At 71.3% G+C, this 50603-nt stretch carries 47 protein-coding genes, 1 tRNA gene and 1 rRNA gene (1 of these 49 only partly in view); 12 read left to right on the forward strand and 37 right to left on the reverse strand.

Annotated elements, in window-relative coordinates:
- Positions 1-84, reverse strand: partial view of an SDR family oxidoreductase gene (locus KBX00_RS10305; RefSeq protein WP_210825627.1) — the beginning only. The gene continues 720 nt to the left of window position 1, outside the view; the window shows 84 of its 804 coding nt (coding positions 1-84); the start codon lies at positions 82-84; the stop codon falls past the left edge of the window.
- 20 nt (positions 85-104) lie between these two features.
- Positions 105-1448 (reverse strand): NAD(P)/FAD-dependent oxidoreductase, encoded by a 1344-nt coding sequence (locus tag KBX00_RS10310; protein ID WP_210825629.1) that lies wholly within the window; start codon positions 1446-1448, stop codon positions 105-107.
- 126 nt (positions 1449-1574) lie between these two features.
- Between KBX00_RS10310 and KBX00_RS10315 the strand changes: the two genes are divergently transcribed.
- Positions 1575-2705, forward strand: a complete 1131-nt coding sequence (locus tag KBX00_RS10315) for a PucR family transcriptional regulator (protein ID WP_210825631.1) — start codon at positions 1575-1577, stop codon at positions 2703-2705.
- Between the two features lie 142 nt (positions 2706-2847).
- Here the strand turns inward: KBX00_RS10315 and KBX00_RS10320 are convergent, their stop codons facing one another.
- Positions 2848-3066, reverse strand: a complete 219-nt coding sequence (locus KBX00_RS10320; RefSeq protein WP_210825632.1) for an IS3 family transposase — start codon at positions 3064-3066, stop codon at positions 2848-2850.
- A gap of 165 nt (positions 3067-3231) precedes the next feature.
- Here KBX00_RS10320 and KBX00_RS10325 point away from each other — a divergent pair, with 165 nt between their 5' ends.
- Complete coding sequence (locus KBX00_RS10325) at positions 3232-3696, forward strand: SRPBCC family protein (RefSeq protein ID WP_210825634.1); 465 nt, start codon at positions 3232-3234, stop codon at positions 3694-3696.
- A 145-nt stretch (positions 3697-3841) separates the two neighbouring features.
- Here the strand turns inward: KBX00_RS10325 and KBX00_RS10330 are convergent, their stop codons facing one another.
- On the reverse strand, positions 3842-4252 hold the full coding sequence (locus KBX00_RS10330; protein WP_210825636.1) for a RidA family protein: 411 nt from the start codon (positions 4250-4252) through the stop codon (positions 3842-3844).
- Between the two features lie 916 nt (positions 4253-5168).
- On the opposite strand from KBX00_RS10330, the gene KBX00_RS10335 reads away from it, so the two are divergent.
- A complete protein-coding gene (locus tag KBX00_RS10335; protein WP_210825638.1) occupies positions 5169-5891 on the forward strand; it encodes a hypothetical protein in 723 nt (240 codons plus the stop codon).
- Positions 5892-6211: 320 nt separating this feature from the next.
- Positions 6212-7060 carry a phosphotransferase gene (locus tag KBX00_RS10340; protein WP_210825640.1) on the forward strand — a complete coding sequence of 283 codons (849 nt, stop codon included), beginning with the start codon at positions 6212-6214 and terminating at the stop codon, positions 7058-7060.
- Between the two features lie 200 nt (positions 7061-7260).
- Here KBX00_RS10340 and KBX00_RS29810 read toward each other — a convergent pair whose 3' ends face one another.
- On the reverse strand, positions 7261-7506 hold the full coding sequence (locus KBX00_RS29810) for a DUF6578 domain-containing protein (protein ID WP_374225281.1): 246 nt from the start codon (positions 7504-7506) through the stop codon (positions 7261-7263).
- A gap of 57 nt (positions 7507-7563) precedes the next feature.
- Entirely contained in the window at positions 7564-8061 is a 498-nt protein-coding gene (locus KBX00_RS10345) for a DUF4265 domain-containing protein (RefSeq protein WP_210825642.1), read from the reverse strand.
- Between the two features lie 235 nt (positions 8062-8296).
- On the opposite strand from KBX00_RS10345, the gene KBX00_RS10350 reads away from it, so the two are divergent.
- Entirely contained in the window at positions 8297-8785 is a 489-nt protein-coding gene (locus tag KBX00_RS10350) for a YfbM family protein (protein WP_210825644.1), read from the forward strand.
- Between the two features lie 24 nt (positions 8786-8809).
- Here KBX00_RS10350 and KBX00_RS10355 read toward each other — a convergent pair whose 3' ends face one another.
- On the reverse strand, positions 8810-9334 hold the full coding sequence (locus KBX00_RS10355) for an HAD domain-containing protein (protein ID WP_307868395.1): 525 nt from the start codon (positions 9332-9334) through the stop codon (positions 8810-8812).
- 402 nt (positions 9335-9736) lie between these two features.
- Here KBX00_RS10355 and KBX00_RS10360 point away from each other — a divergent pair, with 402 nt between their 5' ends.
- Entirely contained in the window at positions 9737-10198 is a 462-nt protein-coding gene (locus KBX00_RS10360; RefSeq protein WP_210825646.1) for a MarR family transcriptional regulator, read from the forward strand.
- A 94-nt stretch (positions 10199-10292) separates the two neighbouring features.
- Here KBX00_RS10360 and KBX00_RS10365 read toward each other — a convergent pair whose 3' ends face one another.
- The 4 genes from KBX00_RS10365 to KBX00_RS10380 form a co-directional block, all read right to left on the reverse strand.
- A complete protein-coding gene (locus tag KBX00_RS10365) occupies positions 10293-10763 on the reverse strand; it encodes a hypothetical protein (RefSeq protein WP_210825647.1) in 471 nt (156 codons plus the stop codon).
- A 151-nt stretch (positions 10764-10914) separates the two neighbouring features.
- Entirely contained in the window at positions 10915-11373 is a 459-nt protein-coding gene (locus KBX00_RS10370; protein ID WP_210825649.1) for a hypothetical protein, read from the reverse strand.
- Between the two features lie 148 nt (positions 11374-11521).
- The gene (locus tag KBX00_RS10375; protein ID WP_210825651.1) at positions 11522-12031 is read right to left on the reverse strand and encodes an O-acetyl-ADP-ribose deacetylase; all 510 of its coding nucleotides are present in this window, start codon (positions 12029-12031) and stop codon (positions 11522-11524) included.
- Between the two features lie 293 nt (positions 12032-12324).
- Positions 12325-13056: a hypothetical protein gene (locus KBX00_RS10380; protein WP_210825653.1), complete on the reverse strand. Its 732-nt coding sequence runs from the start codon at positions 13054-13056 to the stop codon at positions 12325-12327.
- A 281-nt stretch (positions 13057-13337) separates the two neighbouring features.
- On the opposite strand from KBX00_RS10380, the gene KBX00_RS10385 reads away from it, so the two are divergent.
- Complete coding sequence (locus tag KBX00_RS10385; protein ID WP_210825655.1) at positions 13338-13718, forward strand: hypothetical protein; 381 nt, start codon at positions 13338-13340, stop codon at positions 13716-13718.
- A gap of 212 nt (positions 13719-13930) precedes the next feature.
- Complete coding sequence (locus KBX00_RS10390; protein WP_210825657.1) at positions 13931-15853, forward strand: hypothetical protein; 1923 nt, start codon at positions 13931-13933, stop codon at positions 15851-15853.
- Positions 15854-16565: 712 nt separating this feature from the next.
- Here the strand turns inward: KBX00_RS10390 and KBX00_RS10395 are convergent.
- The 9 genes from KBX00_RS10395 to ald form a co-directional block, all read right to left on the reverse strand.
- Positions 16566-16639: transfer RNA gene (locus tag KBX00_RS10395), tRNA-Pro, on the reverse strand.
- Positions 16640-16787: 148 nt separating this feature from the next.
- Positions 16788-18188 (reverse strand): ribosome biogenesis GTPase Der, encoded by a 1401-nt coding sequence (der, locus tag KBX00_RS10400; protein WP_374225277.1) that lies wholly within the window; start codon positions 18186-18188, stop codon positions 16788-16790.
- 49 nt (positions 18189-18237) lie between these two features.
- Positions 18238-18918, reverse strand: a complete 681-nt coding sequence (gene cmk / locus KBX00_RS10405) for a (d)CMP kinase (protein ID WP_210825659.1) — start codon at positions 18916-18918, stop codon at positions 18238-18240.
- Between the two features lie 146 nt (positions 18919-19064).
- The gene (locus KBX00_RS10410) at positions 19065-19835 is read right to left on the reverse strand and encodes a pseudouridine synthase (RefSeq protein WP_093409729.1); all 771 of its coding nucleotides are present in this window, start codon (positions 19833-19835) and stop codon (positions 19065-19067) included.
- Complete coding sequence (gene scpB, locus KBX00_RS10415) at positions 19822-20829, reverse strand: SMC-Scp complex subunit ScpB (protein ID WP_210825661.1); 1008 nt, start codon at positions 20827-20829, stop codon at positions 19822-19824. Before scpB ends, KBX00_RS10410 begins: the two co-directional genes overlap by 14 nt.
- Positions 20826-22019, reverse strand: coding sequence for a ScpA family protein (locus KBX00_RS10420; RefSeq protein ID WP_374225278.1), 1194 nt, complete (start codon positions 22017-22019; stop codon positions 20826-20828). Before KBX00_RS10420 ends, scpB begins: the two co-directional genes overlap by 4 nt.
- A 46-nt stretch (positions 22020-22065) precedes the next feature.
- Complete coding sequence (locus tag KBX00_RS10425) at positions 22066-22989, reverse strand: ParA family protein (protein ID WP_164450082.1); 924 nt, start codon at positions 22987-22989, stop codon at positions 22066-22068.
- Positions 22990-23244: 255 nt separating this feature from the next.
- Positions 23245-24246, reverse strand: a complete 1002-nt coding sequence (locus KBX00_RS10430) for a site-specific tyrosine recombinase XerD (protein WP_210825749.1) — start codon at positions 24244-24246, stop codon at positions 23245-23247.
- A complete protein-coding gene (gene ald, locus KBX00_RS10435) occupies positions 24243-25358 on the reverse strand; it encodes an alanine dehydrogenase (protein WP_210825663.1) in 1116 nt (371 codons plus the stop codon). Before ald ends, KBX00_RS10430 begins: the two co-directional genes overlap by 4 nt.
- A 242-nt stretch (positions 25359-25600) precedes the next feature.
- On the opposite strand from ald, the gene KBX00_RS10440 reads away from it, so the two are divergent.
- On the forward strand, positions 25601-25888 hold the full coding sequence (locus tag KBX00_RS10440) for a TM2 domain-containing protein (RefSeq protein WP_210825665.1): 288 nt from the start codon (positions 25601-25603) through the stop codon (positions 25886-25888).
- A 142-nt stretch (positions 25889-26030) separates the two neighbouring features.
- On the opposite strand, the gene KBX00_RS10445 is transcribed toward KBX00_RS10440, so the two are convergent.
- From KBX00_RS10445 to recN, 9 genes are all read right to left on the reverse strand, one after another.
- Entirely contained in the window at positions 26031-26636 is a 606-nt protein-coding gene (locus KBX00_RS10445; protein WP_210825667.1) for an NUDIX hydrolase, read from the reverse strand.
- 70 nt (positions 26637-26706) lie between these two features.
- Positions 26707-28446, reverse strand: a complete 1740-nt coding sequence (locus KBX00_RS10450) for a CTP synthase (RefSeq protein ID WP_210825669.1) — start codon at positions 28444-28446, stop codon at positions 26707-26709.
- Between the two features lie 136 nt (positions 28447-28582).
- Complete coding sequence (locus tag KBX00_RS10455) at positions 28583-30868, reverse strand: hypothetical protein (RefSeq protein ID WP_210825751.1); 2286 nt, start codon at positions 30866-30868, stop codon at positions 28583-28585.
- A complete protein-coding gene (locus KBX00_RS10460; RefSeq protein WP_210825671.1) occupies positions 30868-32043 on the reverse strand; it encodes a glycosyltransferase family 4 protein in 1176 nt (391 codons plus the stop codon). Before KBX00_RS10460 ends, KBX00_RS10455 begins: the two co-directional genes overlap by 1 nt.
- Before the next feature lie 164 nt (positions 32044-32207).
- Positions 32208-33842, reverse strand: a complete 1635-nt coding sequence (gene murJ, locus KBX00_RS10465; RefSeq protein ID WP_210825673.1) for a murein biosynthesis integral membrane protein MurJ — start codon at positions 33840-33842, stop codon at positions 32208-32210.
- 1 nt (position 33843) lies between these two features.
- Complete coding sequence (locus tag KBX00_RS10470) at positions 33844-34710, reverse strand: hypothetical protein (RefSeq protein WP_210825753.1); 867 nt, start codon at positions 34708-34710, stop codon at positions 33844-33846.
- Positions 34711-34884: 174 nt separating this feature from the next.
- Complete coding sequence (locus tag KBX00_RS10475; RefSeq protein ID WP_210825676.1) at positions 34885-35826, reverse strand: copper transporter; 942 nt, start codon at positions 35824-35826, stop codon at positions 34885-34887.
- Between the two features lie 27 nt (positions 35827-35853).
- Complete coding sequence (gene steA / locus KBX00_RS10480; protein WP_210825678.1) at positions 35854-37032, reverse strand: putative cytokinetic ring protein SteA; 1179 nt, start codon at positions 37030-37032, stop codon at positions 35854-35856.
- A 118-nt stretch (positions 37033-37150) separates the two neighbouring features.
- Positions 37151-38908, reverse strand: a complete 1758-nt coding sequence (recN, locus tag KBX00_RS10485) for a DNA repair protein RecN (protein ID WP_210825679.1) — start codon at positions 38906-38908, stop codon at positions 37151-37153.
- Between the two features lie 92 nt (positions 38909-39000).
- Here recN and KBX00_RS10490 point away from each other — a divergent pair, with 92 nt between their 5' ends.
- Positions 39001-39993, forward strand: coding sequence for a helix-turn-helix domain-containing protein (locus tag KBX00_RS10490; RefSeq protein WP_210825681.1), 993 nt, complete (start codon positions 39001-39003; stop codon positions 39991-39993).
- Between the two features lie 44 nt (positions 39994-40037).
- On the opposite strand, the gene KBX00_RS10495 is transcribed toward KBX00_RS10490, so the two are convergent.
- From KBX00_RS10495 to KBX00_RS10515, 5 genes are all read right to left on the reverse strand, one after another.
- Complete coding sequence (locus KBX00_RS10495) at positions 40038-43763, reverse strand: S8 family serine peptidase (protein ID WP_210825683.1); 3726 nt, start codon at positions 43761-43763, stop codon at positions 40038-40040.
- Between the two features lie 191 nt (positions 43764-43954).
- Positions 43955-44839: an NAD kinase gene (locus KBX00_RS10500; RefSeq protein ID WP_210825685.1), complete on the reverse strand. Its 885-nt coding sequence runs from the start codon at positions 44837-44839 to the stop codon at positions 43955-43957.
- A 102-nt stretch (positions 44840-44941) separates the two neighbouring features.
- Complete coding sequence (locus tag KBX00_RS10505; RefSeq protein ID WP_210825687.1) at positions 44942-45802, reverse strand: TlyA family RNA methyltransferase; 861 nt, start codon at positions 45800-45802, stop codon at positions 44942-44944.
- A 16-nt stretch (positions 45803-45818) separates the two neighbouring features.
- A complete protein-coding gene (locus KBX00_RS10510) occupies positions 45819-46040 on the reverse strand; it encodes a hypothetical protein (protein ID WP_210825689.1) in 222 nt (73 codons plus the stop codon).
- 43 nt (positions 46041-46083) lie between these two features.
- A complete protein-coding gene (locus KBX00_RS10515) occupies positions 46084-46656 on the reverse strand; it encodes a phasin family protein (protein WP_210825691.1) in 573 nt (190 codons plus the stop codon).
- A gap of 111 nt (positions 46657-46767) precedes the next feature.
- Between KBX00_RS10515 and KBX00_RS10520 the strand changes: the two genes are divergently transcribed.
- Complete coding sequence (locus tag KBX00_RS10520) at positions 46768-47106, forward strand: SCP2 sterol-binding domain-containing protein (RefSeq protein ID WP_093409767.1); 339 nt, start codon at positions 46768-46770, stop codon at positions 47104-47106.
- A 5-nt stretch (positions 47107-47111) separates the two neighbouring features.
- Here the strand turns inward: KBX00_RS10520 and KBX00_RS10525 are convergent, their stop codons facing one another.
- The gene (locus KBX00_RS10525) at positions 47112-48125 is read right to left on the reverse strand and encodes an HAD-IIA family hydrolase (RefSeq protein WP_210825693.1); all 1014 of its coding nucleotides are present in this window, start codon (positions 48123-48125) and stop codon (positions 47112-47114) included.
- Positions 48122-49051 carry a Replicase polyprotein 1ab gene (locus tag KBX00_RS10530; protein WP_374225279.1) on the reverse strand — a complete coding sequence of 310 codons (930 nt, stop codon included), beginning with the start codon at positions 49049-49051 and terminating at the stop codon, positions 48122-48124. The genes KBX00_RS10525 and KBX00_RS10530 overlap by 4 nt, the downstream gene beginning before the upstream one ends.
- Before the next feature lie 342 nt (positions 49052-49393).
- On the opposite strand from KBX00_RS10530, the gene KBX00_RS10535 reads away from it, so the two are divergent.
- Positions 49394-50386, forward strand: a complete 993-nt coding sequence (locus KBX00_RS10535; RefSeq protein ID WP_210825695.1) for a hypothetical protein — start codon at positions 49394-49396, stop codon at positions 50384-50386.
- A gap of 94 nt (positions 50387-50480) precedes the next feature.
- Here KBX00_RS10535 and rrf read toward each other — a convergent pair.
- Positions 50481-50597: ribosomal RNA gene (gene rrf, locus KBX00_RS10540) — 5S ribosomal RNA — on the reverse strand.
- Positions 50598-50603 lie beyond the last annotated feature (6 nt).

Here is a 50603-nt window from a genome sequence, read left to right on the forward strand (position 1 = left end):
GACGACCTGGGCCCCGAGTTCGTCCAGCCGGGCACAGATGGCCCGGCCGAACGTGCCGGAGGCACCGGTGACGAGGACACGCAATCCGCGGGGGTCTCGGGCGCTCAAACCACACTCTCCTCGGCGGTGAAGGTGCGTCCGCCCCGGGCGAGGCGATTCCGACCAGCCGCGATCTCTCTGGGCAGGTCGGCGACGTACCGGTCGAAATCGATACGCATGTGCGGCCGCGCGTTCATGCCCCACCGCGCGATGGCGGCGCGCAAGGCTCGCTGCACGGCGTGCTGCTGTTCGTCGATGCCGGGCAGGGCATAGCCGCCGGAGAGATACGCGGCGACCAGTTTGGCCTGGACCTCCACGACCGGCAGAGCGGCACCGGTGGACTGCATCAGGCCGACGAATGCCAGGCTGGGGTCCTGGAGATGGAAGACCCGCTGGTACAGCGGCAGCTGCTGGGGGTCGGGGCCCAGCCATTGAGGGGACAGGAACGGGATACTCACCCGGTACCCGGTGGCCCAGACGATCACGTCGACCGGGTCGGCGCTGCCGTCGGTGAACATCACCCGTTCCCCGTCCAGCCGTTCGATGCCGGGACGTGGGGTCACCTCGCCGTGGGTGAGCCGGTGCAGGATCGTGTCGCTGATCGTCGGATGGTTCTGGAACAGGCCACCGGCCGGGGCGGGTAAGCCGTACCTCTGTGGGGTCCCGACGGCGAGCCGCAAGAGGGTCTCGGCGATGCGCTGCCGCAGCCGCCACGGCAGGGCGGCGAGGGCGCCGCCGGTCGCGTCGGCCGGGCGGCCGAACAGGTACTTGGGAACGATGTGGACGCCGCGCCGGGCGGAGAGCAGGACCGGCCCCCGAGAGACGTGCGAGGCGTCCACCGCGATGTCCATGGCCGAGTTGCCCATGCCGACGATCAGCACCCGCCGATCCCGGAAGACGTCCGGAGTGCGGTAGTCGTGGGCGTGCATCTGGGTGCCGTGGAACGCGCCCGGATAAGCTGGATCCGGATAGCGCGGATGCCAGTTGTGGCCGTTCGCGACCACCACGGCGTCGTACCGCTCGGTGTCACCGGACTCGGTCGTCACCGCCCAGAGCCGGTCACGCTCGACGCGGGTGACCGTGCTCCCGAACCGGATGTGCGGAACGAGCCCGAACGACTGCGCATAGTCGGCCAGGTAACTGGCGACGCGACTGGCCGACGGATAGTCGGGCCAGTCCGCGGGCATCGGAAAATCCGCGAACTCGGTGCGGCGTTTGCTGGTGTTCAAGTGCAGGGAGGCGTACGCCGGAGACAGGCCGCTGCTGTTGTCCCTGACCCACAGGCCACCGGGCCGGTCACCCTTCTCGTACGCCACCACCGCACAACCGGCGTCGAGCAGCGCCTTCACCGTGGCGAGACCGGCTGCTCCCGCACCGATCACCGCCACCCGACTCGAAGAAACGGCCATGGTGCTCCTCGACGGTTGTAGCTTCCGCCAAACCGTAGGGCCTGGCACTGGGGCGAATACATGGCGTGGACCACGCAGTTTCGGGTTCTTGTTGTAGCGCACCACAACGGCGGGGAGCATGACAGGATGACGCATCCGGACGGCTGGACGACGATGGTGAACCTGATCGAACGCGTCGTGGGCGATGACGAACTGCTGCCGTCGGTGGTCGCCGGAGTCCGTACCACCGTGCGAGAGGTCTCCGCACTGCCCACCTCCGACATCGCCGGGCACACCCGCGCTCTGCTGGTGGCCGCAACCCGCGCATTGGCCGCACGGCGCGGCCCCACCGAAGCTGAGCTGTCGTTCGTCGCGGACCTCGGTGTCACCCGTGCCCGGCAGGGCGTGCCGATCGAATCGGTGCTGGGCGCGATCCATGTCGCCGAGCGCGCGATCTGGGCCCGGGCCCGGGAACTCGCCCGGGACCAAGGCGTCAGCGCCGAGCAACTGCTGGACGTCCGGGACCTTTACGACGACTGGGCCGAGGCCGTCCGGGCCCGGCTGATCAGCGCGCATCGGGCTACCGGAGCCAGCACAGATCCGCTTCCCGGGCGCCGGGACATGGCACTGCTGCGACGGCTGCTCCAGGGTGGTTCGGCGGCCACGCTGGCAGCCGCCGAGGCCGGCCTTCCGGTCACCGACGGGCTGTGGGTGCTCGTCGCCCGGCCCGGGGAGACCGCCGCCGGCATCGAACGAGCCGTGCGCGAGCACCCGCCGGTGCTGTGCGCAACCGTGGACGACCTGATGGTCGGAGTTCTGTCCCGGGCTCCGTCCGCCCGCCTGAAGGGGACCGGGGCCGTGGCAGGGCTCGCCGGTCCGGCCGAACCGGAGAAACTCGCGCCGGTGCAGCGGCTCGCCACCGCGGCCCTGACCGCCGCCGAGTCCACCGGCCGCACCGGACTGATCCACATTGCCGATGTGGCCTGGCTGGCGGCGTTGACCGAGCGGGCAGACCTGGCAACGGTGCTGCTCGACCGCTACGCGCCCGCTTGGGCGGCACTCGGACCGACTGCCGAATCGGTGGCGCACGCCGTGCTCGCCTGGCTGGAGAGCGACCGCGATGTCGACCTCGCCGGGGCGAAACTTTTCGTGCACCCCAACACGGTTCGCAATCGGGTCCGGCGCTTCGCCGCCGTCACCGGCATCGACCCGGCGGGCACCTTCGGTGCCATGACCGCCTGGTGGCTTTGCCGAACCTGGCTGCGCGACGCGACCTGATCTCGCACTTGCGGCGTGTAGTCGAGGCGGTTATTCCACTATCGAACGATACGTTGCCAACACAGGATCACCACCCTCCCACCAGACGGGAAGATCGGAGCCGAAAATGGGAAAGAAAGGCCGTGACCCTCGTTTCCGCAGGTCACGACCTTGATCTTTTTGCGCGCTGGCGACCAGGCAGGCCCAGCTCGGCCATGAGCGCGGCGACCGTGTTGCCCGACACCCGCCAGCCCTGCTCGCGCAACTCGTCGCCGACACGAGGGCTGCCGTAGGTGCCACCCGAGGCGTCGAAGACACGCCGGACCGCGTCCGTCAGCGTGGTCCTGCGGTTCTGGCGGGGTGTCGACGGACGCTCTGCCATCGACACATCGTCTCGCGTCGGCTCGCCGGCTGCGAGCTCATCTACCAACGCCGCACTGTTCGGTAGAGCGCTCGCCGCGGGGCGACGCTGGCGCCCGACGGCTGTGGCGTCCGGACGTAGTCATGGCCGGGCGGCCTGTGGTATCCCCCAGGCTAGGCTCGCCATGTGCCGGCGCTCATCGAGGTCGTGTCCATCATCAACGCCGCCCCGAATGTGGTATTCGACCTGACCCTCGACGTGGACGTCCACACCGCGTCCCTGCCTGCCAGCCGCGAGACGGCCACGACCAGCACCGAACGACGTCAACTCGCCCTCGGCGACGAGGTCACCTTCCACGCCCGCCATTTCGGACTGCCCTGGCGCATGACCAGCCGAATCACCGCCTACGAACGGCCGTACCACTTCGTTGACGAGCAGACGCGAGGCCCCTTCCGTGCTCTGCGCCACGAGCACCAGTTCCAGGACCTCGACGGCGTACGCACGCAGATGACCGACCATATGATCATCAGGGCACCCCTGGGGCCGCTGGGCGCAGTGGTGACCTGGGCGCTCATCGCGCCGTACCTACGCCGGCTGCTGATGCAACGGGCAGCCCACATCACCTACCTGGCACAAGCCCACGAGCCGTAACTCCCACCGAACCCGGGACATGCAATCGCCCCGAACCGGGGCAGACGGCGCCGCAGCGTATGAAGCCGGCTATTGCGATGAGGGTCAGCGCAGACAGCTTCCAGCACCGCACGGATCTGCCTCGCTGCGCGCGCTTACTGAGTGATCAGCATAGGGCGGCGACGGCTTCTACCTCGACGAGTTGGTTGCGGTAGCCGAGGACGGCGACTCCCAGCAAGGTGCTGGGCACATCGTGCGGGCCGAAGTGTCGACTGACCACGTCCCACGCCGTGACAAGGTCGTCCCGGCGGTTGCTGGCGACGTAGACGGTCGTCTTGACCACGTCGGTGAGGTCGGCACCGGCCGCCGCCAGTGCGGTGCGCAGGTTCGCCATGACCTGCTCGGCCTGCCCGGCCACGTCTCCGACCGCGACGGTGGCGCCGTCCTCGTCGAGCGGGCAGGCGCCGGCAGTGAACACGAGCTTCCGTACGTCAGACGCTACTGCGGCGTAGGCGTACGGAGCCCGATCGGTTAGCTGTGGAACTCGGATCAGCTCAACGGAGTCGGATGCGGTCATGGGCGCATGTTTGCAGACGATCTCGGCAGTGACGACCGCATTATGTTGCCCACGATCTCGGGTACCCCGATCTGCCGCAGACAGGGCGCTACGTCGTGAAATCGAGACCGTGCAGGACCTGCGTCCGACCCTGGCCGAGATGCGGGTGATGCTAGGGCTAGGCTGGGTCGCGGTACAGCGGAGCCGGGTCCCCATAGCGAACCCGCCGGACACCACCGGGCAGGGCCCTCGCCATAGCCTGGGACGCGTCGACGGAACATCCCACGGTGAACTCGACTTCCTCGTCAACCTCGCAGGCCAGGCACCAGGCTTGATCCTCGGGCCACACGAGGTGCGGTTCCTGATAGCCCTGCGCAGAGCCGTACCAAGCCAGGTACGCCGCATCTCTGAGTACTTCGACAGGCCCGGTGAACAGCAGCATCGCCCGATGAGGAATCGGCACTCGTGGCGCCTCAGGATGTGGGTCCCCGCCCCAGCCTTCCCAGATCGCCGCATATGCAGTGGCGGGAGTCGCCGTGTAGGCAGCAAGGGTCGCGAGCGCTCGGCGAAGGGCAGGATCTTCCCCTTCCCCCGGGATCCTGGGCGAAGGCGACACGCACGTACACGTCGAAGCCTGGCGGGCCATAGCGAACAAGATCCCACCAATCAACATCAGACCGAAGCAACCATTGCGCTGCGTCGGAAGTCGCCGCGGGTCGTACCTCGCTCATTCCTTCAGTCTGACGCCCCACGGCTACCAACCAACGCACTCACATGCCGCCGATCGGCTGTCCGTACTGTTGTGCGGATAACGAGTTCGGTCATCGCTGCGGGTCGGCGGCACTCGCTGGGGCTGTGCGCGGCGGGCACTGTGGTCGCGGCTGGTGCTGGGGCATCCGGTGAGTGCCGGGTCGAGGATTGGACCGGGGTGGTCGCCGTGGCAGCGGGCAACGTGCACGCGGCGCCGAACACCGGGCGGTCGCATAGCGTCGGACTGCGCGCTGACGGCACGGCCATGGCTACCGGCTGGAACGCCGACGGGCAGTGCGACGTTTCCTCTTGGGCCGGCGTGACCCTGATCGCCGCGGGCTGGCGCCGCACGCTCGGGCTGACCCGCGACGGGACGGTGCTGGCGACGGGACGGCTGCGCGAGGGTGCTTGCGACGTGGCCGAATGGCGAGAGGTCGTCGGATTGGCCGCAGGAGACTGGCATTCGGTAGCCCTGCGAGTCGACGGAACCGTCGTGGCGGTGGGAAACGATCGCCGTGGGCAGTGCGCGGTGGGCGGATGGCGTGACATCACCGCCATCACCGCCGGCTACCTTCACACGGTCGGCCTCACCAGCGACGGCCGCGTGTGCGCCGTGGGCGACCGATCGGCGGGTGCCTGCGACGTCAATGCCTGGCAGGATGTCGTGGCGGTAGCAGCCGGGAGCTACCACACCGTCGGCGTTACGGCCGCCGGCCGCGTCGTCGCCGCAGGAAGCAACGATTTCGGCCAGTGCGATGTGGCTGGCTGGCGCGAGGTCGTCGCCGTGGCCGCGGGCTCGACCCATACCCTCGGACTACGCGCGGACGGCATAGTCCTCGCGGCCGGTAACAACCAGCACGGTCAGTGCGACACCACCGCCTGGCAGACGATCCGATCGCCTGACCGATAGCGCGCGCAGCCGACCAGATCTAGCCGCGAACTGTTCGTTGCGGGCAATCGGCAGTCGCAGGGCCTCTCCAGTCCGTTGATATGGCCGATGCTGAACGCGTTGGTGTCTACCCGGGCGCTGCCAGCAGTTCTCTTCGCCGTCGACGAGATCCTGACCTAGCTGTACTGACCAGGCACGTTGGTTGAGGTTGTGCGGCGACATGATCTGACGGATCTTGAATGGAGAGAAGTAGGGCCGTGTTCGCGAGTAGGAAACGACCCCGCTGGGCCGAGCTGCCGGCGTCGGTTCGAGGGCCTATTGAAGGTCTGCTGGGTGGCGCCGTGGTGGACACCGAAAGTTGTGCCGGCGGCTTCTCGCCCGGCTTCGCCTCCCGGCTCACGCTGCGCGGTGGCCACCGGGCCTTCGTCAAGGCGGTGGATGCGCATCTCTGGCCGACCGAGGCGTCGCATTACCGCGCCGAGGCCGAAGTGGCCGGGCGGCTGCCACAGGGCCTGCCCGTGCCTCGGCTACTGAACACGGACGACGGCCGGTGGGTCATTCTGGTCTTCGAGCATGTGGACGCCATCGCACCGGGGCAACTCTGGACGGCAGCGCAGGTCCGGCGCGTCGTCGCGCAGGCAGTCGCTTTCGCTCAGGCGACCACACCGTCACCGATCGCGCTACCGCGCGACCACCCGCGACTCGGCGGCTGGGCCGGCATCGCCCTCGATCCGTCCAGCATCGCCCGGCTGCACACCGTCTCGACCTGGGCATCGCACCACCTCGATCGGCTGATCGTCATCGAGCAGCAAGGGCTGCACGCGGCACAGGGCGATTCGCTCGTGCACTGCGACCTGTACCCACACAACGTCCTGCTCAGCGGCGACCGCGTGATCTTCGTCGACTGGCCGCACGCCCGGCTCGGTGCCCCCGTCATCGACCTCATCGCGCTGCTGACCGGCGTGGCAGCCGACGGCATCGATCCCCAACCGCACCTTTACGCAGCCTTGCCGGCTCTGAACTGCCCGCCAGATTCCTTCGACGCGATCCTCGCCGCGCACACCGGCTTCCTCATGGCGGGCGCACTGACACCGATGCCCACCGGGTTGCAAGCCATCGCCGAGGAGAAACTCCGCCTCGCAACAGCCGCAACCCACTGGCTGCAACACCGCCACACCCACACGCGCTAGCAACCCGCAAAACACCATCAGCGTCGCGCACTCACATGCCGCGATCTGATCGCTACGCCGAGTCACCTGGCTTAGCGCTTGCCTGTAGATGGTGCGGATGCCGGGGCCGGTCGTCCTTTCTATTCGCGGGTCAGCTGCACCACGTATCCAGCGAACTTGAGGTCGCCGCGGTCGGGAGTCCATCCGTCCGCTGACCGAACCTAGGTCATGGCGCCGGATCCGGGCACGGGGAAGAGGTGAGTGGAAGGTGCCTCAGGCAGCGGGGCATACCGACAGTGCACGGCATGGATCGAAGCAACGACCCCCACGACAGAGGCTGCATCCTCGCTCACGCCTCCGTGGTGCTCCTCGGCCTTGTCAACGCCACGGGCCAGGTCGCTGCCCAGCACGAGCCCAGGCCATTCGGCCGGCCGCTTGTCGCGCGGCTGAATCCACCCGGCCGACAGCCCGGCGAACGAGCAGTCCGGCGAACCGCAGTGGTCCGCTCGTCGCGGGACGCGAGCCTACGGTGTCGCCAAGCTCCGCCACTCCTCGGTGACACACAACTCGTCGTAATCCCACCAGCCATCGCGCTTGCCGGTGTCGAGCATCTGGCGCACAAGCCGGAGGTCAGCGTCGGGCGGAACGTCGATCACAGTCAGCCCGAACATGCCGGTGCCAGTGACCCCCAAGGAATAGAACTTCTCCAGGATGACCCTGGTGCCAACATCGAGCGGACCGAGTGGACCGCCGGAAGCAAGCATCACCCGGATCGCGCAGTAGCCGGATGCCTCGATCTTCTCTCGTACCCAGAGCCGCCCGTCTTCTTCCTGCTGAACGCGGAAGATGTCACCCTTGGCAGCATCCAGCGCGGCCCATGGCGCAGACGGCAGCCGGACTCGGTCCAGCGAGAGAGCCTCGGCGCCAATCCCGAGGGCCGATGCCGGTCCACCTGACATTGGGAACCACACCTGCACCCATTCCATTGACGGTGTGATCACGGCGTCGCCTGTCGAGGGCATCGCTCAAGTCTGCCACCCAGGACGGCAAGAGGCATGGGGGGGCAGACAAGGTCGGGTTCACTGTCATGCCGCGCCCCAACATTGAGGCGCTGATCGAACGCCTCGGAATCTGACTGTGCCGAGGGGATCCGCGCTCTTCTGGCCGCAATCGGCGCGCTGACCTTGCGGCTCCTTCGTGCTGTGGTTCGAGCGGAACCTCTGCAACCACGGGTGAAGATCAGCATAGGATCTCTGCGTGTTGGGAGTGCACTTCGCGATCACGCCGGAGCAGGAGCGGTCGCTGCTCGCGGCCGGCGATGACGGCGACAGTGACGCGGTGGACGAGTTCATCGAGGCGATCGAGGAGTCGTGGGCCGAGGACGGCCTGAAGGTCGACACCGACAAGGCATGGGACGGCATCCACCGGTGCCTGACCGACGGCACCCTCGAACCTGACGGTGGTGAGTATCCGTTCAGTCATGCGGTGCTCGGCGGGCGCTGGCTGCACGACGAGTACGTCGTGGTCTACCTCACGGTGGACGAGGCCCGGGACGTGGCCGCCGCTCTGCAGTCCGTCGACCGATGCCAGCTGCGCCAGCGGTTCGACGCAATCGACGACCCCGACTATCGCGGCGCCCTCGACGACGCCGGCTTCGACTACACCTGGGACAACTTCGTTGAGGTTCGGGCGTTCTACCAGCGGGCTGCGGCCGCGGGGCGTGCCGTGGTCTTTACCGCCACCTGATCTCGCGCTGGGCGGCGCAGCGGATCACGCTGCTGCGTCTCGGTGGTGGAGCCACTGCCGCACTGTCGTGAGGTCGGTGTCGGTCAGTCCCAGGTGCGGGTCGACGCGGCGCAGCAGCGCCGGGTGTGGGTGGTGGGCGGCGACCCACCGCCGGTCGGCGTCGGTGATCTCGTCGTCGAGCCAGACGAACGCACGCCCCGCCGCCCACCGCGCCAACGACGCGGCCTTCCAGTGCACGCCATACGGTGGTTCCTTGTCATCGTCGATCCAGTCGACCACAGGCAGAGCGGGCAGGCCGAGCCGAGGTGCCACCACCTCGTTCGCCTCAGCCATCCACGTACTCGCCCAGACCAGGTGACCCGGCAAGGCGAGCAGCCGGCGACCGTCGTCGGACTCAAGACGATCCAGCAGAGGATTACCGTAACAGTCGGTACCGTCTACCAGGCTGCCGCTGCGCTGGCCCTCGGCACTGGCTGGCCGGGCCCGGAACGGGATGAGCACGCCGTCGATGTCGACAAAGATCAACGGTCGTCCGTCGCTGGCAGACACCGCCGAACCGTACCGCTTGTCGCCAGCCAGCGATCGTCTACGTCACGACTCGCATCTGCCGCCACGCGCCCGCCTGGCGGCAGATCCGTGCGTCTGGCCTCGGACGATGCGCGGCACGACCATTGGTAGCGCCGGGAACGAGTCCTGCTTCCGGCTGTACATGTTCCTCGATGGCGCCGGGAATCAGTACGCCTAACCGCCTACCCCCGACGCCGATGATCAGCATGCCTGGGTAAGCCCCACCGAGTTCGGCCGGTGCAATCCACCCGCAGGCAGCGCTCGGTCGGCGGACGGTCCGGGTGCCCTCCCCGACCTCCCAGTCATTCCGGCCATGCTCTTGATCTGAACCAACGTTGAAGTTCTACCTTCGTTCTCAACCACTCACCACCGGAGGTAGACCCTGTGGAGCAACCGCTGTCCGACGCCGAACTTGCAGGCCAGCCTGCCGCCTATTGGACCGGCGTTGCCTATGAGTCGCTCATCGCCTTCACCCGGGCTCGTCATGCCGAACACGGTTTCACTCAGCCTCAGTTCTGGCTGCTACGCAACCTCTCCAGAAACGACCTTCTGCCGGATGGCGGCGGGCTGACCATCCCTGAACTTCAGCAGGCGATGAGCTCGTACCTTAGGGCCGAAGACGATCTGGACGCCGAAGCTGAGGCTCTGTTGGAGCCCGGATGGCTGATCCGTGACCAAGAAGGAAGGCTATGGATCACCGAAGCAGGGGAAGAGGGTCGCCTCAGCCTCAAGCGACATGCGCCGGCGATCCGAGCCCTCATCCACAAGGGTATCGATGACGCAGATTACGTCACGACCCTCAAGGTACTCCGGCAGATGATCCGAAACACCGGTGGCTCGATGTAGGGCCCCACACTAACCGAGGCGCCCGGGCTGTCTTGTCGCCGACGTATCCACCGGACGCATGGACGACAGTCGCATCTGAGCGGATGCGGCGATGCTACGGAGCGCTCTCCGTTCGCACGGGTTCCACGCTGGCGGCCGGCACCGTCGCGAGCACGTAATCCTCGGTCAGGTCCGGCTGCACGTCGACCATCGCGTTCCTGTCGACGTAGCGGACGACGAACGAGGTCTCGCGCAGCCACGCCTCGTCAAAGTCGGCAAGACTCTCCGGCACTTCACCCACGAGTCGCACGTCGTCACCCGGCTTGACCGCGGCATCCGCCGGAGCCTCATCGCGTTGGATGGCCGTGATCGCGTGGATAAGAGCCTTCAGCGGTTCGGTGTCCGTGCCGTAGTGAACCAGATGGCCCGCCTGGCCGAAGATGACATCGGCCTCGGCTCTGCTCACGTCGGCGAGCGCCTCGGCCGCACCGGCCGCCAGGGCCGGTCCCCCCGACCTGTCAAGTTGCGCCGCCAACGCCAGGAGTAGGCGATCAATGACACGTTCCGTCGTCACCTCGTCCGTCACCCGGCGAGCCTATGACCCATCCGACGGCACCGTTGTCGGCCCAGGCAGCAAGCACGTGCCCGGGACTACACCACCGACATCACGTCGCCCCCCAACTGCGAGTCCGCTCGCAAAGTGCGACCTCGTGTCGCAACGGCAGATCCGGATGCCGTCAGTCGGACGTAAGGTTCCACTGCGCGGGCAGGGCGCTACCGCACAGGGCGCACGTGAAGTCGTCGTCCCGCACGATGTTGCGCTCGCCGCAGCTCGGGCAACGGCGGAAGATGACCCGGTCGGTGAAGCCGCCAGGATGCGGTACACCGACTCGGTCAAGCGCCTTGGCCACAGCGGGCCAGCAGACCGGGTCGGGGCAGTAGCCAGTCGACTGGTTGGTCACCTCGGCGACGCTCCAGCCGGTTCCGGCGGAGACAAACGCCATCTCACCAGCGGCGAGTACGTCCCGACCACCCGCGAGGGCGATGTGTTCGCTACGACGCGGCGCCAGTCTGAGCACACCATCGAGAGCAACGACGAAAGTGACCGGTTCGGCGAGGTCTCCACGATCGCGCCCAGCGAGCCAGTCGGCGAGGGAGGCAACCGATTCCACGGCAACCGCGTCCACCGCGATCACCCGGTCACGAAACTCGGCCGGACCGACATATGGGTACCGCCTGGTCTGCGCCACGGCGCGACGATATCGACGTGAGCCCGAGCACGGCCACCAATTCAAGCCTGCGGATACGCTGGGTAGCGAGCGGTATGCGGCAGATCTGGATGGGTCAGCCCGTGGCTGTTACTGCGGCTTGTAGGTGCTTTCGGGTGTCTTCGTTGAAGGCGACGAGTCGTACCCGTTGGACGTTTGTCGGAGTGGATCTGATCGTTGCTACGGCGATTCGGGCGGCCTGGTCGGCGGGGAAGCCGTACACGCCGGTGGCGATTGCCGGGAAGGCGACGCTGCGGGCGCCGAGTTCGTCGGCGACCTGCAGGCTCCGGCGATAGCAGGAGGCCAGCACGTCGGCCTCTCCGTGATCGCCGCCTTCCCAGACCGGTCCGACAGCATGGATGATGTGCCGCACCGGCGGGTCGAGGTCGAACGCCGGGGTAGCCATCGCGTCGCCCGGCTCGCAGGGGCCGATCGCACCCCCGGCCTGCGCCAGCCGAGGCCCGGCAGCGCGGTGGACCGCGCCGTCGACACCGCCGCCGCCGAGCAGTGACTCGTTCGCGGCCGTGACGATGGCATCCACGTCCTCTCGCGTGATGTCACCCAGCACAGTCTCGATCACGGCCACAGCAGGATCCTGGCACACCAGACGAGGGTGTGCCGGCCGACCGTCGCCAAACCGGGCAGCCACTCCACCGGGCCAGAGCGACCGATCCCGTCGCACGTCCGGCGGCAGATCCAATACTCGTCCACCAGCCCGGAGGCGACGTGCGGGGCTGGTAGGTAAGGCGTGACGTTGCTGCGGCAGCGGGCACGCAGCGGCACGCGGCACTGGTCCTAATCGGCTACCAAATTCTGACAAGGCGGACCCGCTCGCCGGAGCCAGTCCCCCTGTGAATGACGTCGGTTCGGCGTCGTCGGCTAACGGTATTGGCGTTCCTGAGCTGCACGGACCTGCTGGCGGATGTCGTCAGGAATCTCGACCACATGGACGGCAATCGCGAGATCCAGCAGCGCCTGTGCGGCCCAGGTACGTGCCGCTGGCTGAAACGGCCTCGCTGCGGCCGGGTCGCTCATGCAGAGCACGAGGCGGGGCCGCGGGTACATCGTGCTCGCGATCCACGTCAGCTTTAACGCGTCGGCCAGTACCTTGTGACGCTGCGCCGACTTCGGCGGACCCTGATGGGCCCAGCACTCCACGAGAACAGTTCGGCCGCTGTCGCATCCGTCGACCTCGACCCGAGCTCCCGACGGCACCGCGATTTTCGCCGGCTCCAGCGTCAAGGCCAGGTCGCGGCCCAGCAGATCAAGCATGACCCGCTCGGCCTGTCGCTGCTCCGCAGAGTGCCCGGAAGGCAAGTGATCTTCGGGCGTCCGAACAACGGCAGCAGGTGAAAGCGGCCCGCTACGCGGTGTTCTCGGATCCTCGCCAGCCAGAGCCCCGCTCGGCCGCTCGACGAGTTCGTTCACGATCTTCCCATCGGGGCCTTCCCACCGCCGGACGGCTCCGGCCAACTGCAACGCGCGGCAGATCTGGTTGACCTGCTGCCGCGGCCGGACACCCGTACGCTGTGACAGCTGGTCATCGTCCAGCGGCATCGAGCTCAGCCGAAGTGCTTCAAAGACACGGTCGCGATTGCTGGCAGCCGTCACACATCGAGTCTGACCGACGGCCGATGGCCTCGCCTCCTCCGTTCGGCGGTGCACAGGCTTGCGCCCGATCGGCGGCCAGAGCGGACGCCACGACAAGGCGTTCGAGGCGACCGGTCGGGCTTCTTCCCAGATGAGCGGCCTGCGATCATCAGCGGATGGAGTTCGTACTCGATCCGCCACACGGCGTTGGTCCGCTCCGGCTCGGGATGACTACCGAGGAGGCCCGGGTTGCTCTCGAGACTCTCGGACCGCTGGTGCCGACCGCTTCGGGTGAGCTGGCCGTGCACCTGCCGAGTGGGCTCGGGTTCAGTGTGGGTTTCGGGGTTGGGCCGACACGGGGCCGGGTCAACGCGATCGAGGTGTGGCGTCCGCACGAACGCGACGTGGTGCGATACCGCGACGTTGACGTCTTCGGCGTTGCCGCGCTGGAGGTCGTGAAGCGGCTGCGTCGCCACATTGACCTCGTGTCGAACGAGGACGACGACGGGTTCACCGCACCAGAGCTGTATCTCGCACTGTGGCGGCCGTTCGCCGCGGACGACGACCCGGCTGAGGAGCAAGGCCACTTCTTTCAGTCGGTGATTGTGGCCCGGCCCGGCTACGACGACACGCCTGCCGCAGCGGCGGCCCGGCTGGCCGCTGGCGGTCAACCAGGCTATTGATCCAACTGGCCTCCCACTCCGCCCATGAGCGTGCGTCCGATCTTGCGGCCAGCCCCTCTCTGGGCCGGAGGGCGCCTCGGTGCTCGCGATAATGTCCGGGTGCCGCTCTTCATGACGCCCTGGTCTTTGGGTCTGGATCGTGTGCCGTTGCTTGATCATCTGTTCGACGCGGGTGCGCCGCCGTCACCTTCCTGGGCGGTTTAGTATGCGGCGTGGCTGGGCTGCTGGATGGGGTTTATGAGATCGACTGGTCGGCGCTACAGCATGCGTACGGCTCGGCGGATGAGGTGCCGGGCTGGCTGGCGGCGATGACCGACCCGGGGACCTGCGTTGACGCTCTTGGCGATCTCGACGTGGCGGTCTATCACCAGGGCGGTGCGGTGTACCCCGCAGGCGCCGCGGTGGTGCCGTTCCTCCTGGGCCCGACGGTTCCTCATCGAGCGGACATCCTCGATCTTGTATGCCGCTTCGCCGCGCTGGACCGAGAGATGAGGGAGCCATGGCGGTCCCAGCCTTCGGCCCAGACGTGCCGCAAGGGTCTGCTCGAAGCTTTCAACAGCCTGCTGCAACTGCTCGACGATCCGGATCCCGCCGTCCGGCGCGGCGGTGTGGAAATCCTGGTCGAGCTGGTCGAGCGTGCGGACGACCTTGCCGATGAGCTGATGCGTCGTCTTCCCAGCGAGGCGGATCCCGATGTCGCCGCCGACTACGTTCTCGCCCTGGTTACCGCGTCAGCGCAGGGCACCTTGGCGCCTGGGAAACGAGCAGCTATCGCTGTGTGGCTGTCCGACCGTACCCCACCGGCCGGCGATCCACGGCGTCTCACCTTTCTGGTCGCCGCCCGCCGTCTCGGACACGAAGCCGGGACGGCCGATCACCTTCTCGCGGCGTATCCAGGCGCCGTACCGAAGCGGACCGCTGGCTGGCTTGGCCGTGAGCTCGGCGACGACCGCGAAGCCCGGATCGCCCTGGCCCGGATCGCGATCGGCGAAGCAGCCCGCACACAGGACGACCGGCCGCTCGCCGAGGTGGGCACGGTCATGCGGAAGTGGCGTTCGGCCACCGTCGCGCTCATCCCGGAGGTCGGTGCCGCACTCGAGGGACCAACCCCCATCCGGGCAGCCGCTGTCCACCTACTCGCCGCCTCGGGAAATGCCGGTCGTACCTGGTCGGACCACGTCGCGGAGCTGATCAGCCAACCAGGCCGCACGGGAGCGCTGGCCGCATGGGCCCTGGCACGGTGGGGAGACCAGCGAGCGGTCCCGGCCGTCGAGCGGTCGCTGCGCCGTGATCCAGAAGTCTTCTGCATGGGTTCGACGCATTACAGCGACGACTTCTACTGGCTCAACCAAGACCCGGGCATCACCGACGTCTGCCTACCGCTGACCCCGTACGCCGACGACCTCGTGCCCGCGATCCGATGGCGACTACGCAACGATCCCGGCACATCTACGGCCTACCACCTCACACAAGTGCTGACGGCCTACGGACCAGCGGCCGCGGCAGCAGTACCCGAACTGACCGCCATGCTCGACACGCAACAGCCCATACCGGCCTGCACTGCCCTCGCCGCGCTCGGCCCCGCGGCCGCAGCGGCGCGCGCCACACTGACGCAGATGTCCACCGGCGATGGACCGGAAGCCCCCGCCGCCGCCTGGGCCCTGTTCCGGATAACCGGCGACCCCGAGCCGTTCCTGGCCCGCGACGACGTGCTCGGTGGACAACGCATCAAAGCCTCAGCTGCCCGAATGCTAGCCGACCTCGGTCCGCTGGCCACGCGCTACTTGTCAGACATCGAACGGCAGCTCGTGGAGCGACCAAGCTACTGGCCAACCTGGGACGGTGTCGAACTGGGCTTCGCGCACTACCGCATCACCAGCGACCCGGCCCTCTGCCTGACCGTATTCGACGCGGCACTCGACCCCCTGCGGCACAGTCGGCAACTGCCGGTCAGCCGCCAGGCACTGCGCTACCTCGCCGCCCTCGGGCCGGCCGCCACCACGTTCACCCACCTACTGCACAGCGCCGCCGAGCAAGACCAACGACTGCTCGACAGCGGAGGATGGCGCGGCATCAGCGAGGACGACGAGGCGCGAGACCTGGCGAGGCAAGCACTGGCCGCAGCCACACCCTGACGTCGCCGGGCCCGCCATTCCAGTTTCCACTCACCGACATGTCCAGATGCAGACACCCAGGATCTGACTACCCTCCGTGACGGGCGCTCTGCGGCAGATGTCGCAGTCGATCATGCCAAGGCAACGGCATCGCCCGCTGGCCCGAATACGGGGAGCCCTACCCACACGATCGTCAGCGTCTTGTGCCCTACTACGACCGCCGGTGAGGACTGTCGTTGCCTGCGGTGTCGACCCTGTCCGGGCGTGCCTGAAGGGTGCCGGAGGAGAGATCTGGACACATCCCGCCGGATGCAGCCCTGCCACGCTCAGGCCTCGCTGGGTCCCACGCCTTAGCGTGGCAGGGTGGCAACTCCGCACACGGTGCCGCCGTCGGGAGATGAGCCGCCGGCTGACTTTCCTGTTCGCGTTGGCGGCGGGAGTGTCCATCGGCAACCTGTACTGGGCACAGCCGCTACTGGGTTTCATCGCAGGCGATCTGCGCGCCGCGATTCCGACGGCCGGCTGGCTCGTCACAAGCCCCCGACGTCTCCGACGTCCTGGACGCCGCCAACCCGAACCGACCGAACCCGCCAGCCCTGCACAACAATGCGGGTCGATGACAAACTTGGCTGCCGCACCCGGTAAACGGGGGGTTTTCGGGGGGCGGTTCAAATCTCCATCGAAGAAAGTCAAAGCCCTGACCGCGTTTCCGCAGGTCAGGGCTTTTTCTTTGTCGGGACGGCCGGATTCGAACCGACGACCCCTTGACCCCCAGTCAAGTGCGCTACCAAGCTGCGCCACGTCCCGATGCCACCGCCGAGCGTAGCCCGCGACAGCCGGTACAGCTTAGCGCAGCTACTCCCTCCCGCCGCACAGCCCCCACCCATGTCACCACCCCTCCAGCGTCCTAGGAGGATTGGTGGAGGGGTGGGGCTTGAGTCGCGGTGGGAACGGGTCAGCCGTGGGCCTTGCCGCGACCGCCGGGACCGAGCTTCTTGCGGGGGCGTACCGAAATCTCGATCGGGCTGCCCTCGAAGCCGAACTCCTCGCGCAGCTTGCGCTCGACGAAGCGCTGGTAGCCGGCGTCCAGCGGACCGGTGGTGAAGAGTACGAAGCGTGGCGGGGCCACCCCCGCCTGGGTGGCGAACAGGATCCGGGGTGCCCGACCACCGCGCACCGGGTGCGGGGTGGCCTGGACCAGGGCGGTGAGCCACGCGTTGAGCTGCGCGGTGGGGATCCGGGTCTCCCAGCTGTCCAGCGCCCGGTGCAGGGCGGCGGCGAGCTTGTCGACCGCCCGGCCGGTCTTCGCCGACAGGTTCAACCGGATCGCCCAGGGGATGCGGCGCAGCTCCCGTTCGATCTCCTTGTCCAGGTAGTACCGGCGGTCGGCGTCGACCAGGTCCCACTTGTTGAAGGCGATCACCAACGCCCGGCCGGACTCGGTGACCATGGACAGGATCCGCTGGTCCTGCTCGCTGATCGGCTCGCTGGAGTCGAGCAGCACCACCGCCACCTCGGCCGCCTCGATCGCCGAGGCGGTGCGCAGGCTGGCGTAGTACTCGGTGCCGCTGGCCCGGCCGACCCGCTTGCGCAGCCCGGCCGTGTCCACCAGGTGCCAGGTGTCGCCGCCGATGGTGACCAGACTGTCCACCGGGTCGACGGTGGTGCCGGCGACCGCGTCGACCACCGCCCGTTCCTCGCCTGAGAAGCGGTTGAGCAGGCTGGACTTGCCGACGTTGGGCCGTCCCACGAGCGCCACCCGCCGCGGGCCCCGGGGGCGGTACTCGGCCACCTTCGGTGCCTCCGGCAGCGCCGCCAGGATGGCGTCGAGCAGGTCACCGGAGCCCCGGCCGTGCAGTGCCGACACCGGGTGCGGTTCGCCGAGGCCGAGGGACCACAGCGAGGTGGCCTCCAACTCGATGCTGGCGTTGTCGGCCTTGTTGGCCACCAGGATCACCGGCTTGGCGCTGCGGCGCAGCATCTTCACCGCCGCCTCGTCGACGTCGGTGGAGCCGACCGTCGCGTCGACCACGAAGACCACCACGTCGGCGGTGGTCACGGCGGTCTCGGCCTGGGCCGCGATCGCTGCGGCGCGATCCTTCGCGTCCGGTTCCCAGCCGCCGGTGTCCACCACGGTGAAGGCCCGCCCGGACCACTGCGCGTCGTAGGGCACCCGGTCGCGGGTCACCCCCGGCACGTCCTCGACGACCGCCTGGCGGCGGCCGATGATGCGGTTCACCAGCGTGGACTTGCCCACGTTGGGGCGGCCGACCACGGCCACCACCGGCTGCGGACCGGTCTGCTCCTCGGTGTCCAGGTCCGGCTCGCGCAGCTCTACCCAGCCGTCGTCAGTCACGCCACGCCTCGCTTCGCTCGCCGGCGGGCGACACCGTCGGTACGCACCTTCACGCCACTGACCGTTCGGCGAGTAGTGCCCGCAGCCGCGCCACGACCTCGTCGATGCCCAGCTCGGTGGTGTCCAGTACCACCGCGTCCGGCGCCTGGGCCAGCGGATCGGCCTTGCGGGTCGAGTCCAGCTGGTCACGTCGGGCCAGGTCGGCGGCGGTGGCCGTGACGTCGGAGGCGTCTTCGGCGCTGCGTCGCGCGGCACGCGCCGCCGCCGACGCGGTCAGGTACACCTTCAGGTCGGCGTCGGGCGCCACCACGGACCCGATGTCCCGTCCCTCGACCACGATCCGGCCCGCCTTGGCGATCATGTCCCGCTGGCGGGCCACCAGCAGCGTCCGGACCGCCGGCACGGCGGCCACCGCCGAGACGGCGGCGGTCACCTCGGGGCCACGGATGTCGGTCTCGACGTTCACCCCGTCGACCGTCACGCCGTACCCGGCGGGGTCGGTGCCGATGCGCAGATCCACCTCGCCGGCGACCTTCGCCACCGCCTGCGCGTCGGTCAGGTCGACGCCGGAGCGCAGCACCGCCCAGGTGATCGCCCGGTACATCGCACCCGTGTCCAGGTAACGCCCACCGAGGCTCGTCGCGAGCCGTCGGGAGACGGTGGACTTACCCGAACCGGACGGCCCGTCCACAGCGACCACGCAGCGCCCGGCCGGCACGTTTTCCTCCACCGTCGTCCTCCTCAGCCCGTACCTCACGATCAGTCGGCGACGACCGCGAGCGGTTGCAACACACGTTCCATCATGCCCGGCACCGTGGCGCGCCACCGGCGGGGCCGTGAGCGAGCCTACCCTCAGCCGTACCCGCGACCGCCGCCTCAGTCACCCACGGCCTTGAACAGGGCGGCGACCTCCGCGTTGGTAAGCCTCCGGGTACGCCCGGCGCGCAGGTCGCCGAGCCGGATCGGCCCGATGGAGGTACGCACCAGCCGGCTCACCGGGTGGCCGACCTCCGCGAGCAGTCGCCGTACGATGTGTTTGCGGCCTTCGTGCAGGGTCAGCTCGACCTGGGCGGTACGCCCCAGACTGTCCACCACCCGGAAGGCGTCGACGGTCACCGGGCCGTCCTCCAGCTCCACCCCGGCGGCCAACCGCTTGCCGAGGTTGCGCGGGATCGGGCCGGAGACTTCGCACAGGTAGGTCTTCGGCACACCGTAGGACGGGTGCATCAACCGATGTGCCAGGTTGCCGTCGTTGGTGAGCAGCAGCAGGCCCTCGCTGTCGGCGTCGAGCCGCCCGACGTGGTAGACGCGCTGTTCGACCCGGTTGCCGAGAAAGTCGGCGAGCGCGGTACGTCCCTTCTCGTCCGCCATGGTGGAGACCACCCCGCGCGGCTTGTTCATCGCCAGGTACACCAGCCGGGTGTCGGCCGCCAGCCGCTCGCCGTCGACGTGGATGACGGCCGTGGTCGGGTCGACCTTGTCGCCGAGCTGCGCCACCCGCCCGTCGACCGTCACCCGCCGCCGGAAGATCAGATCCTCGCAGGCCCGCCGGGAGCCGACACCGGCGGCGGCGAGCACCTTCTGGAGGCGTTCCGGGCCGGTGTAGACGGGTGCGTCGGGGCGGGGGGTGCGGTCATCGCGTGGCATCGGCAAGCTCTTCTACGTCGTCGGGGAGGAACGGGGCCAGGGGCGGCAGGTCGTCGAGGCTGTTCAGGCCGAGTTTCTCCAGGAACATGGTGCTCGTCCGGTACAGGTACGCCCCGCTGTCGGACTCGGTGCCGCACTCCTCGATCAGGCCGCGGGTGACCAGGGTACGGATCACGCCGTCGCAGTTGACACCGCGGATGGCGGAGATCCGCGACCGGGTCACCGGCTGCTTGTACGCCACCACCGCCAGGGTCTCCAGTGCGGCCTGGGTCAGTCGCACCGACTGCCCGTCGAGCACGAACCGCTCGACGTAGGTGGCGTATTCCGGTCTGGTGTACAGCCGCCATCCGCCCGCCGCCCGGCGCAGCTCGAACCCGTGCCCGGCGGCGGTGAACCCGGCGGCGATCTCGTCGAGCATCGGGCCGATCCGCTCGGCGGGCTGCTCCAGCACCTGGGCGAGGACCAGTTCGCTCACCGGCTCGTCGACCACCAGCAGGATCGCCTCAAGCGCGCCACGCAACTCCGCGTCGTCGAGGTCCGGCGCCGGCTCCGGCACCGGCCGGACCCGCGCCCCCGACCGCCTGCGCCCCCCACCCAGATCCCCCGAAGCATCCGCCCCCGGTGCGTCTCCCCCCGGGACATCTCCCCCCGGTGCGTCTCCCCCCAGGTCACCCTCTGCCGCACGAACCCCCGCAACCTCCTCCGTCCCCCCCTCACCCGCGCCCCGCCCCTCCAGCTCGTCAACAATTTCGATCTTGGACGGGGACCGCCCCTGGAGGGGCACCTGCGCACCAAGATCTGCGGCATCACCTACCGCGACTGACGCGGAGGCGGTGGGTGGGGCGGAATCGGTGGGTGGGGGGGAGTCGGTGGGTGGGGCGGAGTCCTTTGGTGAGGCGGGAGTGGTGGGTGGGGCGGGAGCGGGGCGCTGCCACGGCGGGATCCAGGCGGCGGCCTGGTCGGCCAGGGAGTCCGGCCGCTCTTCGTTGCTCATCCAGCTCGCTCCTCGGTCGTTCCCATCACCTCAGCCTCGCCGGCCCCAGCACCCCCGGCGTCAACAACACCACCGCCGACACCAGCACCAGCCTGGTTGAATCCAGCATCGGCAGCGTCAGCACCGCGCACACCAGTCTCGCCGAGATCGGCGGCACCAGCGGCACCAGCATCGGCGTCACCGGTGCTCTCGGCGTCACCGGTGCTCCCGGCGTCACCAGCGCCGCCAGCCGTTACCGGCCCGCCATCCGACAGGGGCTCGGAAGCCGACTCCAACGACGGCCCAGACGGCTCAGCTGGCGACCCGGAAGACGGCTGCGCGGACGGCTCGGCTGGCGTGCCGGAGTACTCGTCGATGGCCAACGCCGGGCCACCATCGGCTGGTCCCGTCCAGCGGACGGTCAACTCCTCCAACGCCTGCTCCTGGACGAAGGCCACCACACCCTGTCGGTACAACTCCAGCAGGGCGAGGAACCGGGCCACCACCTCCAGGGTCGCCTCGCAGTCGGCGCAGAGCAGCGAGAAGCTGGCGGTGCCGGCGCGACGGAGCCGTGCGGCGATGATGTCGGCGTGCTCCCGGACGCTGACCCGGACCATGTGCACGTGGGCGACGGACACCTCCGGTACCGGTTTCGGGGTCATCGCCCGTACCGCCAGCTTGAGCAGCCGTTGCGGGCCGATCCCCAGCACCAGGTCGGGCAGGGCCTCGGCGTAGCGGGCTTCGAGGGTGACGGCCCGCGGGTAGCGGCGACCGCCGACCTCCTCCAGCGCGGCGATGTGCGCCGCCGCCTCCTTGTACGCCTTGTACTGCAACAGCCGGGCGAAGAGCAGGTCCCGCGCCTCCAGCAGAGCCAGGTCCTCCGGGTCCTCGACCTCGGCGGCGGGCAGCAGCCGAGCGGCCTTCAGGTCGAGCAGGGTCGCGGCGACCAGGAGGAACTCGCTCGCCTCGTCCAGGTCCCAGTCGTCGCCCATGGCTCGGATGTAGGCGATGAACTCGTCGGTCACCTGGTGCAGGGCGACCTCGGTGACGTCGAGCTTGTGCTTGCCGATCAGCTGCAGCAGCAGGTCGAACGGGCCGGTGAAGTTCGCCAGCCGCACGGTGAACCCGGTCGCGTCCGTCGGCGCGGGTGGGTCAGCCGCCACGGGCTGCGGTGCCGCCGGGGCGGTCGGGTCGAGGGGCGGGGCGCTCACGCCGACGACGGTAGTCCACGGTCGGGACACCTCGGTTCAGCGCCTCCTACCGCTCGGCCTGCGCGGCGATCACCTCACGGGCCAGCTGACGGTAGTTGCGGGCCCCCGAGGAGGCCGGGTCGAGCGTGGTGATGGGTGAGCCGGCGACGGTGGACTCGGGGAACTTCACGGTCTTGGTGATCACGGTCTGGTAGACCTTGTCGCCGAACGCCTCCACCACCCGCTGGAGCACCTGACGGCAGTGGGTGGTGCGGCTGTCGTACATGGTGGCGAGGATGCCTTCGAGTTCCAGGTCGAAGTTGAGCCGCTCGCGGACCTTGTCGATGGTGTCCAGCAGCAGCGCCACTCCGCGCAGGCTGAAGAACTCGCACTCCAGCGGGATGAGCACGCCGTGCGCGACGGTCAATGCGTTGATCGCCAGGAGACCGAGTGACGGCTGGCAGTCGATCAGGATGTAGTCGTACTCCTTGCGGATGCTCTTGAGCACCCGGGCCAGGGCCATCTCGCGGGCGACCTCGTTGACCAGTTGGATCTCGGCGGCGGAGAGGTCGATGTTGGCCGGCAGCAGGTGCAGCCCGGCCACGTCGGTCTTGATGAGCACGTCGTCGGCGGTGACGTCGTCCTGCATGAGCAGGTTGTAGACCGACAGGTCCAGGTTGTGCGGGTTGACGCCCAGCCCGACGGAGAGGGCGCCCTGCGGGTCGAAGTCGACGAGCAGCACCTTGCGGCCGTACTCGGCCAGCGCGGCACCGAGGTTGATGGTCGTGGTGGTCTTGCCGACCCCGCCCTTCTGGTTGGCCATCGCGATGATGCGGGCCGGCCCGTGCCGGTCGGTGGGCATCGGCTCCGGGATCGGCTTGCGCATGGTGTAGGCGGCCGGGTCCGCCGGACCCAGATCCGAGCCGAGGGCGTTCTGCTGCTCGCGGAGCTCCGACGTCCAGGTCTCGGCACGGTCACCGTTGCCAGCCATGTCCTCGTTGCCCCCTCCCGGCGACCGTGCGGCATCGGAGCCGCCCGACGTCCTTCGCGGCGCCGCTGCGCACCCCGGTCCACTCGCCGCGAGGGCCGCGCCATGCCGACTGTACGCCACCGGTCAGCAGGGCGTTCGGCACCCGCTCGGCGTGTCGGCCGGCAGCACCGACCACCAGCAGGTCAGGCCGCCGACGTGCGGTCCACGGCGGAATGATCGCTGGCACCGCAGCGCCGATCACGGGCCGGTCGACGGTCAGGTCAGCGCGCGGGGGTGGGCGGTGGCGTAGACCTCGCGCAGCCGTTCGACGGTCACCAGCGTGTAGACCTGGGTGGTGGTGACCGAGGCGTGCCCGAGCAGTTCCTGCACCACCCGCACGTCGGCCCCGCCGTCGAGCAGGTGGGTGGCGTACGAGTGGCGCAACGTGTGCGGCGACACGGCCCGGGGGCCGTCGACGGTCAGCCCGGCCCGCCGTGCGGCGTGGCGCAGGATGCCCCAGGCGCCCTGCCGGGTCAGCGGCCCACCCCGGGCGTTGAGGAAGATCGCCGGGGTGCCCCGGCCGGCGGCGGCCAACCCCGGTCGGGCCCGCACCAGGTACGCACCGAGGGCCCGCAGCGCGTATCCGCCGATCGGCACCAGACGGGTCCGGCCGCCCTTGCCGCGCAGCACGGTCACTCCGTCGTCGAGATCCACATCGTCCACCGCGGCACCGACGGCCTCGGAGATCCGCGCCCCGGTGCCGTACAGGAACTCCAGCAGCGCCCGGTCGCGCAGCGCCAGCGGCGCGGTGTCCCCGGCCGCGTCGACCGGTCCGGCGGTCTCCAGCAGCGCGACGACGTCGTCGAGCGGCAGCGCCCGGGGCAGCCGTCGGGATGCGGTGGGGGGCCGCACGTCGCGGCTCGGGTCGGCGCCGGCCAGGCCCTCGCGCAGCGCGAACCGGTGCAGTCCGCGTACCGCGCTGGCGGCGCGGGCCGCCGAGGCGACCGCGAGGGGCGGGTGCCCGTCGGCACCGGCACGCAGCCGGGCCAGGTGACGTTCGATCTCCCCGGCGGAGACGGCGGACAGTTCGGTCACCCCGGCGGTGGCCAGCGAGCCGAGGTAGCGGTCCAGGTCCCGGCGGTACGACGCGAGCGTGTTCGCGGCAAGTCCACGTTCGACGGTGAGGTGGTCCAGGTAGCCGCGGACGGCACGGCGCAGGGCCGGCGCGGGCTGCTCGCCCCCACCGGCCTCGCCCGGGGTCGGTCGCTTGTCGGTCAGGCCAGCACCTCGGTCAACGGCAGGGTGGGCAGGCCGTGTGCCTCGGCGACCGGTCCGTAGACGACCCGTCCGTCGTGGGTGTTCAGGCCCAGCGCCAGCGCCGGGTCGCGGCGGGCCGCCTCGCGCCAGCCGTGGTTGGCCAGTTCGAGGGCGTACGGGAGGGTGACGTTTGTCAGCGCGTAGGTGCTGGTGTTCGGCACCGCGCCGGGCATGTTCGCCACGCAGTAGAAGATCGATTCGTGCACCCGGTAGACCGGGTCGGCGTGGGTGGTGGGCCGCGAGTCCTCGAAGCAGCCACCCTGGTCGATGGCGATGTCGACGAGCACGCTGCCCGGCTTCATCCGGGAGACCAACTCGTTGGAGATCAGTTTCGGCGCCTTCGCACCGGGCACCAGCACCGCCCCGATCACCAGGTCCGCGTCCAGCACCGCCCGCTCGATCTCGTACGCGTTGGAGGCGACGGTCTGCAGGTGCCCCCGGTAGATGGCGTCGGCCTGGCGCAACCGGCCGACGTTCTTGTCCAGCAGCAGCACCTCCGACTGCAGGCCCAGGGCGATCGCGGCGGCGTTCATGCCGGACACGCCGGCGCCGATGACCACGGTCTTGGCCGCGTACACGCCGGAGACGCCGCCGGGCAGCACCCCCCGGCCACCACCGGTACGCATCAGGTGGAACGCGCCGACCTGCGGGGCGAGCCGTCCGGCCACCTCGGACATCGGGGCGAGCAGCGGCAGCGACCGGTCCGGCAGTTCCACGGTCTCGTAGGCGATGCCGGTGATCTTCCGGTCGAGCAGCGCCTCGGTGCAGTCCCGGGAGGCGGCCAGGTGCAGGTAGGTGAAGAGCACCTGTCCCGCGCGCATCCGGTGGTACTCCTCGGCGACCGGCTCCTTGACCTTCAGCACCAGCTCGGCGGCCGCCCAGACCTCGTCGGCGCTCTCCAGGATCTTGGCACCGGCGGCGGCGAACTCCTCGTCGGTGATGCTCGACCCGAGCCCGGCGCCGGCTTCGACGAAGACCTGGTGACCGCCGCGGGTGAACTCGTTGACGCCGGCCGGCGTGATCGCCACCCGGTACTCGTGGTTCTTGACCTCGCGTGGGATGCCGACCTTCACGATGCTGACACCTCTCTTCGGGGCACGTCCACCCCGACTGCGCGGCGCCGTGGCGGCCCCATTGCCGCCCCGGTCGACCGGTCCCGCCGGCGGCAGTCTAGGCGTGACCGCAGGTCGGCGGAGCCTGCACTGTGACACCTGCTGGCCGCGCCCGTTGACGATGTGTCAGGTGTGAGCACCCGGGCCGGCGGTGGACGTCACATCGGTCGTGCGGACGGTCCTGGGCCCTATCGTCCCATCTGATGCGCACCGGCACGGACGGCGACCGCAGGATCACTATTGGGTCGCCTCATGCCGGGTACCCCCAGGGCGTCTCTGACAAGAGCAAGGTCGTCGCGGGCGTTATCGGCATCGTGCTCGGCTTCTTCGGCGCCGGCCGGTTCTACATCGGTGACGTCAAGACCGGTGTGCTGCAGCTCGTCGTGAGTGTGTGCACCGCCGGTCTCGGCAGCATCTGGGGCCTGGTCGACGGCATCCTGATCCTGGTGAACGGCGGCGTCGACGCCCAGGGCCGACCGCTGCGCGACTGACCTACGGAATCAGGCAGGGGCTGGGCGGTGGAGACCGCCCACCCCTGCACCCGTCGAACGAGCCTGACGGTCGCTCGATCGAGAGTGACCGGACGCCGCATCTCTCGCCCGGGCACCGCGCGTCCGAGGCACCGTACCCGGGTCAGCGGGGCAGCGGGGCGTCCGCCCGGCGCAGCCCCGACCAGCCGGCGTCGCGGGCGCGGGCGGCGGCGAGCAGCCCGGCCACGCACGGCCCGTTGCTGATCTCCCCGGCCAGCACCATGCCGACCGCCTCGGCCAGGTCGATCCGGACGATCTGCAGGTCGGCCTCCTCGTCGTGCCGGTCGTGTCGCTGCTCGGCCGGCACCTCGCCGAGATCCCGGGCCAGGAAGACCCGGACCAGTTCGTCGGTGAACCCGGGCGAGCTGTGCACGTCGACGAGCACGTCGAGCCGCCCGGCGGTGAGGTCGACCTCCTCGGCCAGCTCACGCGCCGCCGTCACCGCCGGGTCCTCCCCGGAGACGTCGGTCAGCCCGGCCGGCAACTCCCACAACCGCCGACCCACCGGCTGGCGGTACTGCCGGATCAACACCACCTGACCGGCGTCGTCGAGCGCCACCACCGCCACCGCGCCGACGTGGCGCACGAGGTCACGCGCCGCGGTGCCACCGCCGGGCATGGTGACCTCCTCGGTGACCACCTCGAAGATCCGGCCACGGTAGCGCAGCTCCCGCGAGCGCACCTCGTAGCGGTGCTCGACGGCGCTCATCGGCCCACCACCGGGTCACCCGCTCCGGCCTCGGCCCACATCGCCCCTTCGATCCCCTCGGACGGTCCGCTCACGAGGCCGATGCCGCCTTCTCCGCGACGCCGTTGCGGGTGGCCCGCTCGGCGGTGGTCCCGTCCAGATCGACCGGGAGCTGGTCGGCGTGCGAGTACGTCACCGCGGCGTGGACGAAGGCGGCGAACAGCGGGTGCGGCCGGGTGGGGCGGCTCTTGAGTTCCGGATGCGCCTGGGTGGCCACGAAGAACGGGTGCAGATCCCGGTCCAGCTCGACGAACTCGACCAGCCGACCGTCCGGCGAGGTGCCCGAGATGTGCAGCCCGGCCTTGACGAGCTGGTCGCGGTAGGCGTTGTTCACCTCGTACCGGTGCCGGTGCCGCTCGCTGACCTCGGTGGTGCCGTACGCCTCGGCGACGATCGACCCCTCGGTGAGCGTCGCCGGGTACGCGCCCAGCCGCATGGTGCCGCCCAGGTCGCCCTTGCCGGCGACGATGTCCTGCTGCTCGGCCATGGTGGCGATGACCGGGTGCACCGCCTCGGCGTCGAACTCCAGGGAGTTGGCGCCGTCCAGCCCGGCCAGGTGCCGGGCCACCTCGATGGTCATGCACTGCAGACCCAGGCAGAGCCCGAGCAGCGGGATGCCGTTCTCCCGGGCGTACCGGGCGGTGCCGATCTTGCCTTCGATGCCCCGGACACCGAACCCGCCGGGAATGACGATGCCGTCGACGCCGGCCAGGGCCGCCGCCGCACCGGTCGGGGTGACGCACTCGTCGCTGGGCACCCAGCGCAGCTGCACCCGGGCCCGGTGGCCGAAGCCGGCCGCCCGGATCGCCTCGCTCACCGACAGGTACGCGTCGGGCAGGTCGACGTACTTGCCGACCAGCGCGACGGTGATGGTGTGCCGGGGCTGGTGCACCCGCTCCAGCAGGTCGTCCCAGCCTTCCCAGTCCACGTCCCGGAAGGAGAGGTTCAGCCGGCGCACCACGTACGCGTCGAGCCCCTCCCGGTGCAGCACCTTCGGAATGTCGTAGATGCTCGGCGCGTCCGGCGCGGCGATCACCGCCTCGGCGTCGACGTCGCAGTAGAGGGAGAGCTTGTGCTGGAGCTTCTCCGGAATGTCCCGGTCGGACCGGCAGACGATGGCGTCGGGCTGGATACCGATGCTGCGCAGCTGGGCCACCGAGTGCTGGGTGGGCTTCGTCTTCAGCTCGCCGGAGGGGGCGAGGTAGGGCACCAGCGAGACGTGCAGGTAGAAGCAGTTGTCCCGGCCCAGGTCGTGGCGCACCTGGCGGATCGCCTCCAGGAACGGCAGCGACTCGATGTCACCGACCGTGCCGCCGACCTCGGTGATCACCACGTCCGGGGTACGGCCGTCGTCGTCCGGGTCGGCCATGGCCAGGATCCGGGACTTGATCTCGTTGGTGATGTGCGGGATCACCTGGACCGTGTCGCCCAGGTACTCCCCGCGCCGCTCCTTGGCGATCACCTCGGAGTAGATCTGACCGGTGGTGACGTTGGCCTTGCCGGACAGCGCCCGGTCCAGGAAACGCTCGTAGTGGCCGACGTCGAGATCCGTCTCGGCACCGTCCTCGGTCACGAAGACCTCACCGTGCTGGAACGGGTTCATCGTGCCCGGGTCGACGTTGAGGTACGGGTCGAGCTTCTGCATCACCACACGCAGTCCGCGCGCGGTCAGCAGGTTGCCGAGGCTGGAGGCGGTGAGCCCCTTACCCAGCGAGGAGGCGACGCCTCCGGTGACGAATATGTGCCTGGTCGTCCGTGCTGAAGGGGCCAAGGCCTGCTCCCGTGTCGTCCGTCGCGGTCGTGCAGACCGCCGAGCCGATCAGCGAAGTGATCACGCGATCCACGGGATTCCACGGTAACACCTCCCCGACGGCCCTCCGGTGGCGCACCCGGGTACCGCCGCCGAGTCACCCGGTCGCGACCTCGGCCGACGACCGCGCACCCGGACCGCCACCGTCCGGCACATCGCCGTCCGGAACATCGCCGTCCGGGTCGGCGTCGCCCGGGCCGCCACCGCTCGGGCCCGGATCGCGCGGGCCCGGATCGCGCGGGCCGCCACCGGACGGCCCGCCGTCCGCGGGACGGTCCAGGCCCGGCCTGGTCCGGTCCGCCGCGTGGTCCAGCACCCGCAGTGCCGACAGCGCCGCCATCGGCACCACCACGGCCGCCGCGGCCCCCGCCACGTCCAGCGCCGCGGCACCCAGCAGACCGCCGATCACCGCCGCCACCGCGGTGCCCGCCATCGCCGCCCGGATCGCCGGGTAGATGCCGAACAGCCGCATGAGCCCGCCCCACGGTTGCAGCAGCGCGAACCAGACCAGCAGCGCGCCCGCCAGCGCCAGCACCGTGAGCGGGCTGTTGACGAGCGTCTCGAAGCTGGCGGCGCTGGACCGCTGCACGGTCAGCCCGCCGGTGCCGTCGCCGAGCGCGGCCAGGAACCGGCCGAGGCTGCCCCGCTCCGCCGGGGCCCGCCCGAGATCCACCACCGCGAACCCGACCGTCAGGGCCAGCCCGGCCATGGTCGCCCAGGCGAGTCGGGTCAGCGTCAGCCAGCCACCCGCGCTGATCGCCGCCGCCACGCTCACGCCGGCGGTCAGGGCGATCGCGCCGATCGAGTCGGCGCCCAGGTACGGGCTGCCGACGATCACCACGGCGGCCCCGCCCACGATCACCATGACGGTCGGCCGCCAGCCACGACGTACCCGCTGCGCGAGCCAGCCGGCGCTGAGCAGGACAGCGGCGACGAACACGCCGAGTCCGACGGTGCCCAGGCCGGCGTAGCGGCCGCCCTCCAACGCGGAGTAGCCCACCACCCCGTTGAGCTGCAACCGGGCACCGGTGACCACGTCCAGGCCGACGGCCAACGTGGTCAACCCGGCCACCGCGCCGAGCGGGCCCAGGGTGCTGCGGTAGCCGGGAGCGAGCCGTACCAGCAGCGTCGTGGCGGCCAGCAGCACGGCGGTCAGCCCGGCGAACGAGGCCGCCGGATGCGCGAAGCGCCACCACGGAGCGGCCTCGGCGACCAGCGCCGCCGGTATCGCGAGCGCGGCCGCGACCAACAGCACCTCCACCGTCGCCACCACCGGGCGCGGCACCAGTTTCGGCCCGTACGGACCGGCGTGCCGGCGAGCCCGGCGCAGCAGCGGCAGCACCGCCACCGCGAGCGCCACCTGCACCACCGCCAGCACGACGAAGAACCCGCCGGCCACCTCCCGCTGGGCGGCGGCCTCCCGGTCCGCGTCCGCCGGCTCGGAGATCGCGGCGGACAGGTCGGCGGGCCGGTCGCCGACCGACTCGGCGGGCCGGCCGAGGAAGGGCCGGTCCGGCATCGGGCGGCCCAGGGCGGCCAGCGCCGTCGGGGCCAGGTCGATCAGTTGTAGATAGCCGCGCCGGTCCGTACTGGGCGAGGTCAGCCAGCCCTCCTCCCAGCCGGGCCCGTGGGCGACCGCCACGTGCAGCCGGGACGGCTGCGCGGTGTCGGAGACCCCGGCGACGATCACCAGTGAACGCGGCGGTCGACCGGCCAGCACCCGGGCCAGTTCGGCGTCGGCGGATTCGGCCGCCGCCGCCCGCACCGCCGGATCCTCACCCTCCACCGTGCCGAGGTCGACGATGCTGAGCACACAGGAACCGAGCAGCCCGGCCGGTTCCTCGGGCAGCGTCGGCGCGTACCGGTCGACCCGGCCGAACGGTCGGGCGGCGGCCACCGCCGCGCCCGGTCCGACCGCCACCGAACACCGCACCGACTCCGACAGCGCACCGGGCACCGTGCCCCACGGCAGCCGCTCCTGGTTGTGCAGGACGACGCTCTCCTGGTCCGGCAGGTTCGCACCGATGCCGTCCGGCTGGTCCACCGTCACGTCGACGGGCGGGCACTGCCCGTCCCCGCTCCGGTTGCCGGGCCAGGCGGCGAAGCTGCCCGCGCCGAGAGTCAGCCAGCCGTCCACCGGGCAGGTGGGCCGGTGCGCCGAACGCACCGACAGCGACCCGATCGAGCCTTCCCGGGCCAGCCGCCACAGCGTCGGCGTACGCTCCGCGTCCACGTCGTCCCACCGCAGCCCGGCCACCCCGACGAGGACCACGTAGTCGGCGCTCGGTCGCGACGGTGGACCCTGCGGACGGGCGGCCAGCGCGGTGACCCCGAGCGCCACCACCAGCACGGTGAGCAGGATCGGCGCGATACGACGCAGCATCACCGGCGTCCCGTCGACGGTGTGTCGGCGCCCGGCGTGGCCGGCCCGGCCGGGCCGGGCGCCAGCTCGGCGTAGAGCGCCAGCAGTTGGGCGAGGGTCTGTGTCTCGGTCGGCCAGGTCGACGCCCGCGCCGCGCCCCGCCGCGCCAGCTCGGCCCGGCCCGCCTCGTCGTCGAGCAGGCCCCGCACCGCCGCGTCGACCGCGTCCACATCACCCGGTGACACCAGCACCGCCGCGTCGTCGACCAGCTCCGGCAGCCCACCCACCGCGGTCGCCACCAGCGGTACGCCGGCCCGCAGCGCCTCCTGCGCGAACAGTTGACGGGCCTCCCAGTCGCTGGTGACCACCGCGAGGTCGGCGGCGGTGAGCAGATCAGCCACGTCGGTGCGGTGCCCCAGCAGGGTGACCGGCGCCCGGGCAGCGCTGATCCTGGCAGCCAGCGGCAGGTAGGCCGGTCCGCTGCCGGCGATCACGACCACCGGCGGCGGGGTGCGCTCCCGCCAGCGAGCGGCGGCGTCCACCAGCACGTCGTACCGCTTCTGCGGATGCAGCCGGCCCACCGACAGGATCAACGGCTGGTCGGCGGCGACGGCGAACTCGGCCCGCACGGCGGCCCGGCGGCGACGCGGCGCGGGCAGTTCCGGAGCGGCGACCGGGGCGAGTCGGGCATCCCCCGCACCCAACGCGACGGCCCGCGCCACCAGGTCGGCGGAGGCACCGAGGGTCACCCGGGCGCCCCGCGCCACGATCCGCTCCACCAGCCGGGACACGGCACCGCGTACGCCGCCGGCCAGCACCGCGTTGTGCCAGGTGACCACGAGCGGGACCGCCGGCCGGGCCAGCACCGCCACCAGCCCGGCGCGCAGCCCGTGCGCGTGCACCACGTCGGCCTGTTCGGCAGCGAGCAGCCGGCGCAGCGCACCGACCGCGCGGGCGTCGGCCGGCGTGGGACTCGCCGGGATCTCCACCGGCCGAAACCGGGCACCGGCGGCCACGAAGTCGAACTGTTCCTGGGTCGCTGCCGGCCCGCAGACCAACACCGGCCGCCCGGCCGCAACCAGCCCCCGCGCCACCGACCGGACGTGCTGGCCGACGCCGCCGGTGCTGGACGCCAACAGCAGCACCACCGTCCCCGGCCGGCCCGCGACGGCCGCCGACCCGTTCGGCGCACTCACCGGGCCGACCCTTCGTTCGCGACTGCGGGGCTCGCAAGCTCACTCCTCGCGCTCACCGTGCTGGCCTTCCGTTCGCGACTGCGGGGCTCGCAAGCTCACTCCTCGCGCTCACCGTGCTGGCCTTCCGTTCGCGACTGCGGGGCTCGCAAGCTCACTCCTCGCGCTCACCGGGACGCCTCCTCCTTCCGGTCACCTGGCCGGGCCCGGCGCAGGCGTCGACCCAGGCCGGTCAGCAGTGGCCGCAGGTCCTGCCGGTCGACCAGCCACACCACGGCGAGGAACACGACAGCCACCAGGACTCCGGACAGCATGCCCTGCATCAGTGCCGTCCACCGCGCCGGGGGGTCGTCCCCGGCGCCCAGCAGCCGCAGCATCCCCACCGCCGCGACGGCGGCCACACCGCCGGCCAGCAGACCGGCACCGCCGGCCCGTCCGGCACCGGCGAGTGCCTCCCGTCCGGCCGACCGGGCGACCGCGACCAGCAGCAGCGCGCCGAGCAGCAGCATTCCCGCCGAGTTGGCCAACGCCACCGCCAACACCCGGTCGGCCACCGGGAGCAGCGCCGACAGCGGAAGCAGCACCAGCGGCACCGTCAGCCAGCCGGCGGAGATGGTGACGGTCGCCGCCCGCGTCGCACCTCGGGCGTACAAGGCGCGCGACAACACCGCGAACAGGCCGTACCCGAGCAGCCCGGGCGCGTAACCGGCGATCGCGGCGGCGGTCGCGTCGCTGTCGAGCGGGAAGAACCGGCCGATCGGGCCGGCCGCGCCGACGAGTCCCGCGGCACCGAGGAAGCTGCACAGCAGCACCCCGCGCAGCGTCGCCGACAGCACGTTCCGGTAGGTCCGCTCGTCCGTGCCCGCCGCCGTGGCCAGGGCCGGGTACGCGGCGGTGGCCAGCGGCACCGCCAGCACCGCCCAGGGCAGCAGGTAGAACGTCTGCGCCAGGTTGAACACCTGGAACGCCTCGGTCCGACCGCTGGAGAGCCGATAGAGGATCACCGCCAGCGCGACCTGCTGGGCGGTGACCGTCACCACGCCGGCCACCGCCAGCCCGCGCACCCGGACCCGGGCGTCGGGAGGCAACGTGTACCCGGGGCGCAGCGGCAGCCGCAGCCGACGCAGCGGGATCAGCAGCGACAGTGACAGCACCACCACGCCGAGGGTGGTGCCCACCGACAGGATCAACTCGCCGCCGCGGCCCGCCTGCGCCACGCTGGCCCCGGTACCGGCGACCCCGGCGAAGACCAGGTAGACCACGACCACCGTGAGGCTGGACAACAGCGGGGCGATCACCGGCCAGGCGAACCGCCGGTGCGCCTGGAGCACGCCGGTGAGCACGATGCCGACGCCGTACAGCGGCAGTTGCGGCGCGAAGACCCGCAGCATCCGGACGGCGGCCGCCAGCTCCTCCGGTGACCGGCTGTCACCGAGCGCGCTGATGATCGGCCCGGCGCCCAGAGCCACCAGCGCGGCGAGCGGCACGAGCAGCGTCACCGTCCAGGTGAGCAGGGCACCGGTGGTGGCCGCGACCGCCGACCGGTCCCCCGCCGCGACCGCTCCGGCGAGCAGCGGTACGACCAGGCTGGCCAACGCCCCACCCGCGACGATCTCGAAGATGATGTTCGGAATGGTGTTCGCGAGCAGGTACATCGCGCCCAGGTCGCTGTCCTGCACCACCCAGGTGAACACGGCGGTACGACCGAACCCGGCGAGCCTGCTGAGCACGGTGAGTGCGGCGATGAGGGCCGCCGCTCCGGCCACCCGGCCGGCGCCGACGAGGGGGGCCGGTCTGGTCACGTCAGTCGGCGCGTCGGCCCAGCGCGTCGAGCTCACGCAGCCCCGGCGTGCTCGCGATGACCTTCGTGAAGCTCACCTTCTCGCTGGCGGCGGTGAGCCCGGCGAGGACGGCCAGCAGCCCGGCCCGGCCGACCGGGCCGGTACGGGCGGCAAGCGCCACCCCGAGCACCGCACCGAGGGCGTTCGCGCCGCTGTCGCCGAGCATCACGTCCTCGGCGAGGTCGGCCGGGAGCAGCCCGGCGGCGGCACCGGCCGCGCCCGAGGCGATCCCGCCGTGGCGGCCACCGCTCAGCGGCGCACCGAGCAGCAGACCCGACTTCAGTGCCCGTCCCGGGCGCAGGTCGAGCAGGTTGACCAGGTTCGCCGTGCCGGCCACCACTCCGGCGCCGAACAGCACGTCGAGGCCCCGCCCCAGCGGGCCCTGTCGACGCCGACGAGGATGCCCGGCCACGTCGCGGTCGGCGGCGAGCAGGATCGCCGCTCCCAGACCGGCCGCACCCACTCCGACGATCTTGACAAGGCCGGCGGTGACCCGGCCCTGCCGCAACGCGGCCAGGTGACCGGCGAAACCCTTGGCCGTCTTCTGCTCCGGGCGGGCACCGACGATGTCGTCGTAGAGGCCCACCGCACCGGCGCCGAGCCCGGCCACCAGGGTCGCCGCCCCGGCCGGCACGCTCGCCGCCCCGCCGGCCGCGGCGCCCGAGGCTCCCAGGGCGAGGGCCGGGCCGGCGGCCAGGGTCACGGTGCGTCCCCGGAAGTTGGTCCGTTCCAGAGCCGGCGCGCGCGGCGCGGCGCGGATCACGCGAAGCGCGCACCGGGCGGCGATCGCCCCGGCCCCGGCCACCAGCAGTCGACCGAAGACCGTCACGTCGCCGTCCCGCTCACTCACGCCATCCCCTCCCGCCGACCGGCGGAGATCGTCGGATCGGGCACCGGGTGCCCCATCAGGTCACTGAACCCCTCGTCAACCCGAACCGCTCGGCGCGATCGCACCTCCTGCGGCCCGGCCGACGGGTCGGCCGGCGCGGCGGATGAGAAGGGTTCACTGGGGCAGTTTAGGCACCAACGAGGCGGCACTGTCACCGACGCCGAAGTGACCGGCCTTACGCTCGGCGAGCTGCTGCACGAGCGCCAGGGTGGTGACCAGCTGACCTTGGACGGTGTTGGCGTTGTCGATGGTGGAGATGGTCTGGGCGAGCACTGCGTCGCCCCGGACGAAGGCCACCAGGTTGCCGCCGGCCGAGCCGTTGCCGGCCACCACGATCGCCCCGGTCCGGTCGAACTGCTCCGCGATCTTCACCACGGACTCGTCCTTCTTGGCGGAGTCCTTGTCCACGTACGGCTGCCCACTGACCACCACGACGGCCTCGGCCGGCGCGGTGATCCGGTCCGAGGTGGTCAGGTAGTTGGCGTTGCCGTACGCGGCCAGCACCGCCCGCCGGTCGGCCTCGGTGACCGGCTCGGCGCCGGCGGGCTGGTCCAGCAGCACCGTGGCCAGCAGGGCGCTGGAGGTCTCGACGCCGTGTCCGTTGCCGGGCAGCCCCTCGGTCGGCGCGTCGGTCGGTCGGGCCGCGGTGACCGCCAGTTCGAGCAGGTCGTTGTTGTTCTCCGGGTTGATGAACTTGTCCTGCAGGTCGATCCGCCCGGTGACGTCGGCGCCGGCCAGCTGGAGCATGTTGAGCACCCCCTCGGTGTGCTCGCGACCGGTGGGCAGGCTGAGCACCAGCACCCGCTTGCCGCTGAGCGTGCCCGGCAGCATCACCTGGGCCATCTCGGCGGCGAAGTCCTCCTCCAGCTCCAGTTCCCGCTGCATGTTCTGGACCGCCTGGCGCTGGTGCTGGTTGTCCTTACGCAGTTCGTTGACGGTCTCCCGGAGCGAGTCCGCGACCGGACCGTTGAGCGCGGCGGTACCGACCACCAGGCCGATCGCCAGGGCGAGGAAGACCGCGGTCAGGGAAACCACGTGGTACCGGAAGTTGATCACGCTTGAAGCCTCTTGATCGGTCGGGAGCTAGAAGAGCTGGCCGAGCTGGAACACGAAATTGTCCCACCACTCGGAGACCACGCCCAGGTACGCCTTGCCGACGGTGGAGACGGCCACCGCCGACGCCATGGCGGCCAGCGCCGACAGGACCAGCAGCAGCAGGGACGACCCCGAGATGCTCTGCCGGTACAGCCGGCTGACGCCCTTGGCGTCGACCAGCTTGCCACCGACCTTGAGCCGGGTGAGGAACGTCGACGCCATGCCGCCGCGCCCCTTGTCGAGAAACTCGACGAGCGTGGCATGGGTACCCACCGCGACGATCAGCGAGGCGCCCTTCTCGTCGGCCAACAGCATGGCGAGATCCTCGCTGGTGGCGGCGGCGGGGAAGGTCACCGCCGGCACGCCGAGGCCGTTGACGCGGGGCAGCCCCGGCGCCCGCCCGTCCGGGTACGCATGCACGATCACCTCGGCGCCGCAGCGCAGCACGTCGTCGGTGACCGAATCCATGTCGCCGATGATCATATCGGGGGTGTAGCCCGCCTCGACCAGGGCGTCGGCGCCCCCGTCGACGCCGATCAGCACCGGCTTGAACTCCCGGATGTACGGGCGCAGCACGTCCAGGTCGGCCTTGTAGTCGTAGCCCCGGACCACGATCAGACAGTGCCGGCCCTGCACCTCGGTGGCGATCTCGGGCACTCCGACACCGTCGAGCAGCAGGTCGCGTTCCTGCTTGAGGTAGTCCATCGTGTTGGCGGCGAACGCCTCCAACTGCACCGAAAGGCCCTCCCGGGCGTCGGTCATCGCCTTGGCGACGCTCTCGGCGTCCTGGAGGCTGCCGTGTGCCACCGGATCGTCGTCCAGGTAGACGGTGTTGCCCTCGATGCGCACCGTGTCGCCCTCACGGATCCGCTCGAAGACGCCCTCGCCGAGGTCGTCGAGCAGCGGGATGCCCGCCGCGATCAGCACCTCCGGCCCGAGGTTGGGGTAACGGCCGGAGACCGACGGCTTGGCGTTGAGCACCGCACCGACGCCGACGGCGACGAGCGAGTCGGCGGCGACCCGGTCCAGGTCGACGTGGTCGATGACCGCGATGTCGCCGGGGCGGAGCCGGCCGACCAGCCGTTTCGTCCGGCGGTCCAGGCGCGCGGTGCCGAGGATCTGTCCCGGTTCCGCGTTCCGGGCCCGGCGCAACGTGGGTAGACGCATCGTGACCATCCTGGCATGTGAGGCAGGCGAATCTGTCGCGACATGCCTGAGCAGGGCCGCCTACCCAGGGAAGCACAGATGGGCGAAGGCCGGTGTGCCTCCGCTCACAATCGCGGTCTCACGACCGCCGTTCCCTGGCCGCCACGGCCAGGAGTTCCTCGGCGTGGGCGATACCCAGATCCGAATCCGGCAAACCCGCGAGCATCCGGGCGAGTTCCCGGGCCCGCTCGGTGTCCTCCACCACCCGGACCCCGCTGGTGGTGACCGCGCCGCCGGTGTCCTTGGCCACCACCAGGTGCCGGTCGGCGAAGGCGGCGACCTGCGGCAGGTGGGTCACCACCAGAACCTGGTGGCTGCGGGCCAGCCGGGCCAGCCGGCGGCCGATCTCCACCGCCGCCTGGCCGCCCACGCCCGCGTCGACCTCGTCGAAGACCAGCGTCGGTGGACCACCGGAACCGGCGAAGACCACCTCGATGGCGAGCATCACCCGGGACAGCTCGCCGCCGGAGGCACCCCGTTGCAGAGGCAGGGACGGCGCGCCGGGGTGGGCCAGCAGCCGCAGCTCGACCTCGTCACCGCCGTCGGGTCCGACGCCGACGTCGGCCCCGTTGACCGGCAACGTGGGTTCGGCCCGACCGGCGGGTCGGGGCAGCACCGCCACCTCGATCCGGGCGTGCGGCATCGCCAGCCCGGCCAACTCGACGGTGACCTGCTCCGCGAAGCGCGCCGCCGCCTCCTGCCGGGACGCCGACAGCCGGCCGGCCAGCTCGGCCACCTCGCCGGCCAACCGGGACGCCTCCCGGTCCAGCTCGTCGAGCAGTTCGTCGGAGTTGTCCAGCTCGGACAGTCGGGTCCGGGCCCGCTCCGCCCAGGCGAGTACGCCGTCGATGTCGTCGGCGTACTTGCGGGTCAACGCGCGCAACGCGGCCCGCCGCTCGTAGAGGGCCTGCAACCGGGCCGGATCGGCGTCCAGGCTGGCGAGGTAGGTGGACAGCTCCACCGACACGTCGGCGACGAGCGTGGCCGCCTCCTCCAGGCGCACGGCCAGTTCACCGAGCGCCGGATCGGTGCCGACCTGCGCCTCGAGCGTGCGCCGGGCGGTGCCGAGCAACGTCGAGGCGTCGGGCGTGTCGTCGGTGGCCTCAAGCCCACCGGCCACGCACTGATGGGCCAGCTGGGCCGCGGTACGCAGACCCTCCGCGTGCTCCAGTCGCTGCGTCTCCGCCTTCAGCTCGTCGTCCTCACCCGGCTGCGGATCGACCCGGGTGATCTCGTCAAGGCCCAACCGGAGCAGGTCGGTCTCCTGGTGGCGTTCCCGCGCGTTACGTCGCCGGTCGGCCAGGTCGTCGACCACCCGACGCCATCGGGTGAACGCGTCCCGCGTCGCGTCGAGCAGCTTCTCGTGCTCGGGGCCGGCGAACCGGTCCAACGCGGCCCGCTGCTCAGCCGGGCGCAGCAACCGCAGCTGGTCGGACTGGCCGTGGACCGCGACCACCTGCTCGCCGACCTCGCCGAGCATCGACACCGGCATCCCGCGACCACCCAGGTGGGCCCGGGACCGACCCTCCACCGTGACCGTACGGCTCAGCAGCACGCAGCCGTCCTCGTCGGGTTCACCTCCGGCGTCGGTGATCCGGGCGTGCACCGTCTCCGCCACCCGGCCACCGAGACGCAGCCGGCCCTCGACGACGGCGCGGCCAGGTTCGGCGCGTACCCGGCCGGCGTCGGCCCGACCACCGAAGAGCAGGCCGAGCCCGGTCACCACCATCGTCTTGCCGGCACCGGTCTCGCCGGTGATGACGTTCATGCCGCGGGTCAGCGGCAACGTCGTGTCCTCGATGACGCCCAGTCCGGTGATGCGTAGCTCCTCCAGCACAGCAACCGACAGTAGCCGCGTGGCCCGACACTTGACCAGCCGGCGCGGGCCCCGGCGTGCCCCGGACCGGCGTCGTCGTACAGTTCTGCCTCATGTTGCAGGTGATCGGCCTGACCTCGGCGGAGGAGGAGCTCTACCGCTGTCTGGTGCAGCTCACCAGGGCGCGGGTCGAGGAGTTGGCCGAGCGGCTGCACCGCTCCCACGTCGACATCCTCAACCACCTCGACGCCCTGCGCGCCAAGGGGCTGGTGCAGCCGGTCGGCCCGGAACCGGACGCCCCGCTGCGCCCGCTCGCGCCGGATGTACCGCTCGGCGGGGTGCTGCTGCGCCAGCAGGAGGCGCTCGAGACAGCCCGCGCCTCGGTCACCCAGCTCGCCGAGGAATACCGGGCCGCGATGCGGCGGCACGACGCCGAGCACCTGGTGGAGGTGATCACCGGAGCGCGGATGCTCCGCGAACGCCTGCGCGACCTGCAGAACGCCGCCCGGGACGAGGTGCTCTGGTTCTGCCGGGCCAACCCATTGGCGATGCCCGGCCAGGACAACGTCGAGGAGTTCCACGCGCTCGCCCGGGGTGTGCGCTACCGGGCCATCTACGAACGCGAGATGCTCCTCGAACCGGGCGCGTTGCAGGACGTCGAGCAGGGCGTACGCGCCGGTGAGCAGGCCCGGGTCGTCGACCGGCTGCCGGTGCGCCTGGCCATCGTGGACGCCCGGACAGCGGTCTGCCCGCTGGTACCGGATCGCGGCAGCGGCGAACCGAGCGCTGCGGTGATCGGTCGCAGTCAGCTGCTCGACGCGCTGCTGGCCCTGTTCGAGAGCCAGTGGCGCATCGCCACGCCGCTGCGCGCCAGCGCACCATCGAACAACCCGGAAGAACCGGCCGCCGAGGGCTACCGGCCGGACGCCGAGGAGGTGCGGCTGCTGTCGCTGTTCGTGGCCGGGGTACCGGACAAGTCCATCGCGTCGCAGCTCGGCGTCAGCCGGCGGACCGTGCAGCGCCGGCTCGCCGACCTGATGGACGTCGCCGGTGTGGACACCCGACCGGGACTGGCCTTCCAGGTCGCCCGCCGAGGCTGGATCTGAACCGGACGGGCGGGGCAGCCGCCCGGCCACCCCGCCCGGCCACGTCAGCGCAGCCCGTACGCGTCGATCACGGTCTGCTCGACGGTGTTTCCGGCCCGGTCGCCGGCATGCACCCGCAGGGACACGGCGCCCCGGCCGGCCGGCACGGTGGCGGTGTAGCGGGTGCCGTGCGCCCGCACCGACGCCTTGCGCCAGGTCCGTCCGCCGTCGAAGGACACCTCGATTCGTAGGCTGGTGCCGGTCGGCGCGGCTACCCCGGCCGGCTGGCGCAGGGTCAGCCCGAGCTTGTGCGACCGCTTGCCGGGCACCGTACCGTGCAGGTCGGCGGGCACCTGGTAGTCAACCTGGAGCAGCGGCAGCGGGACTGGTTCGCTCCCGGCCGGGCGCGCCGAGGTGAACTGCCAGGCCGTCTCGGTGCGGGTGGCGTAGCGCCACGTGGCGGAGGAGCGTTGGGTGGACACGTCCAGCCGGTAGCGGGCCGGGCCGGCGGTGGTGGGCACCGGCACCCAACCGGCGGAGAGGTCCGCGAGCTGCCGCCCGTCCCGGCTGAGGTGGGCCTCGACCGTCGCCGGCTCGTCGCCGGAGCCGGCCCCACCGAAGTGGCCGTCGGCGTCGACGAACTCGGCCACCCGCAGGTCCAGGGTGTCGACGGTCCGGCGGGGTGTCGGGCCGGCGGTGCCGGCCGGCACCGCTGGGCGGATCACCGGGGCGTGCCAGCTCTCGGTCACCCGGTCGGTGGCGATGTACCGCCGGGGTTCCTGGGTCAGGCCGTCCTCCAGCGGCCCCCAGGCAAACATCATCTTGTGCAGCACCCGATGCTGCCACCAGTTGTCTCCGGCGCTGACGAACTCCTTGCGGGTGGTGCCGTTGCGGACCATGCGCTGGTCGTCGTTCCAGGCGTACTCCTGCCACGGCCGCCAGCCGAACCGCTGCTCCGTGGCCCAGTCCGCGCCGGTGCCGCCGTAGCTCGCGGTCACCTCGGCGGTGTTCTTCGCCGTCACGGTGTGCACGACCCGCTCCGGCACCCGCTCCTTCGCCACCTGCCACACGTCGTAGAGGTAGGGGCTGTTGACGGTCAACGTGAGGTCCAGCGTCGCCCGGCCCTTGCGGGCCGCCGCGATCAGCCGCTGCCCGTCGTCATGGGCCACCACCAGCGACGGAATCGGCAGCCGGTCTCCGTCCGGGCGCCACACCGTCCAGGCGCTGAAGTCCGCCGGACGGACGATCAGCACCGCGGCGGCGCCGGCGGCAGCGGCAGCGGCGATCTGCTCCTCCTCCGGACGGTCCGGATCGGCGCCGAGCAGCACGGCGGCGTCCCGTGCCCGGGTCAACTCGCCGGGCTCACCCGTGCCGGCCCAGACCAGCGGCAGTTTCCGTCGACCGGTCGGGGCCGGCGAGGTACCCAGCAGGTTGATGTCCGCCGGACCGGACACACCGCTGATCTTCGCCGCCACCATCGGCGCGACGAGCTGCCAGCGGGAGGCGAACTCGAACTCTCCCGTCCGCACCGGCCGGGTCGGCGTGACGTTCACCTGCTGCACGGTGCTGAACGCCATCACGCCGTGGGCGATCTGCCGGCCGTTGCCCAGCACCCGGTGTACGTAGTAACTGAGCGACGCCCGCTGTTCGGCAGGCTTCGGCGTCTCGATCCGCACCGGGGTGCCCTTGCGCGCATCCAGCACCACGGTCAGATCCCGGTCGACGGTCAGCTCCGGCTCGATGAGAGAGGTCAGCTGCTCGTCCAGGGGCGCGCCGTGCTCGACCAGCGCGGTCAGCAGGTAGGTGCCCTCCTCGACCTGGAGGGTGCCCTCGCCCGGCCAGAAACCCCAGAAGTCCGACTCGGGTTGCTCGCCGAAGAGCGTCAGTCCCGGTGAGAAGGTCGGCTCACCCTGTCTGTCCAGCACCTTGATCGTGACGTTGCGGATCGGGCGGGTGAGGGTGAACGCGACCGGCGTACGCGCCACGACGCCGTCCGCGCCGGTCGCCACCAGCCAGCCACCGTGTGGTCCGTGGGCCAGCTTCGCCGGGTCCGCGCGCAGCGACACCGGCACACTGCCACCCGCCGGCACGGTGACCTGACCGGTCCCGACCACGACACCGTCGGTCTCGGCCACACCGGTGTCCGTGTTGCGCAGGCCCAGGGCGAGCCGCAGGGTCTGCGGGGTCGTCGTGGCGTTGGTGTACGTGACGGTCCGCTCGACCGCGCCGCCATCGTCGAGCACCCGACCGAAGTCGGCGGTGGCCGAGGCGAACACCCGCTGGCCGAGCGCCCGGGCCACGTCGACCCGGCCACCGCCCTGCTCGAAGACGGTCAACTGCGGATTCGCCTTCGTGGTGCTGACCAGTGCGTCCTTGAGCTTCCCGGCGGTCCAGTCGGGGTGCTCCTGAGCGAGGATCGCCGCCGCACCCGCCACGTGCGGAGTGGCCATCGACGTGCCGGAGGCGGTCGTGTACGCCTCGCCCACCGGCGTACCCATGCTGGTGCCGGCGGACCGGGCGGCGACGATACCGACGCCCGGCGCGGTGATCTCCGGCTTCAGACCGTTGTCACCGAGGCGCGGCCCCTGGCTGGAGAACGCCGCCAGACTGTCGTCCCGGTCCACCGCTCCGACGGTGAGGGCCGAGGTGGCCGCGCCGGGCGAGCCGACGGTACGCGGAGCGCCGGAGTTGCCGGCGGCGACCACGAAGAGCGCCCCGGTCTGTGCGGTCAGATCGTTGAGCGCCTGACTCATCGGATCGGTGCCGTCGGTCGGGCCGCCACCGAGGCTCATGTTCACCACTTTCGCGCCCGCATGGGCGGCCCACTCCATCGCCGCGATGATGTCCGACTCGAAGCCGGCACCGCTGTCGCTGAGAACCTTGCCGACCAACAGCCGCGCGCCGGGGGCGACACCCTTGCGCAGGCCACCCGAGGCGGCTCCGCTGCCGGCGACGGTCGCGGCGACGTGCGTGCCGTGCCCGTGGCCGTCGCGCGCGCTGCCGCTGCCGGAGAAGTCCCGCGCCTCGGCGATCCGACCGACCAGGTCCGGGTGGGTGGCGTCGACGCCGGTGTCGAGCACGGCCACCGTGACGCCGCTGCCGTCGCGGCCGGCCGCCCAGGCGGCGGGCGCGCCGATCTGCGGCACGCTGTGTTCCAGGGCGGGACGGACCCGTCCGTCCAGCCAGACGCTGGCGATGCCGGCACCCAGCCGCGGGGTGGTGACGGCGGTGGACCGACGGGGAGCCGGCGCGCCGGCCAACTGTGTCCACAGGCCACCGACCTCGCCCTTGCCGACCCGTACGGCGGCGCCGTTGATGCTCGCCAGGGGGCGGGTGTCGGCGGCGGCGGCCAGCGGGCGGACGCGGCCGGCCGCCGGCTCCTGGTAGCGCACGATCAGCGGCAGGACGCCCTGCGTGGCGTCCCCGTAGCCGTCCTCGGCCAGCTCCTGCACGTCGAACAGGTTGGCGTCGAGCACGCCACTGGAGACGTACGGCACGACGTCGCTGGGCAGCACCCGCAGTCCGCCGTCGACCTCCATCGTCTGGAAGGTGACCCGTTCCCGGCCGGGTCCGGGGCGGACGGTGGCGGCGACCCGGCCGGGCGACGCCGGAGCGAGATCGACCTGGTCACCGGTGATCAAGGTGATCCGGGCGGATCCGGTACCAGGTGCGGTCGGCCCGGGTACCGGGCCGGGGGGCTGAGCGGGCGGGTCGGCGGACACGGGGGTGGCGAGTCCGATGGCCAACGCGCCGGCCGCGCCGGCGATCAGCCAGCGTGGGGGCCTGTGCATGCGATGCGCTCCTCTGCTCCGGGGCCGATCCACCGAAGATCGACCGCTCGGAGTCTGCGACGCGGTTCACCGCACGGTCACTAGTCCGGGTCCGCCGCACCGGCGACATGTCGCCAGGTGGACACCGCACGGACAGCTGACCGGCGGGTAGATGTCCGGCCGGTTACCGACGCGCGTCACGAGGCGGTTGGTCAGCGGCGGTTACCCCGCCAACCGTGCACCGGAAGGTCGAACTTGGCCACCAGACGCGCGGTGAACGACCGGTCCCGCAGCCGGACGATCCGCACCGGCAGGGTGCCCCGCCGTACGGTGACCCGGGCGCCCGGGGGCAGGTCGTAGACCCGCCGCCCGTCGCAGCAGAGCACGGCAAGTGTGGTGAACGGGTCGACGGTGATCGTCATGGTGGAGGTGGGAGCCGTCACCAGCGGCCGGCTGAACAACGCATGCGCGCTGATCGGCACCAGCAGCAACGCCTCCACCTCCGGCCAGACCACCGGCCCCCCGCCGGAGAAGGCGTACGCCGTGGATCCGGTGGGGGTGGCGCAGACCACGCCGTCGCAGCCGTACCGGGACAGCGGCCGCCCGTCGACGTCGACGAGCAGTTCCAGCATCTGGGCCCGCTCGCCCTTCTCGACGCTTATCTCGTTCAGGGCCCACGACTCGATTGTCGGCCCGCCGTCGAACTCCGCCGTCACGTCGAGGGTGAGTCGCTCGTCGACGCTGTAGTTGCGGCTGACCACGTCACGGACCGCCACGTCGAGATCGTCGATCTCCGCCTCGGCGAGAAATCCGACCTTGCCGAGGTTGATGCCGAGCAGCGGCACCTTCGCCGGCCGGGCCAGCTCCGCGGCGCGCAGGAACGTGCCGTCCCCACCGAGTGCGAAGACGATCTCAGCCCCCTCGGCCGCCTCCGGTCCGGTCACCGGTACCGCGCCCGGCAGGTCGAGGTCCTCGGCCTCCTCGGCCACCACCCGTACCTCGAACCCGGCGGCGATCAGGTCCGCGGCCACCGTACGGGCATGCTCGGTGCTGCGCCGTCGGCCGGTGTGCGTCACCAGCAGGGCGGTGCGGGTCACCGTGCCGCCTGCCCGGGAACACCGCGCCGACGGTCAGCTCGCCGGGACCAGCTCACGCCGCCGCCTCACCGCTGTGCCAGACGGTTCGCTCGCTCCGCTCACTCACGTGGCCACCTCCTTCGTCGACTCGTCCGGCCCGTCGCCGGACGTCACCGGTCCGCCTGGCCCGGCCGCCACCACGGTCCGCACCCGGTCCGCGTCGGCCGGTGGCGCGTCCCGGCGTAACCATACGAAGAACTCGACGTTGCCGCTCGGCCCGGGCAGCGGGCTGGCCGCCAGGTCCGCCAGCCCCAGCCGCAGCGTCGCGGCCGCCGTGGCGACGTCCAGCACCGCCTGCGCCCGGAGCTCCGGATCGCGCACCACCCCACCGGCTCCGACCCGCTCCCGACCCACCTCGAACTGCGGTTTGACCATCAGCGCCAGGTCGCCGTCGGCCCGGGTGCAGGCCGCCAGGGCCGGCAGCACCAGCCGCAACGAGATGAACGACAGGTCTGCCACGGTCAGGTCGACCGGGCCACCGATCGACTCAGGCGTCAGCGTCCGAACGTTCGTGCGCTCAAGGACCCGTACCCGGGGGTCGTTCCGCAGCGACCAGGCCAGCTGGCCGTAGCCGACGTCCACGGCGACCACCTCGGCGGCGTCGGCGCGCAGCAGCACGTCGGTGAAACCGCCGGTGGACGCGCCGGCGTCGAGGCAGCGTCGACCGGTCACCACCAGCCCGCCGGGGGCGAAGGCGGCGAGCGCGCCGGCCAGCTTGTGCCCACCCCGGGAGACGTACTCCGAGGTCGGATCGGCACCGCTGACCAGCAGCGGATCGGCGGGGTCGACCATGGCGGCGGCCTTGCGGGCCGGTACCCCACGCAACTGCACGCGGCCGGCCTCCACCAACGCGACCGCCTGCTCGCGGGAGCGGGCCAGACCGCGACGGACGAGTTCGGCGTCCAACCGGTTACGCCGTGCCATGGACGGACGCGCCTCCTCAGGCCTGGTCGATGGTGGCCAGCGTCTCCCGCAGCGTCTGGTACGCGGCCTCGTACTCGGCGATCTGGTCGGCGGGGCCGAGCGTGGCGGCGTTCGCGATCGCCTGCATCGCGGCGTCCACCGCCGGATGACCGTCGTCCTGCCCGCCCTCACCAGTCCAGCGCTGCGGCGGCGGCCCGGGGCGCGGACCCGGCGGCGGACCGGGCCGCGGCGCGGTCATACGGACACCTCCCGCAGCGCCGGTGTCCCGGCACCTCGCCCGGTCACTCGGCACCGTCCGGACGCGGCGGTGCGGCCTTGGTCGGTCGCGACGCCGGTTCACCATCCGCGGTACGCACGACTGTTCCGGATGCCTTCTTGGCCACGGTCTTCTTGGCCACGGTCTTCTTCGCGACCGCCTTCTTGGCCACCGCCTTCTTGGCCACCGCCTTCGTCGGTGGGGCCGCGGCGGCGGTCGATGGCGTGCCGACGGACGGGGTCTCGACGGACTCGGGGGCCGCCACCGGGCCCGATGCGGCACCGCTGGTGGGCGTACCGGAAGCGGCCCGGAGCTGGCGTTCCAGCTCGCGCACCCGGCGGTCCAGGTCGGCGACCTCCTCAGCGGTGGCCAGGCCCACCACACCGAGCGCCCGCTCGACCTCGAACCGCACCAGCTTGGTCAGCGCCTCGCGGTTGGCCGCGCCGGTCGACCGCAACTCCTCGGCCAGGGTCTGCAACTGTGCGGCCGTGGCACCGGTCGATCCCATCGCCCGGCGTACCGCGTCCTGTGCCTTCTTTCGGGGCGCCTCCGTCAGGCCCATGGCCAGTTCGAGGTAGGCGCGCCACGCGTCCTGCATGCCTGAGTCCTTTCGCCCGGCGGCTGTGCAGGTGTCACGCTACCGGGCCGCCGGAACCGTCCCGTGCGGTACGGTGCCGGGAGACGACGTGGTGTGGCGAGGAGGCGATTGGTGGCCACGGTGGACGAGTGTCGGCAGGCGTTGCAGGATCTGGCCGCCCGGCTCGAACGCAACGCGGAGACCGTCCGCGATCGCGTGGACCTGGATCGCACCCTGGCCTGCCGGATCACCGACCTGGAGACCGCCTTCCACGGTCGGCTCACCGGTGGCAGGCTGGTGGAGCTCGCCGACGGCGACGACCCGAAAGCGAAGATCGCCATGAGCACCACAAGTGACGACCTGCTGGCCCTGGTGCGCGGTGATCTCGACGTCACCCGCGCGGTCGCCAACCGCCGCGTGTCGATCAAGGCTAACCCGTTCGACCTGATGAAGCTGCGCAAGCTGCTCTGAGCCGGTCAGGAGGCGAGGCCGAGCCGCTCCAGCGCCTGCGCCGCCTCCGGCGACGCCGATCGGACCGGGCCGGCCGGGTGGCCGCGCCACGCAGCCGCACAGAGCGCGGCGAGCGCGTCCAGTGCGCGCCCCGACCCGGACAGCCGCCACTCGTCGGTCCCGGTGATCACCTGCCAGCCGCCGTGGTCGGCGGCTGGCGCCGGCACCCGCACCACACCGTCGGCGTCGAAGAGCCCGGTCAGATCCCAGGAGACGTACGTCGGCCGTCGTTGCGCTGGTGCGGCGAGCAACTCCGCGGCGTCACTGACTCCGGTGAGGACCAGCAGACTGTCCAGGCCGGCCCGGTTCGCGCCCTCGATGTCGGTGTCCAGACGATCGCCCACGACCACCGTTCGGCCGCCGTCCGCCCGCCGGGCGGCGGTGGCGAACAGCTCCGGTGCGGGCTTGCCGACGATCTCGTCCGGGTCCCGGCCGAGCGCGGTGGCCAGCGCGGCCACCAGGGCGCCGTTGCCCGGCAACGGGCCACGCCCGCTGGGCAGGGTCCGGTCCGTGTTCGTGGCCACCCAGGTCGCGCCGGCCCGTACCGCCACCGCCGCCTCGGCCAGATCGGCCCAGCCCACCTGCGGGCCGTACCCCTGGATGACCGCGACCGGGGCCTCGTCGGCGGTGGCGACCGGCTTGAGCCCGGCGTCGCTGATCTCGGCCCGCAGCGCCTCGGCCCCCACCACGAGCACGTTCGCGCCGGCGGGAAGCCGCTCACCCAGCAGTTGGGCGGCCGCGGCGGCGCTGGTGAGGACTTCCTCCGGTCGGGCCGGCACACCCATCCCGGTGAGCAGGTCGGCCACGTCGGCGGCGCGACGCGAGGCGTTGTTCGTCGCATACGCGACCGCGCGGCCCTCACCGTGCAGCCTGGCGACCGTCTCGACCGCGCCGGGGATCGGCTGGTCGATCAGGTAGATCACCCCATCCAGGTCGAAGACGACCAGGGTGTAACCGTCCACCAGCCGATTCCCGCTCATCGCTGCCGGGCCTCCGGCTCGTCGACACCGTCCGCCTCACGACGGTCCGTGCCGGGTTCGGCGGGCTCGTCTTCAGCCCGCTGCTCGACCGCCGCATCATCGTCGTCCAGTTTCCCGACGGCCGCCACACCGGCCGTCGGCCCCGCGCCGGTCATCGTGTCGTTCGCCGGCTCGTCGGACGCCAGGTCCTTCCCGGCCGGGCCTTCCCGGTCGGGAGCCTCGGCGGTGGTCGACGGGTCGGCGTCCGGGCGGGCCGGCACGGCACCGGGGGTACCTGGACCAGCAACGAGCTCCTCACTCACCTCGTCCTCGTCGTCGCCCTCGATGACCACACCGTCGAGTTCGAGCAGCCGCTCGGCCGCGTCGGTCTCCGCCTCGGTGTCGACCTCCGCCGCGCGGGAGAACCACTCCCGCGCCTCGGTCCGCCGTCCCACGGCCAACAGCGCGTCGGCGTACGCGTACCGCAGCCGTGCCGTCCACGGCTGCACGGTCTCGGTGGTCAACTCGGGAACCTGGAGCATCGCCACGGCCGCGTCCCGCTGACCGAGGTCGCCACGGGCGCCGGCAGCCACGATCAGCAGTTCGATGGCGACCGCCGGGTCGAGCTTCTCCTGGTCGGCGCCACGGAACAGGTCGATGGCACGCTCGGGTCGGCCCAGTGCCCGCTCGCTGTCCGCGATCACCGCAAGGTGGCTCTGCGCACCGCTCATCCGGTGGTACGTCCGCAGCTCGGCGATGGCCGACTGCCACTCCCCGGCGTGGTAGGCGGCCAGGCCGACAGCCTCCCGCACCGCGGCGATCCGCGACGCGAGCCGTCGAGCGGCAAGTGCGTGGGCGAGCGCCTCGGCCGGATCCTCGTCGATCAGCTGCCCGGTCGCCACGAGGTGCCGTGCAACGGTCTCCGCGACCGGCTTCGCCAGCGACAACAGCTCGGCGCGGACGTCTTTGTCGAGGTCGGTCGCGACGATCTCGTCAGGCAGCGGCGGCGCCTCCGTACGCCCCTCCTCGGCCGAGCCGGGTCCGTCCGCACGCCGCGCAGAGCGACGCTCACCGTCCCGGTCGTCCCGGTATCCGCCGCCACGGCGGTCGCCGCCACGCTCATCCCCGCCACGACGGAAGCCGCCCTCGCGGCGCTCACCACGGAATCCGCCGTCCCGCCGGTCGCCGGCTGAGCTGTCGCCATCGCGGCGGCCCCGGAACCCGCCCTCACGGCGATCACCGCCCCGGAAACCCCCCTCACGGCGATCACCATCGCGGAAGCCACCCTCGTGGCGGTCACCGCCACGGAAGCCACCCTCACGGCGGTCGGCGCTCTCACCACGGTCGTTGCCGCGGAAGCCACCGTCCCGACGGTCACCATCGCGGAAACCGCCCTCGCGGCGGTCACCGCCACGGAAACCACCCTCGCGACGGTCACCGCCACGGAAACCACCCTCGCGGCGGTCACCGCCACGGAAACCACCCTCACGGCGGTCACCGCCGCGGAAGCCACCCTCACGGCGGTCGGCGCTCTCACCACGGTCGTTGCCGCGGAAGCCACCGTCCCGACGGTCACCGCCACGGAAACCACCCTCGCGACGGTCACCGCCACGGAAACCACCCTCACGGCGGTCACCGCCACGGAAACCACCCTCACGGCGGTCACCGCCACGGAAACCACCGTCCCGACGGTCACCATCGCGGAAACCACCGTCCCGACGGTCACCATCGCGGAAACCGCCCTCGCGGCGGTCACCGCCACGGAAACCACCCTCACGGCGGTCGGCGCTCTCACCACGGTCGTTGCCGCGGGAGCCACCGTCCCGACGGTCACCGCCACGGAAACCACCCTCGCGGCGATCACCGCCACGGAAACCACCGTCGCGGCGCTCGCCCCGGAAGCCGCCGGAGCGCTCGCCATCGTCGCGGCGGAACCCGCCCGTACGGCGGTCGGAGTCGCGGCGGTCGCCACCACGGAAGCTGCCAGTTCCACGGTCCCTGTCGCCGGAGCCGTCGCGCCCGCCGGAGCCACGGTCGCTGCGCTCGCCCCGGTACCCGCCGCCCGAGCGGCCACTGTCTCGGAAACCGCCCTCACGACGGTCACCGTCACGACGGAGGCCACCGGACCGGGGTCGGTCGCTGCTGTACCCGCGGTCGTCGCGAGAACCTCGCTCCTCGCCCCGGTCCTGGCGCGACGAGCGGTCGCCGCGACGAGGTCCGCCGTCACGGTCCGCCGGCCGACCCTGGTAACCCCGGGGGCGGTCCCCGCCCTGCGGTGCTGAACTCACAGGTACATCCTTCCTGAGTACGTCGTGTCAACGACGCAACGCAGTCGAGGGCCGACCCGATTCCGGGTGGCCCTCGACTGAGACGTGTGTCCGGCGGTGTCCTACTCTCCCACACCCTCCCGGGTGCAGTACCATCGGCGCTGGAGGGCTTAGCTTCCGGGTTCGGAATGAGACCGGGCGTTTCCCCTCCGCCATGACCGCCGTAACCTTA

It is taken from the genome of Micromonospora sp. C95 (genome assembly GCF_018070465.1).
Lineage (GTDB): Bacteria > Actinomycetota > Actinomycetes > Mycobacteriales > Micromonosporaceae > Micromonospora.

Bases quoted from the DNA above. Each gene is read 5' to 3' on its own strand.
- KBX00_RS10310 (WP_210825629.1), bottom strand. From the start codon at position 1,448: ATGGCCGTTTCTTCGAGTCGGGTGGCGGTGATCGGTGCGGGAGCAGCC.
- KBX00_RS10315 (WP_210825631.1), top strand. From the start codon at position 1,575: ATGACGCATCCGGACGGCTGGACGACGATGGTGAACCTGATCGAACGC.
- KBX00_RS10320 (WP_210825632.1), bottom strand. From the start codon at position 3,066: ATGGCAGAGCGTCCGTCGACACCCCGCCAGAACCGCAGGACCACGCTG.
- KBX00_RS10330 (WP_210825636.1), bottom strand. From the start codon at position 4,252: ATGACCGCATCCGACTCCGTTGAGCTGATCCGAGTTCCACAGCTAACC.
- KBX00_RS10345 (WP_210825642.1), bottom strand. From the start codon at position 8,061: ATGCCCTCGACAGGCGACGCCGTGATCACACCGTCAATGGAATGGGTG.
- KBX00_RS10410 (WP_093409729.1), bottom strand. From the start codon at position 19,835: ATGCCACGCGATGACCGCACCCCCCGCCCCGACGCACCCGTCTACACC.
- scpB (WP_210825661.1), bottom strand. From the start codon at position 20,829: ATGAGCAACGAAGAGCGGCCGGACTCCCTGGCCGACCAGGCCGCCGCC.
- KBX00_RS10425 (WP_164450082.1), bottom strand. From the start codon at position 22,989: ATGGCTGGCAACGGTGACCGTGCCGAGACCTGGACGTCGGAGCTCCGC.
- KBX00_RS10440 (WP_210825665.1), top strand. From the start codon at position 25,601: ATGCGCACCGGCACGGACGGCGACCGCAGGATCACTATTGGGTCGCCT.
- KBX00_RS10445 (WP_210825667.1), bottom strand. From the start codon at position 26,636: ATGAGCGCCGTCGAGCACCGCTACGAGGTGCGCTCGCGGGAGCTGCGC.
- KBX00_RS10455 (WP_210825751.1), bottom strand. From the start codon at position 30,868: ATGCTGCGTCGTATCGCGCCGATCCTGCTCACCGTGCTGGTGGTGGCG.
- steA (WP_210825678.1), bottom strand. From the start codon at position 37,032: ATGCGTCTACCCACGTTGCGCCGGGCCCGGAACGCGGAACCGGGACAG.
- KBX00_RS10490 (WP_210825681.1), top strand. From the start codon at position 39,001: ATGTTGCAGGTGATCGGCCTGACCTCGGCGGAGGAGGAGCTCTACCGC.
- KBX00_RS10495 (WP_210825683.1), bottom strand. From the start codon at position 43,763: ATGCACAGGCCCCCACGCTGGCTGATCGCCGGCGCGGCCGGCGCGTTG.
- KBX00_RS10505 (WP_210825687.1), bottom strand. From the start codon at position 45,802: ATGGCACGGCGTAACCGGTTGGACGCCGAACTCGTCCGTCGCGGTCTG.
- KBX00_RS10510 (WP_210825689.1), bottom strand. From the start codon at position 46,040: ATGACCGCGCCGCGGCCCGGTCCGCCGCCGGGTCCGCGCCCCGGGCCG.
- KBX00_RS10515 (WP_210825691.1), bottom strand. From the start codon at position 46,656: ATGCAGGACGCGTGGCGCGCCTACCTCGAACTGGCCATGGGCCTGACG.
- KBX00_RS10525 (WP_210825693.1), bottom strand. From the start codon at position 48,125: ATGAGCGGGAATCGGCTGGTGGACGGTTACACCCTGGTCGTCTTCGAC.